Annotated in this window: 52 protein-coding genes and 1 tRNA gene (2 of these 53 running past the window's edge); 34 read left to right on the top strand and 19 right to left on the bottom strand. The window is 45.0% G+C overall.

Annotated features, from left to right (window positions below; all coding sequences use genetic code 11):
* A protein-coding gene (locus P8596_RS19880) for a Na+/H+ antiporter subunit A (RefSeq protein WP_279724800.1) crosses the window boundary here: on the bottom strand, window positions 1-2009 show its 5' portion. 397 nt of this gene lie to the left of the window's left edge; only the first 2009 of its 2406 coding nucleotides appear in the window; its start codon is at window positions 2007-2009; its stop codon lies beyond the left edge, outside the window.
* Window positions 2010-2310: 301 nt separating this feature from the next.
* Between P8596_RS19880 and P8596_RS19875 the strand changes: the two genes are divergently transcribed.
* Together P8596_RS19875 and P8596_RS19870 are read left to right on the top strand one after the other, a co-directional pair.
* Window positions 2311-2568: a hypothetical protein gene (locus tag P8596_RS19875; RefSeq protein ID WP_224522063.1), complete on the top strand. Its 258-nt coding sequence runs from the start codon at window positions 2311-2313 to the stop codon at window positions 2566-2568.
* Window positions 2569-2732: 164 nt separating this feature from the next.
* Window positions 2733-3308 carry a DUF5366 family protein gene (locus P8596_RS19870; protein ID WP_034763820.1) on the top strand — a complete coding sequence of 192 codons (576 nt, stop codon included), beginning with the start codon at window positions 2733-2735 and terminating at the stop codon, window positions 3306-3308.
* Window positions 3309-3357: 49 nt separating this feature from the next.
* On the opposite strand, the gene P8596_RS19865 is transcribed toward P8596_RS19870, so the two are convergent.
* Entirely contained in the window at window positions 3358-5205 is a 1848-nt protein-coding gene (locus tag P8596_RS19865; protein WP_279724798.1) for a transglycosylase domain-containing protein, read from the bottom strand.
* Between the two features lie 16 nt (window positions 5206-5221).
* Complete coding sequence (locus tag P8596_RS19860) at window positions 5222-6433, bottom strand: MFS transporter (RefSeq protein ID WP_224522322.1); 1212 nt, start codon at window positions 6431-6433, stop codon at window positions 5222-5224.
* 282 nt (window positions 6434-6715) lie between these two features.
* Between P8596_RS19860 and kapD the strand changes: the two genes are divergently transcribed.
* Window positions 6716-7336 (top strand): 3'-5' exonuclease KapD, encoded by a 621-nt coding sequence (kapD, locus tag P8596_RS19855; protein WP_034763825.1) that lies wholly within the window; start codon window positions 6716-6718, stop codon window positions 7334-7336.
* Between the two features lie 48 nt (window positions 7337-7384).
* Here the strand turns inward: kapD and kapB are convergent, their stop codons facing one another.
* Window positions 7385-7783, bottom strand: a complete 399-nt coding sequence (kapB, locus tag P8596_RS19850; protein WP_224522065.1) for a kinase-associated lipoprotein KapB — start codon at window positions 7781-7783, stop codon at window positions 7385-7387.
* Window positions 7784-8025: 242 nt separating this feature from the next.
* Here kapB and P8596_RS19845 point away from each other — a divergent pair, with 242 nt between their 5' ends.
* The 3 genes from P8596_RS19845 (at window position 8026) to P8596_RS19835 (ending at window position 9989) form a co-directional block, all read left to right on the top strand.
* Window positions 8026-8616, top strand: coding sequence for a peptidylprolyl isomerase (locus P8596_RS19845; RefSeq protein WP_408005968.1), 591 nt, complete (start codon window positions 8026-8028; stop codon window positions 8614-8616).
* A gap of 498 nt (window positions 8617-9114) precedes the next feature.
* A complete protein-coding gene (locus tag P8596_RS19840; RefSeq protein WP_034763833.1) occupies window positions 9115-9315 on the top strand; it encodes a hypothetical protein in 201 nt (66 codons plus the stop codon).
* 146 nt (window positions 9316-9461) lie between these two features.
* A complete protein-coding gene (locus tag P8596_RS19835) occupies window positions 9462-9989 on the top strand; it encodes a superoxide dismutase family protein (RefSeq protein WP_061810648.1) in 528 nt (175 codons plus the stop codon).
* Between the two features lie 58 nt (window positions 9990-10047).
* On the opposite strand, the gene P8596_RS19830 is transcribed toward P8596_RS19835, so the two are convergent.
* Window positions 10048-11211, bottom strand: a complete 1164-nt coding sequence (locus P8596_RS19830; RefSeq protein ID WP_254652236.1) for a MalY/PatB family protein — start codon at window positions 11209-11211, stop codon at window positions 10048-10050.
* A gap of 152 nt (window positions 11212-11363) precedes the next feature.
* The gene (locus P8596_RS19825; RefSeq protein ID WP_254652235.1) at window positions 11364-12272 is read right to left on the bottom strand and encodes an alpha/beta fold hydrolase; all 909 of its coding nucleotides are present in this window, start codon (window positions 12270-12272) and stop codon (window positions 11364-11366) included.
* Between the two features lie 178 nt (window positions 12273-12450).
* Here P8596_RS19825 and P8596_RS19820 point away from each other — a divergent pair, with 178 nt between their 5' ends.
* The gene (locus P8596_RS19820) at window positions 12451-12951 is read left to right on the top strand and encodes an Lrp/AsnC family transcriptional regulator (RefSeq protein WP_034763838.1); all 501 of its coding nucleotides are present in this window, start codon (window positions 12451-12453) and stop codon (window positions 12949-12951) included.
* Window positions 12948-14117 (top strand): aminotransferase, encoded by a 1170-nt coding sequence (locus tag P8596_RS19815; protein ID WP_254652234.1) that lies wholly within the window; start codon window positions 12948-12950, stop codon window positions 14115-14117. The genes P8596_RS19820 and P8596_RS19815 overlap by 4 nt, the downstream gene beginning before the upstream one ends.
* A 194-nt stretch (window positions 14118-14311) precedes the next feature.
* Here the strand turns inward: P8596_RS19815 and P8596_RS19810 are convergent, their stop codons facing one another.
* Together P8596_RS19810 and P8596_RS19805 are read right to left on the bottom strand one after the other, a co-directional pair.
* The gene (locus tag P8596_RS19810) at window positions 14312-14686 is read right to left on the bottom strand and encodes a helix-turn-helix domain-containing protein (RefSeq protein ID WP_034763841.1); all 375 of its coding nucleotides are present in this window, start codon (window positions 14684-14686) and stop codon (window positions 14312-14314) included.
* 140 nt (window positions 14687-14826) lie between these two features.
* Window positions 14827-16155, bottom strand: coding sequence for a sodium-dependent transporter (locus tag P8596_RS19805; protein ID WP_034763843.1), 1329 nt, complete (start codon window positions 16153-16155; stop codon window positions 14827-14829).
* A 332-nt stretch (window positions 16156-16487) separates the two neighbouring features.
* Between P8596_RS19805 and P8596_RS19800 the strand changes: the two genes are divergently transcribed.
* The 5 genes from P8596_RS19800 (at window position 16488) to P8596_RS19780 (ending at window position 20283) form a co-directional block, all read left to right on the top strand.
* The gene (locus P8596_RS19800) at window positions 16488-16775 is read left to right on the top strand and encodes a spore morphogenesis/germination protein YwcE (RefSeq protein ID WP_034763845.1); all 288 of its coding nucleotides are present in this window, start codon (window positions 16488-16490) and stop codon (window positions 16773-16775) included.
* Window positions 16776-17116: 341 nt separating this feature from the next.
* The gene (yugI, locus tag P8596_RS19795; protein WP_034763847.1) at window positions 17117-17530 is read left to right on the top strand and encodes a S1 domain-containing post-transcriptional regulator GSP13; all 414 of its coding nucleotides are present in this window, start codon (window positions 17117-17119) and stop codon (window positions 17528-17530) included.
* A gap of 146 nt (window positions 17531-17676) precedes the next feature.
* Window positions 17677-18234 carry an MEDS domain-containing protein gene (locus P8596_RS19790; protein ID WP_254652233.1) on the top strand — a complete coding sequence of 186 codons (558 nt, stop codon included), beginning with the start codon at window positions 17677-17679 and terminating at the stop codon, window positions 18232-18234.
* A gap of 194 nt (window positions 18235-18428) precedes the next feature.
* Window positions 18429-19949 (top strand): aldehyde dehydrogenase, encoded by a 1521-nt coding sequence (adh, locus tag P8596_RS19785; protein WP_034763851.1) that lies wholly within the window; start codon window positions 18429-18431, stop codon window positions 19947-19949.
* A gap of 1 nt (window position 19950) precedes the next feature.
* Window positions 19951-20283, top strand: coding sequence for a DUF779 domain-containing protein (locus P8596_RS19780; RefSeq protein ID WP_254652232.1), 333 nt, complete (start codon window positions 19951-19953; stop codon window positions 20281-20283).
* A 172-nt stretch (window positions 20284-20455) separates the two neighbouring features.
* On the opposite strand, the gene P8596_RS19775 is transcribed toward P8596_RS19780, so the two are convergent.
* Window positions 20456-21838 (bottom strand): sigma-54 interaction domain-containing protein, encoded by a 1383-nt coding sequence (locus tag P8596_RS19775; protein WP_254652231.1) that lies wholly within the window; start codon window positions 21836-21838, stop codon window positions 20456-20458.
* Window positions 21839-22226: 388 nt separating this feature from the next.
* On the opposite strand from P8596_RS19775, the gene P8596_RS19770 reads away from it, so the two are divergent.
* From P8596_RS19770 to P8596_RS19760, 3 genes are all read left to right on the top strand, one after another.
* Window positions 22227-23420, top strand: coding sequence for an ornithine--oxo-acid transaminase (locus tag P8596_RS19770; RefSeq protein ID WP_224522076.1), 1194 nt, complete (start codon window positions 22227-22229; stop codon window positions 23418-23420).
* A 153-nt stretch (window positions 23421-23573) separates the two neighbouring features.
* The gene (locus P8596_RS19765; protein ID WP_034763858.1) at window positions 23574-24818 is read left to right on the top strand and encodes a Glu/Leu/Phe/Val family dehydrogenase; all 1245 of its coding nucleotides are present in this window, start codon (window positions 23574-23576) and stop codon (window positions 24816-24818) included.
* An 841-nt stretch (window positions 24819-25659) separates the two neighbouring features.
* The gene (locus tag P8596_RS19760) at window positions 25660-27063 is read left to right on the top strand and encodes an aldehyde dehydrogenase (protein ID WP_254652230.1); all 1404 of its coding nucleotides are present in this window, start codon (window positions 25660-25662) and stop codon (window positions 27061-27063) included.
* Window positions 27064-27110: 47 nt separating this feature from the next.
* On the opposite strand, the gene P8596_RS19755 is transcribed toward P8596_RS19760, so the two are convergent.
* Window positions 27111-27344 carry a DUF378 domain-containing protein gene (locus P8596_RS19755; RefSeq protein ID WP_034763863.1) on the bottom strand — a complete coding sequence of 78 codons (234 nt, stop codon included), beginning with the start codon at window positions 27342-27344 and terminating at the stop codon, window positions 27111-27113.
* A 200-nt stretch (window positions 27345-27544) separates the two neighbouring features.
* Between P8596_RS19755 and P8596_RS19750 the strand changes: the two genes are divergently transcribed.
* The 3 genes from P8596_RS19750 (at window position 27545) to P8596_RS19740 (ending at window position 30794) form a co-directional block, all read left to right on the top strand.
* A complete protein-coding gene (locus tag P8596_RS19750) occupies window positions 27545-28708 on the top strand; it encodes an iron-containing alcohol dehydrogenase (protein ID WP_034763865.1) in 1164 nt (387 codons plus the stop codon).
* A 235-nt stretch (window positions 28709-28943) separates the two neighbouring features.
* Window positions 28944-30293: a glucose-6-phosphate isomerase gene (locus P8596_RS19745; protein ID WP_229597290.1), complete on the top strand. Its 1350-nt coding sequence runs from the start codon at window positions 28944-28946 to the stop codon at window positions 30291-30293.
* A gap of 93 nt (window positions 30294-30386) precedes the next feature.
* The gene (locus P8596_RS19740; RefSeq protein WP_034763870.1) at window positions 30387-30794 is read left to right on the top strand and encodes a YugN-like family protein; all 408 of its coding nucleotides are present in this window, start codon (window positions 30387-30389) and stop codon (window positions 30792-30794) included.
* Here the strand turns inward: P8596_RS19740 and P8596_RS19735 are convergent.
* The 5 genes from P8596_RS19735 to P8596_RS19715 form a co-directional block, all read right to left on the bottom strand.
* Window positions 30787-31779: a potassium channel family protein gene (locus P8596_RS19735; RefSeq protein ID WP_254652229.1), complete on the bottom strand. Its 993-nt coding sequence runs from the start codon at window positions 31777-31779 to the stop codon at window positions 30787-30789. The two genes, P8596_RS19740 and P8596_RS19735, sit on opposite strands and share 8 nt — an antisense overlap.
* Window positions 31780-31839: 60 nt before the next feature.
* Window positions 31840-32385 carry a GNAT family N-acetyltransferase gene (locus tag P8596_RS19730; RefSeq protein WP_254652228.1) on the bottom strand — a complete coding sequence of 182 codons (546 nt, stop codon included), beginning with the start codon at window positions 32383-32385 and terminating at the stop codon, window positions 31840-31842.
* Window positions 32386-32494: 109 nt separating this feature from the next.
* On the bottom strand, window positions 32495-33712 hold the full coding sequence (locus P8596_RS19725; RefSeq protein WP_279724797.1) for a lactate 2-monooxygenase: 1218 nt from the start codon (window positions 33710-33712) through the stop codon (window positions 32495-32497).
* 164 nt (window positions 33713-33876) lie between these two features.
* On the bottom strand, window positions 33877-35280 hold the full coding sequence (locus P8596_RS19720) for a vWA domain-containing protein (protein WP_279724795.1): 1404 nt from the start codon (window positions 35278-35280) through the stop codon (window positions 33877-33879).
* A 163-nt stretch (window positions 35281-35443) separates the two neighbouring features.
* Window positions 35444-35516 (bottom strand) — tRNA-Ala (locus P8596_RS19715).
* Between the two features lie 322 nt (window positions 35517-35838).
* On the opposite strand from P8596_RS19715, the gene P8596_RS19710 reads away from it, so the two are divergent.
* A complete protein-coding gene (locus P8596_RS19710) occupies window positions 35839-37194 on the top strand; it encodes an arsenic transporter (RefSeq protein ID WP_224522084.1) in 1356 nt (451 codons plus the stop codon).
* 69 nt (window positions 37195-37263) lie between these two features.
* On the opposite strand, the gene nagB is transcribed toward P8596_RS19710, so the two are convergent.
* Complete coding sequence (gene nagB, locus P8596_RS19705; RefSeq protein WP_224522085.1) at window positions 37264-38013, bottom strand: glucosamine-6-phosphate deaminase; 750 nt, start codon at window positions 38011-38013, stop codon at window positions 37264-37266.
* The gene (gene nagA, locus P8596_RS19700; protein WP_279724794.1) at window positions 37994-39208 is read right to left on the bottom strand and encodes an N-acetylglucosamine-6-phosphate deacetylase; all 1215 of its coding nucleotides are present in this window, start codon (window positions 39206-39208) and stop codon (window positions 37994-37996) included. The genes nagB and nagA overlap by 20 nt, the downstream gene beginning before the upstream one ends.
* Before the next feature lie 229 nt (window positions 39209-39437).
* On the opposite strand from nagA, the gene nagE reads away from it, so the two are divergent.
* Window positions 39438-40820: an N-acetylglucosamine-specific PTS transporter subunit IIBC gene (gene nagE, locus P8596_RS19695; protein ID WP_254652224.1), complete on the top strand. Its 1383-nt coding sequence runs from the start codon at window positions 39438-39440 to the stop codon at window positions 40818-40820.
* 97 nt (window positions 40821-40917) lie between these two features.
* Complete coding sequence (locus tag P8596_RS19690) at window positions 40918-41643, top strand: GntR family transcriptional regulator (RefSeq protein ID WP_254652223.1); 726 nt, start codon at window positions 40918-40920, stop codon at window positions 41641-41643.
* Window positions 41644-41690: 47 nt separating this feature from the next.
* Here P8596_RS19690 and P8596_RS19685 read toward each other — a convergent pair whose 3' ends face one another.
* On the bottom strand, window positions 41691-42434 hold the full coding sequence (locus P8596_RS19685; protein ID WP_279724793.1) for an SIS domain-containing protein: 744 nt from the start codon (window positions 42432-42434) through the stop codon (window positions 41691-41693).
* Window positions 42435-42563: 129 nt separating this feature from the next.
* On the opposite strand from P8596_RS19685, the gene P8596_RS19680 reads away from it, so the two are divergent.
* From P8596_RS19680 to P8596_RS19630, 11 genes are all read left to right on the top strand, one after another.
* Window positions 42564-43388 carry a PRD domain-containing protein gene (locus tag P8596_RS19680; protein WP_254652221.1) on the top strand — a complete coding sequence of 275 codons (825 nt, stop codon included), beginning with the start codon at window positions 42564-42566 and terminating at the stop codon, window positions 43386-43388.
* A gap of 200 nt (window positions 43389-43588) precedes the next feature.
* Window positions 43589-44962 (top strand): sucrose-specific PTS transporter subunit IIBC, encoded by a 1374-nt coding sequence (locus tag P8596_RS19675; protein ID WP_254652220.1) that lies wholly within the window; start codon window positions 43589-43591, stop codon window positions 44960-44962.
* Window positions 44963-45048: 86 nt separating this feature from the next.
* A complete protein-coding gene (locus P8596_RS19670) occupies window positions 45049-46005 on the top strand; it encodes a carbohydrate kinase family protein (protein WP_254652219.1) in 957 nt (318 codons plus the stop codon).
* Window positions 46005-47462: a glycoside hydrolase family 32 protein gene (locus P8596_RS19665; protein WP_254652218.1), complete on the top strand. Its 1458-nt coding sequence runs from the start codon at window positions 46005-46007 to the stop codon at window positions 47460-47462. The genes P8596_RS19670 and P8596_RS19665 overlap by 1 nt, the downstream gene beginning before the upstream one ends.
* Before the next feature lie 94 nt (window positions 47463-47556).
* Window positions 47557-48378, top strand: coding sequence for a Cof-type HAD-IIB family hydrolase (locus tag P8596_RS19660; RefSeq protein ID WP_279724791.1), 822 nt, complete (start codon window positions 47557-47559; stop codon window positions 48376-48378).
* 160 nt (window positions 48379-48538) lie between these two features.
* Entirely contained in the window at window positions 48539-49390 is an 852-nt protein-coding gene (locus P8596_RS19655) for an ABC transporter permease subunit (protein ID WP_279724789.1), read from the top strand.
* Between the two features lies 1 nt (window position 49391).
* On the top strand, window positions 49392-50402 hold the full coding sequence (locus tag P8596_RS19650; protein ID WP_254652215.1) for an ABC transporter permease: 1011 nt from the start codon (window positions 49392-49394) through the stop codon (window positions 50400-50402).
* Window positions 50403-50818: 416 nt separating this feature from the next.
* On the top strand, window positions 50819-52798 hold the full coding sequence (gene ltaS / locus P8596_RS19645) for a lipoteichoic acid synthase (protein ID WP_279724787.1): 1980 nt from the start codon (window positions 50819-50821) through the stop codon (window positions 52796-52798).
* 357 nt (window positions 52799-53155) lie between these two features.
* Window positions 53156-53908, top strand: a complete 753-nt coding sequence (locus tag P8596_RS19640; protein ID WP_254652214.1) for a DeoR/GlpR family DNA-binding transcription regulator — start codon at window positions 53156-53158, stop codon at window positions 53906-53908.
* On the top strand, window positions 53905-54816 hold the full coding sequence (pfkB, locus tag P8596_RS19635) for a 1-phosphofructokinase (protein ID WP_254652213.1): 912 nt from the start codon (window positions 53905-53907) through the stop codon (window positions 54814-54816). Before P8596_RS19640 ends, pfkB begins: the two co-directional genes overlap by 4 nt.
* A gap of 14 nt (window positions 54817-54830) precedes the next feature.
* Entirely contained in the window at window positions 54831-56699 is a 1869-nt protein-coding gene (locus tag P8596_RS19630; protein ID WP_254652212.1) for a PTS fructose transporter subunit IIABC, read from the top strand.
* 50 nt (window positions 56700-56749) lie between these two features.
* Here P8596_RS19630 and P8596_RS19625 read toward each other — a convergent pair whose 3' ends face one another.
* The gene (locus tag P8596_RS19625; protein WP_254652211.1) at window positions 56750-57442 is read right to left on the bottom strand and encodes an MgtC/SapB family protein; all 693 of its coding nucleotides are present in this window, start codon (window positions 57440-57442) and stop codon (window positions 56750-56752) included.
* A gap of 104 nt (window positions 57443-57546) precedes the next feature.
* Here P8596_RS19625 and P8596_RS19620 point away from each other — a divergent pair, with 104 nt between their 5' ends.
* Window positions 57547-57671, top strand: partial view of a DMT family transporter gene (locus P8596_RS19620; RefSeq protein ID WP_224522095.1) — the 5' portion only. It continues 793 nt past the right edge of the window; only the first 125 of its 918 coding nucleotides appear in the window; it begins with the start codon at window positions 57547-57549; its stop codon lies beyond the right edge, outside the window.

Here is a 57671-nt window from a genome sequence, read left to right as displayed (position 1 = left end):
AAGAATAGTGAAACGGTATATCCTGCAGCTCCAAGCGAAATGATGGACGTCAGTCGTGATTTCGCAAACAGGATCGTGACAGAACTGATGACAAGGAGAAGCGCGATGGCAATCTCATAGACTCCGACTGGAGCAACTTCTTCCAAATTGATGGCGAACGCCCCATTGAACCACATCGCAAACAATGATATGGCAATCAAGAAGGAGAAGATGTACACCAGATACGTACGGATAAACCCTGTCATATAGCCACTTGTAAAGTTTTGTGCGCCACGCTCACTCATGATGAGACCTCCATCATAGAAAGAATTCAGCGTGAAGCGCTCAGGGATCCATTTGTACACCTTTTTCCATGAAGGAAGGAGGAGATACAACAGGATACCGAATAGGATGACCCCGAATGTCATGAATAGCTCAGGTGTAAATCCATGCCAGAACGAAATATGTGTTTCTACCTCATGTCCCTCTTGGATCAGGCTTGGCGTGATGGCCTCCACTGCCGGTGCGATGATCCGCTCTGACAGGATATTCGGGAAGAAACCGAAGATGACCACGAGTGAAGCCAGGATGATCGGTGAGATCAACATTCCAAGTGGGGCTTCATGGGGTTTCTTTTCAAGCTTTTCCGGCTGATGCTTCCCGGTAAAGGTTTTGAAAACCAGGATCATGCTGTAAATGAACGTGAACACACTTCCGACCCACGCAAGGAGCGGGAAGAGCAAGCCGAATGTATCCAGGTTGAAAATATCCATTTCAAGGACCCTGACCATTCCAGTAAAGAACATCTCCTTGGAAAGGAACCCGTTGAACGGAGGGAGCCCTGCCATGGAGAATGCTCCGATGATGGCAATGGTGAACGTGATGGGCATGAAGTTCATCAGCCCGCCAAGTTTTCGGATATCCCGGGTACCCGTTTCATGATCAATGATCCCGACGACCATGAATAAACTTCCTTTGAAGGTCGCGTGGTTGATCAAATGGAATACAGCGGCAAGTGTTGCCACCATATAAATGTTATCATCAAGCTCTGTGTAGTGAAGAGCCGCCGCTCCCACTCCCAACAGGGACATGATGAGACCCAGTTGACTGACGGTGGAAAAGGCGAGGATTCCTTTCAGGTCCGTTTGTTTCACGGCGTTGAAAGAACCCCAGAATAAAGTGAAAATCCCGACGCCGCCGACGAGCCACAGCCATACGCTTGATTCTGCGAATACCGGGCTTAAGCGGGCGACAAGATAAATACCTGCTTTAACCATCGTGGCAGAGTGCAGATAGGCACTGACGGGTGTAGGTGCTTCCATGGCATCGGGCAGCCAGATGTGGAATGGGAACTGAGCTGATTTCGTGAAAGCTCCCAATAGTACCAGAAGCAAGGCAGGAAGGAAAAATGCCTGTGTCATAAGCTGATCAGCTTGTCCGACCAATTCCCTGATGCTGAAAGTCCCGCCCATGAGATATAAGAGCAGGAATCCTCCAAGCATGCTGAGTCCCCCGAATACCGTGATGAGCATGGATTTTTGTGCTCCGTATCTGGAACGTTCCCGGTGATACCAGTACCCGATCAATAAGAATGATGAAATGGAAGTGAATTCCCAGAACATATAAAGGACGATCAGGTTGTCGGAAAGGACAACGCCCAACATCGCTCCCATGAACATCATTAAGTACACATAAAAATTATGTAATTGCTCCTTCTTCTTGTCTAAGTAATAAATGGAGTAAAGGACAACCAGTGAACCGATCCCCGTGATGAGCATGGCGAACAGCAATCCAAGACCATCTACGTAAGCGGTGAAGTTGATCCCGAAGGAAGGCATCCACTCCAAGGTTTCCTTGACGGTATCCCCATTTCTTGTAATGGAGATGAATTGAAAAAAGTACGTGAATAAAGCTGCCGGCAATAATAGTACGAACCAGCCGGTATGTACATTCCGAAATGCTTTATATAGAAATGGAATAAGTATCGCAAATAAAAAAGGCGATACAATTGCCCAATGTAATAAAGTCATTTAAAACCCCCCTCTTATCATAATCGTTTATTCTCAACATGGTCTCATGTCAACCCTATACATCATTCGGCAACATTCTTCCTTACTCGACCGAAGCTGAACCCTAAAAAGCATTATAACGTAAAAAATAAATGCTTGCATTACTCAGCATCCCATACATATCACAACTTTCAAGAAGTATTAAATATGAAGATACGTGGAAATGCACGTGGAAAATTTGTTGGATTTTCTCCTCGAATTCCGACACTTCCAGAATAGTTTCGGTCAAATTGGAGAATCCTATCCATAAGGTGGTGAAGTTATGAAAAAGAAAACAGTAGCGGTTACGACCATATTTTTTGCTTTTTTTGGCTTTGCGTGGATGGTGGAAACCGAGGACCGATTTAATCGGGGGTTCATTGAGACAGAAGACCCGACGAGTATGAATATCAAACCGGTTCAATATGGTGAAACGGAAGAAGTGGAAGAGGAAATAACGAAAGAACCCGCACGCGGGAGACAACCATTTGGATCGAGGGAATATATCAGGGTGGTACCCCATTCTCATTCCCTTCAATGAAACGGCCCTTTCTTCCATAACAGAAGGGGCGTTTTTTTGTTTAATGTCCGACAGGGGTAGATAGGTATATAGTCATTGTCCCTTCTGTTTCTATACCCTTTTCAAGCTATCCATAAACGATTATGATGAGAGTGGATGAAGAATCGTTATGGGAGAGTTTCTAAGTGAAAAATACATACTTAACAAGTTATTTACCCCTTTTTTCGATACTATTGTTTAGTCTCACGTTTTCCGTTTATGGAGTGGGAGTCTTCGTGGACGTATTTAAAAAAATCGGTGTCTACCCGGGCATGAGGGAATTTTTATCCGATATACAGCTTAAGCTTGCCATTTTGATCCTGTTAATGGTCGCCTTCTTCATGGTGTTCGCGGCTTTAAAACTGATTGCGGAAACCATTAACGGGGTCTCCATGCTGTTTTTTGCCACGGATTCGGATGGGCAGTTGTATAATCTTGTCCGTACAGGCTCGATGATTTACTTCATCGGGGGCTTGGTGTCTGTGGTGAGCCTTAAGTCTTTTATAGGGCTTTTCATCATTTTTGCCCTAAGCTCACTCGCTTATTTTATCTACTTTGTGTATAAAATAAGTCCGTCCCTCTCGAAATGGGGGATCTTCGGAGTGGTGAGTTTGCAGGTATTCTCATGGTCTTCGTTATTTTTGACGATCTTCTTTGTTTTTTTGAAGCTCTATAACGGAGTGATGGCAAGCCTCCCGATTATGTCGAAGGTGAAATTATAATAGAAAAAGCGTCTTCAGCACATGCTGCAGACGCTTTTTTACTATAAAGTCATTCCATGATTTCCTGCCAGACTTTATGGCTTGGACGCTGGCGTTCGATTTCACTCATATCACGGGGGATATCATGGCCGACCCAAACGCCTGTCGTAAGGGTGTCGGTCAAACCCATCACCCAGTAATCATGATAGTTATTGGTCGTGCCGGTTTTGATCCCTACATATGGCTTGGATACATACGCGGCTCTTCCGGTTCCTGATGTCGCCCCTTCATTGAGCATTTTTCTTACTTTGGCAGTGGTGTCTGCCGACCAGACTTTCTTCGGGTCCTTTTTCCATTGATAAAGAATCTTTCCGTGACTGTCACTGACGGAAATGATGGCATGACTCTCCTGATAACGGCCGTCAATAAAAGAGGTATAGGCATCCGTCAATTCCAGGGGACTCATTCCATAAGTGAATCCGCCAATGGAAGAGGCGAAGGTTTTATCTTCTTTGATCACCCTTTCAAAGGAAAAAGGGGAGATGGATTGGAAGGCTTTATCTATGCCGACTTTTTCCATGAGACGAAGCGCCGAGCCGTTATAGGATTGTGCCAGGGATTGTTTCAATGTCACCGTACCGGGCTGGATTCCTCCATAGTTGATCGGACAATACTCGCCGACACAGTATTGATTGGCATTGACTTTGTCATTGATCCCGGCCTTGAATGTCTCTATATAGGGACCGTACACGAGCAGCGGTTTGATAACCGAACCGGGCTGCCTGAAGGCTTGAAACGCATGATTGAAATTATATTTCTGGTAGTCCCTGCCCCCGGAGAGGGCGACAATCATCCGGGACTTGTTGTCGATGGTGACGGTGGCACCCTGTAAGTCTTCACTCAGCTGATCATTCAAAGCCCGAACACTTTTTTGTTGAAGAGCTGGCTTCAACGCCGTTTGAATCCTGACACCTGAGGAAATCACGTCTTGAAATCGTTCCTCGAGCTTCCCGGTGATCCGATTCCTTTCCTCTTCAGAAGCCGCGTTCTCCAGTTCCAGCTTATAGCCTTCGTTTAGAGCGATCAGTTCCTTCAGCTCGTTTTCTACATAAAAGGCATAGTCGGGATAGAGGTCAGTCTTCTTGCGGACGTTCAGGGTGATCGGCATTTTCTTTAATGTCTCCGCTTCATCCTTCGATAACTTTGACGTGTTTACAAGAATATCGAGAAGACGCTCCTGACGAACCTTCGTTTGATCGAAGTGGTCAAGGGGATCATATTTACCTGGATTATTCGGGATCGAAGCGATGAACGCCATCTCCGCCTGGTTAAGTTCGGTGACACTTTTTTGAAAATAGTATTGGGAGGCTGTTTCAATCCCATATACTCCATTACTGAAGTAAATGACGTTCATATATAACTCAAGTATTTCATCCTTTGATAAGGATTGTTCAATTTCATGGGCATAAAACAACTCTGTCAGTTTACGATTATAGGTTTTCTCCTGTCCCAGATACAGGTTCCGGGCGAGCTGCTGGGTAATGGTGCTCCCGCCCTGCTGGATATGGGTGAACACCAGATTTTTCACGACGGCCCGGAGGATTGCGCCAGCATCGAAACCGACGTGTTCGTAAAAATGCTGATCTTCAGATGCGACCAGAATATCCTTTAGGAATGGGGGAATCTTCTCGTCCGGCACATATAGACGGTAAGGGCGGTTCACTTCTGAAAAGACCTTACCGTCCCCATCAAGGAGTAAGCTTGTACGATTCAGGTCGATGGAATCGGTACTCACGGCATGCTCCAACTCCTGTTGAAAGCTTTGTACCTTGTTCCATTCACCCGTCGCAAAAAATAACGTGGTGAAGAAGATGAGCATAAAACTAATCACCGTTATATAACCTGCAAAAACTCTCATATTTCACTCTACTTTTCTAGTAATCTTTCACATGACTTGGGGTTTGAGAATGATGTATACTCCACCATAATAATCCAAATGCCCCCAAGAATAAAGCACCTGTTACATAAAAAACGGAAGAAATGCCAATATATCCGGATACGACTCCTCCAAAGGCAGGTCCGATTACATTACCAAGGAACCGGAAGCTTTGATTATATCCAAGGACTTCCCCCTGCATACTCAAAGGCGCTTCCTGACGGATGTATGCTGTGACGCATGGAATCATGCCGCCGATTGCAATTCCGAACAGAAACCGGAAAAGGACAAGCTGCCATAGCTCGACAGCCAGGGCCTGTGGAACGATGAAGATAGATGCGAGAACGAGAAGGATGGATAAAACCTTTTCGTACCCGATATCGTCACCAAGCTTTCCCCACCGTCTGGTTGCAATCAAATTCCCGAATCCTGTAGCGGAAAAGGCGATTCCCGCTAAAAATGCCAGATTACTAGAAGAAGTGAGTTCATCAACATACAAAGCGAGAAGCGGCTGTATGCTGAAGTTCGCCACTTGAATCAGGCAGGATAGGATAAGGACCGTCACGAGTAATTTATGACTGAAGATATGCTGCAGGACTTCTTTACTCGAGTATTTGTTTCGTTGATCCCGTTGTTCCCTGCTTCTTTGTTCATCGATGCCGAAAAGGACGACGGTCGCAGCAGTGGCAATGGCGATGGAAGTGAAGATGAATGTGTAGGAAAAACCCACATTGTCTGCTAACAGTCCTCCAATCACCGGCCCGAATAAACCGCCTGATACGGTTCCCATCTGAAGGGTGCCAAGTGTCCTTCCCGCTTCTTCCTTAGGTGTCTGGGAGGAAATGAGGGCCATCGATGTAGGGATGAACCCTGTCACCGCACCCATGATCCCCCGCAGGATGAACAGTCCCCCGACGGAATGCATGAATCCCATTAAGAAGATGGACGTTGCAATCCCGTATCCTGTGATGAGGAGGATCGGTTTATACCCAAAACGATCCCCGATCCGACCCCATAAGGGAGATATGAAGAACGCCGTTAGAAATGTAACTCCAAAGACAAAACCTGACCAGCGCTGTACATATTCGTGACTGTAAGTGCCAAAGGTTTCAATGTAAAGAGATAAAAAAGGCAGCACCATGGTTGCGCTGGCCGCCACCAGAAAATTGGCCATGAGCATGATGGTTAAATTCTTTCTTTTTTGTGAAATGATTAACACCTTCTATTTGATTTTTTATTTCGTATACCTAAATATTCATTTTATTAAAGATTTGGATCATAGTCCACTGAATAACATTTATTCACATGGAAAACTGGGAATTAGTCATAATTTCCGGGCTTAGCATGATATAATGTAAGAATAAGAAGTATGGAGAAATGAAGAGCTTGTTGTACAGTTCTCCGTTCGGAGCAAAAAAATAGGATTATCCTGAGAACATTCTTTATTATAGATAAATTGGGGTCTTATCTACATTTTGAGGAGGGAGTTTAAGTGGCGAAAGCGGAACAGCTTGTGTTTATAGATTTTGAGTTTTCTATGCCGGAACGACATAGGGTCCCCAAAGGTTTCTTCCCTGAAATCATCGAAGCCGGGGTAGTGGTGGTGGAGTATGGAAAGGTGTCAGGTACGTTTTCCTCTTATGTGAAACCGACTGCATTTCCCAAACTGACCAACCGCTGCAAACGATTTTTATCCATCAGCCAGAGTGAAGTGGATGCAGGGATATCGTTCCAATGTCTGATTGATTATTTCAACGGTTTAAATGATAAGGGAGTCGCGAAAGTAGTGACGTGGGGAAACATGGATATGAAGGTACTGCGCGATAATTGCGCCCAGACAGGCGTTCCATTTCCTTTCCAAGCTCAATTCGTCGATCTGTCCATGGAATATAAACGCTTCTTCGGTGATCAGAACCAGACGGGACTATGGAAGGCCGTCCAGGAATATGGAAGGGAAGGTGTCGGAAAACACCATAAGGCGTTGGATGATGCCCTCACCACCCAGCACATCTATAACCTTGTCGAAAAAGACAAAAAATACCTCGATAAAGCCGAACCCACCACCATCGGAGACCGCATCGACCTCTCCAAATTCTACAACCAGCTTGCATGACAAGACGAGGGACGGACCTTCAAATGAAGGTCCGTCCCTCGTCGTTCATTAAAATGTGAGGTTATACATCAGTTCGTATTCCTTTTGAATCGATTGCAATGTTTCAAGACTCTTTTGTGCGTGGGGGGAAGCGTCTGCTTCAAGCTCCTGCTTTAATGTTAAGTATGAGGAGATAAGTGTTTCGTTGTAATCGGGGATGTCCCCGTCATATGGCTTGACCATTTTCTCCGGCATGTTGGCACGCTCGCCGTGGGCAAGGGCTTTCCGTTCATGAAACAAGGGAACATCCACAGCCTGTGGATTGTGCAGGTCGCCTTGCCTCGGATGCTTTAAGACAGCCTGGATCTTCACGACAAAGGCACCTGGTCGTTCTCCTGTGACCTCCCCTACATATTTTCCCGTTTTATAAAAAGCTGTGACATAATCACCAATTTGTATGTTTTTCATAAAAAACCTCCTCTAATACATCAATCTCTATTATAATGTAAGCAGAATGAAACTGAGAAATAACTACTATAAAGGTAACATGTGGAGGTACATATATGAAGCGTTTAATGATCGTTACCCTCTGTTTACTAGGTTTAGTTCTTGCCTCATGTGGACAAACAGAAAAGGGAGATACCACTGAAGAAAAGCCAAAAGCATCCGAGAAGCAGAAAACAGCAGAAGAAACCAAAGGAGATGAAGATATGACCTATCCTCAGCTGACAACAGAAGTTGCTGAAAACGAAAAATTAGTTGAAATGAAAACATCCATGGGAACCATCAAGATCAAGTTATTCCCGGAACAGGCGCCTAAAACCGTGGAGAACTTTATCAAACACAGTAAAGACGGTTATTACGATGGTTTGAAATTCCACCGGGTCATTAAAGACTTCATGATTCAGGGCGGAGACCCGAATGGAAACGGAACGGGTGGGGAAAGCATTTACGGAGAATCATTCGAAGATGAATTTTCCCCGGAATTATTCAATCTGCGCGGTGCCCTCTCGATGGCGAATAGAGGCCCTGACACGAATGGAAGTCAATTCTTCATAGTTCAGAAAAGTGACTTCGACCCACAAATGGAAGACCAGATGAAATCTGCCGGTTTCCCTGAGCAAATCATCAATGCTTATAAGGAGAATGGCGGAACACCTTGGCTTGACCAAAAGCATACCGTGTTTGGACAAGTAGTCGAAGGGATGGACATCGTGGATAAGATTGCAAACGTAGAAGCGGATGAAAACGGCCTTCCGAAAGAAGATATCATAATTGAAAACATCAAGGTTCTAAAATAAAAGCTTAAAAACGAGGTTGGGACAATAGTGTTTTAGCCAAAGAAAACGCCGAACGATTATTCGAAATTCTGTGAAGGAAAACGAATTCGTTTGGGTTTTTTTGTTTTTTTAAAGCATATTATAGGTATTTCATTGATTCTAGCTGTTGATTGGAGTGCAAGACGAAGACTCCTACGGGAAAAGCGGAGAGATGAGACCCCGCAGGAGCGCCAGCGACGAGGAGGCTCAGCCGAACGCCCGAGGAAAGCGAAGTCTTGCACGGAAATCAACAGCGGTGCTAAAAGTGATTCTTAACAACATTTAGGTATTGTTCGTTTTTAGAGAGAATGTAGATAGTTATGTCCCAGCCCATTTTTTGGAGAGAAAAAAAGAGTATTTCCTCGGAAATTGTCGCGTGGACGTTCAATAAATCGTTAAAAAGGTGACAATTTGAAGTTGGTTTGTCCTTGAGAGAGTTGTTATAATGGACAAAGAGTTTGTTTTCGAAAGGAGCGTACCATGCTTTCTTCATTTATTTTAAATTTATTTCTCTATTTCCCTGAAGATAAGACAGAATATATCCCAGCCGGCATTACGATGGCCATTTTTATGATCGCTGCCCTGCTCACTTTCCGGATCATCCAGAAAGCTTCAAAACGCGAAGAATTGAAAACAAAGAAAATGGAAGAAGAAGCAAGGATTCAGAAGAGAACAGAATAAAGCAACCGGAACACGCCTCCAGAGCGTGTTTTTTTTTCGTTCTGATGGATATCCTTCATACAGCAGCACTTCGAGGAAGTAGGAATAATTTTCACCACGGGAGTCAACAATGGTGAAAGAGTATGCAGAGATGGAGGAAGAGCGATATGAAAAAATTATCCCTATTATATATGGTCATGATCACACTCCTTGTAAGCGGATGTGCCATTGAAAACCCGAAAAAACTGGAAGTGGAAATGAAAAATGAGAACGGTGATTCACTGGGGAATGCCACCCTTCAGGAGCAATCTGACGGAGTGGAAATCGCATTGGATCTTGAAGGACTTCCACCGGGGGAGCACGGAATCCATATACATGAAAAAGGAGTATGCAAGCGGCCGGATTTCGTTTCATCAGGTAATCACTTCAATCCTGACGACACGAAGCACGGACTGCTTCATCCTGAAGGGGCCCACGGCGGAGATCTGCCCAACCTCATCGTGGGGGAAGACGGAACGGTGAAGGTGAAGCTCATGGCTCCGATGGTTACGTTATCTAAGGGGAAGACCTCTCTTTTTACAAAAGAAGGGACCTCGCTCATCATTGATGAAAACAAAGACGACGGAATGACACAACCTTCGGGAGATTCCGGTAAGCGCATTGCCTGTGGCGAGATCAAAAGCGATAAGAAATAGCCGTTTAAAAAATGTACCAGGTAGAATCGGAATGATCCGTACCTGGTACATTTTTAATTCAGCTTAATGCGGTCCTTAGTCTTTCCAGCCCGTCCATCAGCGTCTCCCGTGGACATGCTATGTTCATGCGGACAAAGCCTTCCCCGCCAGGACCATATTTCGTACCCGGTTCCAATGCAAGTTTTCCTCTATCCAATAGTCTGTTCTTCAGTTCGTCATCGGATAGATCCAGCTTCGTGCAATCGATCCAGAGGAGATACGTCCCTTCTGCTTCCACTACTTGCAGTTCGGGCAGATGTTCTTCAATGAATTCCTTCGTAACGTTTACATTTTCCTGCAGGTAATCCAGGATTTCATCTAACCATTGTTCGCCGTGGCGATAGGCAGTTTCCATTCCGACGATACCGAGTGTATTAAGAGTAAAGAAGCCTTGTTTTTTATGAATGCCTGCGATCTTTTCCCTGATGTCAGCATTGGGAGTGATCATGGCTGAAGCCTGTAACCCGGCAAGATTAAAGGTTTTACTCGGTGCAATGCATGTAATCGTCATATCCCGGAATGTCTCATCGAGAGAGGCGAGGGGGATATGCGTATGATGTTTATAAACCAAATCTGAATGGATTTCATCCGACACAATCAAGACGTTGTACTTGTGACATAATTCAGCCATTTTGACTAGCTCTTCTTTCTTCCACACCCGTCCGCTCGGATTATGAGGGTTGCACAGAAGGAATAGCTTCACACCTGTTTTGAGGGATTCTTCAAAAGCTTGAAAATCGATGGAATATCTTCCTTCGTGATATTGCAGTCGGGCATTGACGATTTCCCTGTCATTATCCTCTACCAGGCTGAAAAAAGGAGTATAGACTGGAGATTGGACAAGCACCTTGTCTCCGGGAACAGTGAGTGCCTGGATGATCGTTGATATAGCGGGAACGACTCCGGGGCTGTATTGCAGCCAGGTTGTTTCGATATCCCAGCCGTGACGTTTTTGAACCCATTCTTTAATGCTGGCCGCGGTTTCATCCCCTACAAACGTGTAGCCAAAGATCCCATGCTTCAGTCTGTTCCCGAGGGCTTCCAATACGGCCTCAGGCGGAAGGAAATCCATATCCGCTACCCACATAGGCAGGACATCGTCTCTCCCGAACACGGTTTTTGTGAGATCCCACTTAACGGAGGAGGATCCTTTCCGGTTGATGATTTCTTCAAATCTACTCATTGATTATTCCCCTTTCGACTATGTATTTGTAAGTATTATCATATGATGGAAACGAAAAAGATGAAAATGATATGTTTATCGTTTATCTTTCAGAACAGGAAGAGAAGGGTGATGGAGTCCCTTCTCAAAGGGAAAGAAAAAGGGACTTCTCCCTACGTTTCAGTTAGAAGCGTCTGGGAAAGTCCTTTTTGAAATAGAGGCTCAGTCCTGGCCTCATCCGGTACTTCTTCTGGGGAGGCGGAAACAAATGAATGGATATTCTCCAATACTTCCCTTGGTTTTTCTTCCGGTACAAGATGCCCCGTCTCTTTCAGGACTACGAGTTTGCTGTTCGGGATATCCTGATTCAGCCTCTCTCCCGTTGATAAAGGCACCACCCTGTCATGTTCTCCCCAAACGAGGAGGCAGGGTGTTTGAATCGTTCGCAGGTCATTCACCGATAGATCTCCTTCGCGGTCCCGAATCATCCTTGTCAGCGCTTTGAAAATGTCATCCTCCAGGAAAGGTCTCAAATAGCCAAACATCATTTCATCATCAATCATGGTAGAGTCATGCACGACGTTTTCAAGGTTATTGCGGACCCCTGAGCGAGTAAGCCACAGTTTCACATAAAGATGGAAAAAAGGGATGCGGCTCAGCATCGTGACGGGCCAATTCATCCGCTTAAGATATCCTGAACTGCAGAGCAGGATGCCTCTTTTCACTAAGTCAGGGGCCTTTTTCATGACATTCAAGGCGATCTGCCCACCCATGGAATGACCCGTCAAATGGATGCTGCTTACCCTCAGATGGTCCAACAAAGCGATGACCGTATTGGCAAGATTGTCGTATGAATAGATGAAGCTGTTGTGCTTCCCACTGTTTCCAAAGGGAGGGAGGTCGATGGAAATGACATTATAATGTTCCTTTAAAAGAGGTGTAAGCCGTCTGAAGCTGAAGGTGGATGACAGGAATCCGTGAAGAAGGACGAAGGTCTCTCTGGCAGTGGGATGTTCATGATATTCAAAGTAAACATTGGTACCGTTCACCTCCACCACTCTGGAGAAATCGTTTTCCTGCATTTTCCTCACTCCTTTCTGGTTTGATTATAGTTATTTTACCCCCGATTCCGCATTTCACACCTTGATTCGAACCTTCTGACATATCCCATCCCTTTAAGGGAGAAAATAGGTTGACGTTTTTCATATTCGAGACTTCTGATATAATGAAACCATTTAGTGGCGATGAGGAGGAAGCGGAATGCAACTGAGAGAAATGGAGCTTGATTTAGTAAGGATTTTACAGAAGGATGCAAGGATTTCCACAGAAGATTTAGGAAAGATGCTTCAAGTGCCGGCAAAGGAAATTGAGGAAGCGGTTGAAAAGCTTGAAAAAGCGAATATTCTTGTCAGATACAGCTCGATTGTGGACTGGTCGAAAGTGGAGGGTCATGAAGGGGTGACGGCCATGATTGATGTGAAAGTCGCTCCGAAAAGAGGAGTGGGCTTTGATGAAGTGGCTCACCGGATTTACCGATATAAAGAAGTGAAAAGTGTTTATCTGATGTCAGGGGCGTATGATTTGTCCGTGACGGTGGAAGGTCGGTCCATGCATGAAGTGGCGACATTCGTGTCTGAAAAGCTCTCCACCCTGGATTCTGTCTTATCAACGACCACACATTTTCAATTGAAGAAATATAAGCATGATGGAACGATCTTCGGTGATCATGGAGAAGATAGAAGAATCGTGGTGTCCCCATGACAACCAAGACATCGTACATAGCTCAATCCGTTAAGAATTTAAAGCCTTCGGGAATCAGGAAATTCTTCGATCTGGCTGCCAATATGGAAGGGGTCATTTCCTTAGGCGTTGGGGAACCGGATTTCATCACCTCCTGGACGGTGAGGGAAGCGGCGATTCTATCCTTGGAACAGGGATATACCTCTTATACTGCAAATGCAGGACTTCTCGAGTTGAGGGAAAAGATTGCCCGGTATATGAAAGAGGGATACTCGGTTGACTATGATCCGAAAACGGAAATCATCGTGACGGTCGGGGCCTCACAGGCACTTGATATCAGCATGAGGGCCATCATCGATCAGGGGGATGAAGTGATCATCGTGGAACCGGGCTTCGTGTCGTACGTTCCCCTCGTTCAGTTGGCTGGCGGAGTGCCGGTTACCGTCGAAACCAAACCGGAAAATGGCTTCAAGATCACAGCTGAAGAACTCGAAGCAGCCATCACGCCAAAGACCAAAGCTGTGTTGCTTTGTTCCCCGAACAATCCGACAGGGACGGTCCTTGAACGAGGGAATTTAGAGAGTCTCGCTAAAGTGATCCGGAAACATGATCTCGTCGTCTTCTCAGATGAAATTTATGCGGAGCTTGCCTATGACCATCACCATGTATCAATTGCTTCGCTGGAAGACATGAGAAAAAGGACCATCGTCATCAACGGGTTCTCGAAAGGGTTCGCCATGACGGGCTGGAGGCTCGGCTATATATGCGCCCCTGAAGAGATTGCGTCATCTTTATTGAAGATCCATCAGTACGCCATGATGTGTGCGTCGACGCCTGCACAATATGCAGCAGTCGAGGCACTGGATAAGGGGATGGACGATGTGATGGAAATGAAGAGAAGCTACCGTCACCGCCGTCACTATTTCGTCGACTCCCTGAACGAATTGGGATTAACATGCCATACCCCGGGAGGAGCGTTCTATGCCTTTCCTTCCATTCAAAAGACGGGAATGTCTTCCGGGGAATTTGCAGAAAAACTCCTGATGGAAGAAAAAGTGGCGGTTGTGCCCGGTGATGTATTCGGTAAAGGTGGAGAAGGGTTTATCCGTTGTTCTTATGCATCCAGTATGGAGCAGCTGCAGGAGGCTGTGAAACGGATGAAGCGATTTGTGGAGAATCACAGTTAATGAGTTAGGGTTTACATGAAAGGATGCCTGGCACCGGATTACCGGTCGACGCCAGGCATCCTTAAAAATGAGCAAAAAAATAGGACGATACCATGATCGTCCAACAAATGAAAACAAAAGGGGGAATACTTAGAAAGCTTATTTTCAGTATGACCCCTTTTTTGTTCCTCTATACATCTTTATTAAAAAAGTTTTTACGAATCTTGTGTTTCATACTTTAATTCATATAGCATTTGCATCACCCTCAGAAAATCCTCTTCTGAGAATTCCTTGGCCTTGCGAAGGATGAGCTTCGTCCGCTTGGGGCCAAGTTCTTTGATCAGCTGCTCCATCTCAGCGTCGACCCCTGCAGGAGTATGATGACCTTTCACTTCCCGTTCCATGAGTTCGGAAGCAGGAATATCAAGAACAGTAGAAAGTTTAAGGATGGTTTGGGTGTCGGGAATCTGCAAATCAGATTCATATTTCTCAATCGTTTTCGTTCCCAATCGGGCCCGTAAAGCCAATTCCTGTTGAGACAACTTACGCTCTTCCCTTATTCGTTTCAGATTTTCACCAAAATGAGACATAGCAAAATCCCTCCTCATAAATGCCTTCCGTATATCTTTAGTTTATCACCAATTGGAAAAGATTAGCCCGGTAACCCGTGAACAAAATGTTACATAAATAAGAGGTCCGTGCCTCAAGGTGAGGGACGGACCTCTTAGATTTACGATATGAAAACGAGTATGATCGCTACTGGTACGATGTAGCGCAGGAGGAAGATCCAGCTGTTGAATAACCCCCTGGATATGGATGAACCGGATTGAAGTTCAGTCCAGACGTCCTCACGTTTCATTCGATAGGACACGAAGATGGAAATGAGTAAAGCACCTACAGGCAGTCCGAAGTTACTCGTTATATAATCGGCAAAGTCGAAAAAGTTCTTTCCTCCGATAAGAAATTCATCGAATACACCAAATGATAGGGCACTTGGAATTCCCGCAATGAATACGAGGATCCCGATCAGCCAGGTGAACGGCATTCGTTTCTTCTGATTCCCCTTGGACAAGGCAGCGACCCCGATTTCCAAGATGGAGAAAGCCGATGTCAGGGTGGCAAACAGTAACAGGATAAGGAACACGGTCAAGAATATCCCACCGAATGCAATCTCATTGAACACGGCAGGAAGGACCACAAAGGCAATCCCGGGTCCTTCATCAGGTTTGAAGCCCAGTGCATACACAGCCGGGAAAATCACCAGACCTGCAAGCAGGGAAATAAAGATATTCAGACTTGAAACGCTGATGGCGGACCTTGGCATGCTGTCTTCTTTAGATAGATACGATGCATACGTCACCATGACGGATAGACCGACCGTTAAAGCGAAGAATGCCTGTCCCAGTGCGAGGAGGACCGTCTCTCCATTCAAATAGCTCCAATCAGGTAGTAACAGGAAGCGGACACCTTCCATCGCGCCTTCCAGTGTCAGGGATCTGATCACCAGAATGATGAATAAAATGAATAGCGCAGGCATCATATAGCGACTGGCACGTTCGATCCCTTTTTGAATCCCGCCCTGTACGACAAGGATCGTGATGACGATGAAGGCGAACTGAGCGATCAGCACTTCTTTTGGATTCGCTATGATGCTTTCAAACAAAGCCCCATATTGTTCCTGCGATTTTCCTGTCAAAGAGCCTGTCACACTTCTTGCCAAATAAGAAAGAATCCATCCCCCCACCACACTGTAAAAGGATAAGATGATGAACGACACCACCGTTCCTAAATAACCGATCCAGTGCCAACGGGAATGAGGGGCCAATATTTTATAAGAAGTAACAGCATCCGCCCCTGCACGCCTGCCGATGACAAATTCAGCGAGAAGAATGGGGGTCCCAATTAAAACGGTAAAAAGGATAAAGAGCAAGAAGAAAACACCCCCGCCATTCGCACCGGCCATATAAGGGAATTTCCAAATTGCGCCTAAGCCGATGGCGGACCCTGCCGCTGCCAGGATAAAGCCTATTTTAGAAGTCCATTGATCTTTCTTGGCCATATGTAAGATCCTCCTTTCAAAAAATAAGATTTTTCAATCGTACTATGTTTTAGTACCTCTGTACACCGGATTTTTAAATTTTCAATAAATGGGGTAAAGGACAGGTAATGGTATTCAATGAAGAAAGGATGGCACCATATTTCCATTTATTATGGATGAAAACGCTTAAAAACATTACTTTTCAACTAATTTTTAGAAAAGAAGTCAAAAACAAGGCAAACAGACTGGAAATTTTCTGAATATGTAGTATACTAATTGTAACAAAACGTTCACAAATTATTCTTTTTTTCGCCACAATTGAAAGCGTTTACTACAGAAATGGAGGAATTGAAATGGATGTCTTTCTAGTATACCTATTCGTCGCAACGGCAACTCCACTTTTTCTTTGGGTCGAACATCGTAAATGGGCGGTTCTTCACATCCCATTTGTTATAGCTCTATGGTCAGTGTTTATCTATTATGTAGCGGTACCCGAACTCGGAGGCTGGGGACATGTGACCCTATGGAGTCTGTTCGTAGCAAATCTTGCATTCGCACATATCGCAGCCTTCATGTTATATGCCGTTCCATTTATCCAAAAACAAAGAAAGAAAAAATCTTCAGCTATTAAGAACTTTTAGTCTGACCCATATTTGATTGGGTCGGGCTTTTTTTTTGCTAGGGCGGATGATTTCTTTGAAGGAGGAGAGAGGCGGCATACTATAGAGGAAAGGGGTGGATACGTGAAATGTCCATCAATCAGTCTTCGGAACGGATTGAGTCCCGGTGAAGCCCTGTTTCATTCTGTTTTAATAACATGAATAATTGGGAAGCATAACTAGTGAGAATGCAATTCTAGACGGATGGTAGGATGTAAAGGAAGGAGCGCAGAGAAAATCCCTTTGCCGAATTCCCGATTCTATGATATAATCTACAATTGCGTGTAAAGACGAAAAATAATATATATACTAGGAGTGTTACCATGACTACAAAATTCGAAACAGGAACTGTTGTAACAGGTAAAGTTACAGGCATTCAACCATACGGTGCGTTCGTTGCACTTGACGAAGAAACTCAAGGATTAGTCCATATCTCTGAAATCACTCACGGATTTGTTAAAGACGTTAGTGAGCACCTTTCAGTAGGCGACGAAGTAAAGGTGAAAGTATTATCAGTGGACGAAGCAGCTGGTAAAATCAGCCTTTCTATCCGTGCTACAGAAGAAGCTCCTGCTCAACAAGCAAAGCCGGCAGCAGCGAAAAAACCTCGCCGTCAAGGTCAAGGAAGTGTGAAGCAAGCAAACGAAGAAACAACACCAGCTGGCTTTAACACTCTTAAAGACAAGCTTGAAGAGTGGATCGAGCAATCAGAACGTGAAGATCTAATCAAGAAATAATAACCTATTCAAAACTGTCCATCCAATGGGCAGTTTTTTTATTACAAACTATATACAGTTTAATGAATTCCTTTTATAATAGAGGATTTTACCAATATACTATTGAATAAGTTCTAAGAGAAAGAAAAATGGGGAGGTGGCACGAATTGAGAGAGAAGATAAGTGAACTATTAGAGGCGAATGAATGTTCTCATGTGCTTTATGCCTATCAGGATAGGGAGAAGTATCTGAAAAATACGTTTACCTACATTCTGGAAGGAATTGAATCGGGAGAACACGTCTTATTAATCGAGAACGAGAGAAACATGAACGTATTTAGTAAAGAGCTAAAAAATCGATTAACGAGTGATCAATTGAAAAAGGTCCACGCTGTCAGTAACTTTGACTTTTATCAATCCAGTGGAAGTTATCATCCCCCAGCTATATATGAGCAACTGATGAAGACAATCACACCCTTTATTGAAAAAGGGATTAACGTTAGATCATGGACAAATGTGGAATGGGGGGCATTGGAAGACCCATGCTCTATCGTTGATTGGTTCGAGAACGAAACTGACCGTGTGGTCCATGAGCTCAAACTGACTGTTGTCTGTGCTTACGACTCGGAGAAAATGCCAGAGCAACTGGCAGAATCATTAAAGAAAAATCACGGTCATCTGATGACCGACCATGATATTTTATCCTCGGTAGTCTACAGTAATTGAAAGAAAGATGATCCTTCTATAGGGTCATCTTTTTTTATGAAAAGGTTTTGTCCATTCATGGAGCATTTTGTCATTAATTAACTAAAAATAAAGAATATTTATACAATATACTTGTCCGTACCTCCTAAATGGCATATAATGAAAAATGAAAGCGCTTAACTAAATAAAAATACATAAAATCAGGAGGAACTTAGATGCTTTATAATAATCCGAATACAGAGGGTTCGTTGGTCCAATTTAAAGACAAGTATGAGAACTTTATCGGTGGTGAATATGTTCCGCCTGCAAGCGGGGAGTATTTTGAAAATGTATCTCCTGTAACGGGCCAAGTATTCACCAAAATCGCCCGTTCAAACAAAGAAGATGTAGAAAAGGCATTGGACGCGGCACATGCAGCGAAAGACGCATGGGGTAAAACGTCTGTAGCAGAAAGAGCCAATATCCTGAACAAAATCGCCGATCGCATGGAAGAGAATCTCGAAATGCTTGCGGTAGCCGAAACGTGGGATAACGGGAAGCCGGTCCGTGAAACGATGGCTGCGGACTTACCCCTCGCAGTCGATCATTTCCGCTACTTTGCCGGATGCATCCGTGGTCAGGAAGGTTCACTTGGGGAAATTGATAACGATACGGTTTCTTATCACTTCCATGAGCCGATCGGGGTTGTGGCCCAGATCATCCCTTGGAATTTCCCGATCCTCATGGCCGTATGGAAGATCGCACCTGCCCTTGCTGCAGGAAACTGTGTTGTATTGAAGCCGGCAGAACAAACACCTGCATCCATCATGGTACTGGTTGAACTGATTGAAGACCTGCTGCCAAAAGGTGTACTGAATGTGGTACAAGGGTTTGGAGTGGAAGCCGGGAAGCCCCTCGCACAGAGCAAGCGCGTAGGGAAAGTAGCCTTCACGGGTGAAACGACAACGGGCCGCCTGATCATGCAATATGCGTCACAGAATATTATTCCTGTCACATTGGAGCTTGGTGGGAAATCACCTAATATCTTCTTTGAAGATGTCATGGATCAGGATGATGACTTCCTTGATAAAGCAGTCGAAGGATTCGTCATGTTTGCCCTAAACCAAGGGGAAGTGTGCACCTGTCCTTCAAGAGCCCTGATCCAGGAATCCATCTACGATAAGTTCATGGAGCGCGCGATCGAGCGTGTGAAACAAATCAAGCAGGGGAATCCGCTGGATACGGACACGATGCTTGGTGCCCAGGCTTCTCAGGAGCAATTGGATAAAATCCTTTCTTATATTGAAATTGGTAAAGAAGAAGGGGCAGAAGTATTGATCGGTGGAGAGCAGAATAAACTCGAAGGCGATCATGAAGCAGGATTCTACGTGAAGCCGACCGTATTCAAAGGCGATAATAAAATGCGTATTTTCCAGGAAGAAATCTTTGGACCGGTTGTTTCCGTCACGACGTTCAAGACGAAAGAAGAAGCCCTTGAAATCGCCAATGACACTCTTTATGGACTTGGTGCGGGTGTATGGACGCGTGACATGAACACGGCTTACCGTTTCGGCAGAGAGGTTCAGGCAGGACGAGTATGGACCAACTGCTACCATCAATATCCGGCACATGCAGCATTCGGAGGCTACAAAATGTCCGGTATTGGTCGTGAAAACCATAAAATGATGCTGTCACACTATCAACAAACCAAGAATTTACTAGTCAGCTATAGTCCCAAAGCGTTAGGATTCTTCTAAAATGGAGCAGCGACTAGAGGCGACAGAACAAGCACTCCAGCTGATTGAAACGTTAAAGGCAAAGCACGGAGCCCTCTTGTTTCATCAGTCCGGTGGATGTTGTGATGGCAGTTCCCCTATGTGTTTGAGTCAAGATGATCTGATCATCGGTGACAGTGATGTATTGGTAGGTACTGTAGCCGACTGTCCTTTTTATATGAACGAACAGCAATATGAATATTGGAAGCATTTCCGGATCATATTGGATGTGAAAGAAGGCAGAGGGGGAGTATTCTCCCTGGAATCTACGGAAGGTGTACGATTCATTACGGATTCTAAATTGATAAAAGTATGAGATGGACACTTTAAGAGGCAGCCTGTTTTAAAGGTTGTCTCTTTTTTTATGAAAATATATCAATCCTTCTAAAAATAAACGATAACCTTCGCCGCCGTCGAACAACGCCAACCGCCACCTCTCACCCAACAAAAAAACCACTGCCCCAAAAGAGAAAGTGGTCTCCAACCAATTAAAATGAATTCCGCTCGATCCCGTATTTCCGTATACGGTACTGTAGATTCTGTCTGCTCATCCCCAATGATTTCGCAGTCTTGGTGATATTGAAGTCGTGGTATTTCAATGCCTTCTGAATATAATAGGTTTCGGCTTCTTCTATGAAAAGTTCCAACGGCTTGATTTCCGTGCCTGATTGATAGAGGAATTCCGCTCCATCCTGGCTTTCATCATCTGTCACACTATGTTGGATCCTCTGCCTGAATCCGAAGGGAAGATGCTTGTAGCCGATTTCTTCCTCAAACCCTACAAGGTTGAATGCCCCTTCCATGACATGCTCCAGTTCCCGTACGTTCCCCGGCCAGTCATAATGTTGGAAAATCTCCCGCACTTCGTCGGATATCCCCTTGATATTCATGGCGAAGTGGTGGTTGAACTGGTTGATGAAATAACCCACAAGCTCAGTCAGATCTTCTTTTCTCGAACGGAGAGAAGGGATGAAGATAGACACGATGCTCAGCCGATAATACAGCTCCTTCAATAACCGCCCTTCTGCAATGGCGTCGATGGGATCCTCGTTCACCGTTGCCATCACCCTGACGTCAAATGGAAGCTCCGTCCCTCTGGAGAGGAAGTTTAACAGTTTCTCCTGAAGGGAAGGGGATAATGAGTTGATTTCGTCAAGGAGGAGAGTTCCTCCCTGTGCCTGTCGGAAGAGAGAGGGACGGTGATGTTCAGGGTCTTTCCCCTCACTCTTGTCATGAAAAAGAATTTCTTCAAGCATGTCATCGCGTAAAGAAGAGCAGTTCTGGGTGATGAAGGGACGGTTGGCACGGGCGCTGTCGTTGTGAACGCTTTGGGCGAAAAGCTCCTTCCCGGTCCCGATTTCGCCGCAGATCAAGACAGGGGAAGAGGTCCGAGTCGCCCGTTTCCCTGTTTCGACAGCGTCACAGAGCCGGGGGTGATGCCCTATGATGCTATCAAAGGTGAAGAAACTGCTGGGCTTTTTATGTATCTGATCCCTCATCACCTTCTCGAGTTTGGTGATGTCCCTGGCAATTTCGATGGCTCCGATCAGCATTTCATCGAGAAAAATCGGGAAGGTATCATTCATCGTCGTGATTTCGATTCCGTTCATATTAAAGTAGGTCTGCTTGACATTGAGGGTAGGTTTATTGGTTTTCAAAACCTTTAAAAGGGTGCTTTCTTCCTCGGAGTGAAATTGAAAAACATCCAGCAGATTTTTATCCAGGACGTCTTCAATGTCCATTCCTTCAATTTCACGCATCTTGCGATTGTAGATGATGGTCCTTCCGGTAGAATCGATGACATGGACACCTGATTCGAGATGTTCAGCGACTTTTTCATACATATACAATCGTTTTTCAGATTCCAGCATGCTGTTTCTCTCCCCTTGTTAATCTATGGTTCTTTCTTGTACGGATTTCCCATACTGACATGGATGGAAGCGAGCCCCATCTCATCGGGATCCGCAAAAAGAGTGGAATGATAAAAAATTTTTAAAAAACTCTTGAAAAACGCAACTATCTTTTGCATTATTATAAATGTAAGGGTTTTCTAAATGCAAATATTTTTTGCACACTTAAAGATGAGGATGAATAAAATCTTTCTTTAAGGGAGCAGGACAGTTGAGACTCTGCTTCACCTTGGTGTAAAAACAACATCAGTACCACGTTAAGAGTGAAAACGGGAGGGGCCTTTGAAAACAGAGGCTTCATCCTTTTATAAAAAAGAGAAAGATCTAAAATATCGAAGGAGGAATCAGTATGACAGTAAGTACGCATTCGATCATCGAACAAACAGAAAAGTATGGTGCCAAAAATTATCTTCCACTTCCGATCGTTATTTCAGAAGCGGAAGGTGTATGGGTAAAGGATCCTGAAGGCAATAAGTATATGGATATGCTCAGCGCCTATTCAGCGGTCAACCAGGGACATCGTCATCCAAAGATCATCCAGGCGCTGAAAGATCAGGCAGACCGTGTGACACTGACGTCACGAGCGTTCCATAATGATCAATTGGCACCGTGGTATGAGAAGATCTGTAAGCTGACGGGTAAAGACATGGCTCTTCCGATGAATACAGGTGCTGAAGCTGTGGAAACGGCGATCAAGACGGCTCGACGCTGGGCATACGATGTAAAGGGCGTTGCCGAAAACAGCGCTGAAATCATCGCCTGTAACGGAAACTTCCACGGCAGGACGATGACAGCTGTATCCCTTTCTTCAGAAGAGGAATACAAACGGGGCTTCGGTCCGATGCTTCCGGGAATCAACCTGATTCCTTACGGGGACCTTGATGCGTTGAAAGAAGCAATCACACCAAACACAGCGGCGTTCCTCATCGAACCGATCCAAGGGGAAGCAGGAATCGTGTTCCCTCCAAAGGGGTTCCTGAAAGCGGCGTATGAATTATGTAAGGAGAATAATGTCCTTTTCATTGCTGATGAAATCCAGGCAGGGCTGGCCCGTTCCGGAAAAATGTTTGCATGTGAATGGGAAGATGTCAATCCTGATATGTACATCCTTGGAAAAGCACTCGGAGGCGGAGTATTCCCGATTTCATGTGTGGTTGCTGATGAAGAAGTGCTGGGCGTATTCAATCCAGGGTCACATGGCTCGACGTTCGGAGGGAATCCGATGGCATGTGCGGTGTCTGTTGCGTCCCTTGATGTATTGATCGATGAAGATCTTGCAGGCCGTTCCCTTCAAATGGGAGAATACTTTATGAGTAAACTTCGTGAGATAGATAATCCTATGATTAAGGAAGTTCGTGGAAGCGGATTATTTATCGGGGTGGAACTGACAGAACCGGCCCGCAAATACTGTGAACAACTGAAAGAAGAAGGACTGCTTTGTAAAGAAACACATGATACAGTCATCCGTTTTGCCCCGCCGCTGGTCATCTCACAAGAAGACCTCGATTGGGCCATCGAAAGAATCAAAAAAGTACTGTCTTGATAGCGCAGGCGGACTGAGAAGTTTTTTTCTTTAATAGACTTGAAAACGCTTGAAAATAAAAATTATTTCTTTCCCAAGTCAATGGTTTAAGATACGGTAATATGTTACAATAACAACGTTTCAGATCACATAATAAAGAGGCGAATGTTTACAATGGGAGAAAACCTTAATCTGTTTACTTCTACACAGCATGTCATCAATGATGCTTTATCGAAGCTTGGATATACGGAAGAAATGTATGAACTTCTGAAAGAGCCGATTCGTATGTTGACCGTCCGGATCCCTGTCCGAATGGACGATGGCAGTATCAAAGTATTTACAGGCTACCGTGCACAACATAACGATGCAGTAGGTCCGACAAAGGGTGGAGTACGATTTCATCCTGAAGTGGATGAAGAGGAAGTCAAGGCTTTATCCATGTGGATGAGCTTGAAATGCGGGATTGTGGATCTGCCATATGGTGGAGGGAAAGGCGGGATCATCTGTGATCCGCGCACGATGTCCTTCACTGAGCTTGAGAAGCTAAGCCGCGGCTACGTACGTGCCATCAGTCAGATCGTTGGGCCGACCAAGGATATCCCGGCACCTGATGTGTACACAAATTCTCAGATCATGGCTTGGATGATGGATGAATACAGCCGTCTCCGTGAAAATGACTCACCGGGATTCATTACAGGAAAACCGATCGTCCTTGGTGGTTCCCAAGGCCGTGAAAAAGCAACGGCTCAAGGTGTGACCATCTGTATCGAACAAGCAGCGAAGAAGCGCGGCATCGATATTAAAGGTGCACGCGTCGTCATCCAGGGATTTGGTAATGCCGGAAGCTTCCTTGCAAAATTCATGAATGATGCCGGTGCAAAAGTCATCGCGATTTCCGATGCCCATGGAGCTCTCCATGATCCGGCTGGTTTGGATATTGATTATCTGTTGGATCGCAGGGACAGCTTCGGTACTGTAACGACTTTATTTGAAAACACGATTTCAAATAAGGAACTGCTGGAACTCGAGTGTGACATCCTTGTACCTGCAGCGATTTCAAATCAGATCACGGAAGACAATGTCTATGATATTAAAGCATCCATTGTGGTAGAAGCTGCAAACGGTCCTACTACCTTCGAAGCAACACGAATTCTGTCAGAAAGAGGAATCCTCCTGGTGCCGGACGTACTGGCAAGTGCCGGAGGGGTAACGGTTTCTTATTTCGAATGGGTTCAGAACAATCAAGGGTACTACTGGACAGAAGAAGAAGTAAACGAGAAGCTTTATGCTAAACTTGTCGAAGCTTTCAACAATGTATACGAAACATCTCAGAATCGTCGAGTGAATATGCGACTAGCCGCATACATGGTCGGCGCACGCAAAATGGCTGAAGCCTCAAGATTTAGAGGTTGGGTGTAACGATCGCATGAATAAGAAGAACGTATTCTCATTTTTTATGGGGTACGTTCTTTTTTTATTAGTGCTTTTCGTAAAGCTTGTTGTTTTCTAACATAAGAACTCTGAGTCTCTGTCTATGTGTGTATGGATAGATGGTGAGGGGAACGGCTTCGCTTTCCGGCGGACGAACGGCCAAGCCTCCTCGCATTCGCTGCGGGGTCTTGTCTCGTCCGTTTTTCCGCAGGAGTCTACGCCGTTCCCCTCCCCATCTAAATGAGATAGCGTGACAGAGCTTACCAGTGAAAAAACGAATGAAACAGCATTTTACTATTCAAGCTGAAATCGACCACTCTACAAATAGAAAATGATGATTTCTAGAGGTGTACAGAAGTAGGTAAACCCTCCAATTACAATAAAGTTGATTGTAGCGGAAGGTGCTCGACTCCTGCGGGAAACAACGAAAAGCGGAGGCGGCTTGCTCAGTCCCGACAAGCATAAGCTGAATGGGCCGGGAAGGCGTTTTTTGCCTTCTTGGATCATTTAGCTTATGACCTCGAGGGGCTAGCCGCCGGAGCTGGACAAGGAGAGGACACCACTTGCAGCCGAGGAGGCTCACCGCCAGCCCCGCGGAAAGCGAGCACCTGCAGCGGAAATCAACCACTACTCGCTACCTTACATAGCAATAAAGTTTACGAATAGAGCCTTGTATTTAAAGGAGTTCCCGAAAGGAATGTAGAAATGATTAGGAAGCCGTGGTTTAGGGTAAAATCACTGAAAATGCCTATATGTATATGCACAATGCTTGCGGAATTTTAGTTCTTATGTTTAAACTTATAAACATTAAAGATTCGGAGGGAAACAAATGTCTACTGAATTGTTTATAGAGGAAGCTTCTCTCGAGGCGATAGAAGCGAGTCTTCAACAGCACAAGCAATTTTTTAAGTCCGGGGTGACCCGTCCCCTTCAATACAGAAAAGATTTGTTAGAAAAATTCTACACCGTCATAAAAAATCATGAAACAGAAATCATCAGTGCCCTGAAGAAAGACTTGAATAAATCCGACATGGAAGCGTATACGACGGAAATCGGCATCCTTCTGGAGGAGATTCGATTCGTCCTTAAGAATATCGATGAATGGGCAGAACCGAAAAAAATGAAAACGGCGAAAACCCATATTGGATCGAAGGCCTATACTGTGCCAGAGCCATACGGAGTCACCTTGATCATCGCACCGTGGAATTATCCGATCCAGCTCGCCCTGGCACCGGTCATCGGAGCGGTTGCAGCGGGGAATACAGCAATCATCAAACCTTCGGAGCTCACCCCGACTACTTCTGCATTACTCGCTCAAATGATCAACACGCATTTTGATCCAAGGCAGTTGTTTGTCATAGAGGGCGGAGTGGAGACGACCCAGAATCTTCTCAAACAAGGTTTTGATTATATTTTTTTCACCGGAAGTGTGCCTGTCGGGAAAGTGGTCATGGAAGCCGCGGCCAAGCAGTTGATCCCGGTAACCCTTGAACTCGGCGGGAAAAGCCCGTGTATTGTCGATGAAACGGCGGATATCCCTCTAGCCGCCAAGCGTATCGCTTTCGGGAAAGTGACAAATGCTGGACAAACTTGCATCGCACCGGATTATTTATTTATCCATAAAAGCAAGAAAGATGAATTCATCACTGAATTTAAGAAAACCGTCATTGAGTTTTATGGGACTGAACCTTTGAAAAGCGATAAATTCGGACGGATTGTCAACGAACGCCATTTCAATCGTCTGACAAGCTATCTGGAAGACGGGGAAATCCTATTAGGTGGAAATGTTGATCCCGCTAGCTTGAAAATCGAACCGACCTTAATGGAGCCAAGGGATTTTTCTGTACCGGTGATGCAGGATGAGATTTTCGGCCCTGTTTTTCCTGTCATCGAGTATGAGGATCTGGATGAAGTCATCGAGTTCGTGACCGGGCGTCCGAAACCTTTGGCACTTTACCTGTTTACGGAAAACCCCATCACAGAAGAGAAAATCAATGGATCGATTTCCTATGGGGGTGGATGCGTAAATGATACCCTCATGCACATCGTTACGCCTTATCTTCCTTTCGGCGGGGTAGGGGAGAGCGGAATCGGAAATTATCACGGAGAATCGAGCTTTTCGACCTTCTCCCATTATAAGAGCATCTTGAAACAGACGACAAAGTTCGATATGAGCTTCCGTTATCCAAGTGGGCGATTCGGCTTGCAGATTATCAAGAAGTTATTGAAATGAGAAAAGGTGACCCGGGGTGGGTCACCTTTTTAGTTAAGGTTCTTATTTTATCTTGTCGGCTCTGTATGCGGTTCTCTTTCAAGCTCTTCCGTTGGTTTGAATAACAGACCAAGGTTGATAAGGCCGGCAATTCCGACTAAACCGTAAACGATACGGGATAGAGCTGCATCTTGTCCGCCAAAGATGGCTGCAACAAGATCGAATTGAAAGAAACCGATAAGTCCCCAGTTGATAGCACCAATGATCGTAAGAACCAAAGCAATACGCTGAATACCACTCATGTTGTTTTCCTCCTTCTATTCAATGGCTCATTCATAAGTTTCCCCCTGAGTCCATTCCTATTCATATTGCCCATAGTAAAATTTCCTTGTGCAAGTTCTTTGCAATTTGGGGATGATATATTCGATAATAGAAAATGTGCTAAGAACATTTTGGGTAACGAAATAAATCGGCCCTTATAGAATACAAGGAGGTAACAAAAATGAATGACTTTACATTTTACAATCCGACTAAATTAATTTTTGGTAAAGGACAAGTAGAACAATTGAAAGAATTGGTGCCTCAATATGGTAAAAAGGTGCTTGTCGTGTACGGCGGAGGAAGCATCAAGCGTAACGGACTATACGATCAAGTCATGTCAGTTCTGAAAGGGATTGATAGTGAAGTATTTGAATTATCCGGAGTTGAGCCAAATCCACGTCTGTCTACAGTAAGACGAGGAGTGGAAATCGCTAAGGAGAAGAACATCGACTTTATCCTGGCCGTCGGCGGCGGAAGCGTCATCGATTGTACGAAAGCCATCGCTGCAGGTGCTAAATATGATGGAGATGCATGGGACCTGGTCACGAAGAAAGCATTTGCAAAAGAAGCCCTTCCATTTGGAACAGTGCTTACTCTAGCTGCAACTGGTTCTGAAATGAATGCCGGATCGGTTATCACGAATTGGGAAACAAACGAGAAATATGGGTGGGGAAGCCCGGTGACGTTCCCTCAATTCTCCATCCTGGATCCTGAAAATACGTTTACCGTACCAAAGGATCACACCATCTATGGCATGGTGGACATGATGAGTCACGTGTTTGAACAGTATTTCAATAATGCTACAAACACACCGCTTCAAGACCGCATGTGTGAATCTGTTCTGAAAACAGTGATCGAAACAGCTCCGAAGCTGATTGATGATCTTGAAAACTATGAGCTTCGTGAGACGATTCTGTACTCCGGTACGATTGCCCTTAACGGAATGCTGCAAATGGGTTATAACGGTGACTGGGCAAGCCATAACATCGAACATGCCGTGTCAGCAGTATATGACATTCCTCATGCCGGTGGACTGGCAATCCTGTTCCCGAACTGGATGAAGCATAACCTGAAAGTGAATCCATCACGATTCGCCCAAATGGCTGAACGTGTATTCAACGTCGACCCAGCCGGCAAATCGGAAGAGGAAGTGGCGCTTGAAGGGATCGAAAAGCTTCGCGAATTCTGGTCAAGCCTGGGTGCACCTACACGCCTGGCGGACTATGACATCGACGACAGCCAATTAGACCTTATGGCAGACAAAGCCATGGTCAACGGCGAATTCGGTAACTTCAATAAACTAAACAAAGACGACGTCCTTGCGATTTTAAGAGCATCTCTATAATGTAGTGGGGAGGGACGGACCTTGGGTAAAGGTCCGTCCCTCTTTTTTGTTTTACTCGGCAGATTCCAAAAATATCGGGTTTTCTTCCCAGGAATTAGGGGAATATAAGCGGGTGAGAGTTATGGTGGATAAAAAGTTTTTCGTGCACACGCTTACATAGAGGGGGCTTTCTTGATTCTCGGGTCAGCTTTCGATAAAGTGAGATAGAAGAAAATATTTTAATCGGAGGATGGTTATGACACACATTCGTTTTGATTATTCAAAAGCGTTATCGTTTTTTGGAGAACACGAACTTACATACTTAAGTGATGCGGTTAAGGTTGCCCATCATTCACTACATGAACAAACAGGTGCAGGGAGCGACTTCCTTGGTTGGATCGATCTTCCTGTAGATTACGACAAAGAAGAATTTTCACGCATTCAGAAATCAGCGGAGAAAATCAAGAATGATTCCGATATCCTTCTTGTGATCGGTATCGGTGGATCGTACCTAGGGGCGCGTGCGGCGATTGAGATGCTGAACCACAGCTTCTATAACGCTCTTCCGAAAGATAAGCGTTCCACTCCACAAGTGTTATTCGTTGGACAAAACATCAGTTCCACATACATGAGAGACTTAATGGATCTTCTTGATGGAAAAGACTTCTCCATCAATGTGATCTCAAAGTCCGGTACGACGACTGAACCTGCCCTTGCCTTCCGTATCTTCCGCAATATGTTGGAAGAAAAGTACGGGGTGGAAGAAGCACGTAAACGTATTTATGCCACTACGGATAAATCGAAGGGTGCACTGAAGACACTGGCGACAGACGAAGGCTATGAAACATTCGTCGTTCCAGATGATATTGGAGGACGCTATTCTGTCCTGACAGCAGTAGGATTGCTTCCAATCGCCGTCAGCGGAGTGGAAATCGAGACGATGATGAACGGTGCTGCGCAGGCCCGTGAAGATTTCAGCAATTCCGAGCTGACGGAAAACGCTGCTTATCAATATGCTGCTGTTCGTAATGCACTATACAACAAAGGCAAGACAATCGAAATGCTCATCAACTATGAGCCGGGATTACAGTACTTTGCTGAATGGTGGAAGCAGCTGTTCGGTGAAAGTGAAGGAAAAGACCAAAAAGGGATTTATCCTTCTTCTGCAAACTTCTCGACAGATCTTCATTCTCTTGGACAATACGTTCAGGAAGGACGCCGTGACATTTTCGAAACAGTCATCAAGGTTTCAGAGCCCCGTCATGAGCTGAAAATCGAGAAAGCGGAAAGTGACCTGGATGGATTGAACTATCTTGCAGGTGAAACTGTGGACTTCGTGAATAATAAAGCATTTGAAGGAACACTGCTTGCCCATACAGATGGAGGGGTACCTAACCTGATCGTGGAAATTCCTGCAATGGATGCCTACACATTCGGTTACCTGGTGTACTTCTTCGAGAAAGCATGTGCCATGAGTGGATACCTTCTTGGTGTGAATCCATTCGATCAGCCCGGAGTGGAAGCATATAAAGTGAATATGTTCGCCCTTCTTGGTAAACCAGGCTTTGAAGAGAAGAAAGCCGAGCTTGAAAAACGCCTGAAATAATGAACAAGAGCACTGAGTAAATCTCAGTGCTCTTTTTACATTTTTCTTTTCTTTTAGGAGAAACTATCCCTAAAAGAAAGGGGATGCATCCACGTGATTGAGCTTTCATCAAGCATTGAAGGACAGCATTATCAACTGTATAAACTGGAACAGCTACTAAAGCCGCTTGGATATTCGATCGGCGGTAACTGGGATTACGATCACGGCTACTTCGATTATAAAATTGATGACGAGGTCGGGTATCAATTTCTAAGAGTGCCTTTTACCTCAGTAGACGGGCAACTGGACTCAAGGGGAGCTACCGTTGAATTCGGTAAACCGTTCCTTCTTTCTCATAAATACCAGATTGGCCTGGACGACTTTGCGTCGACAGGGAACTTTTCCGGTTCTGTCAATCAATTTTCAGAGCCACAGGATCCCGATGCAAGTTTTCCTGAAAAGTACATTGCCGTTGGGAAGGAACTTGTGAAGGAACTTGAGACCACTCTGTTTTCTAGTTAGAAATCACAAGAAGTTCGTCTGATTCTTCAACAATCGTCGTTAAAGGAGGATTCACGGATGTGTTTTCTCCTTTTTTAATGCCGAGAAGGATGATGTTGTGCTTGAGTAGGTGTCCACTAAGGGAATGGAAGTTTTCATTGATGTACTCTTTTGCAACAGGGATCAGCTTCAGATTATTTCCTTTAAGGTGATTCAACAGCTTTAAGATCGTTTTGGACATCCCCTGGGATATGATGCTATTCATCATTACGTAGCTTGTCTGCATATTGGTCTGGATGACTTCATCGGCACCGGCCCGTTTCGCATTAGCGACTTGATCCTTCTGGAGAATTTCGACCACGGTATATAGTCCGGGATGATTTCCTTTAATGGCAAGGAGGGTCAGGACCGAATTCATATCAGAAGTCATTTCGTCTTTATTTTGATCGGCTGTGATGATGGCAATCGATGCTTCATTCAAATTGGCTTTCTTCAGGATGGAATCCTTGAAAGGAGTCCCCTTTACAAAATGGATATGATGATTGTTATAGGGGTTCTTTTGGAGGGTTTCATCGACCAGGATAATATCACAGGTTGACTGAAGGGAGGTCAGCTGATTGATCACTTCCCGTGCACGCTCATTCCAGCCTACGATGATGACATGTTCTTTTCCTTTATATGTTGCCTTTCCTTCCAGATAGGCATTCTGGGTCATGACGGTTTCGGCTGCCAGTGTGACGAAATAGGTTGAAAGGAAACCTGCACCAACCAGGATGAGTACAATCCCAAGCAATCGTCCTTCCCATGTTAATGGGACGAAATCTCCATAACCCACGGTTGACGTTGTAATGATGGCCCACCAGATCCCGTCAAATAGCGAAGGGAAAGTATCAGGTTCTATAAAATGAATGACTGTGCCGAAAGATAGCATCAGCGTGATGGCAATCATGAAGATCCGAATAACTAAGGGCCAGCGCAAGAACCCATGAAACAATTGCTGTACCATTCTACCAGCTCCTTTTTCATATGCACTGACCATTATTTCCTATTCAGGTTCGTCTCATAACTAATCCAGCCATTCTTTCTTCAATAAACTGTACATATATGCGTCAAATGCCTGGTCATCCTGTAGGATATATTCCCTCAGCAAACCTTCCTGCTTGAATCCAAGCTTCTCCACTACCCGGGCCGATGCCTTATTATAAGGAACGATCACTGCTCCTATACGAATCATTCCTTTTTCTGAAAAAAGGTAATGGAGTAGTGGGGCCAGGGCTTCACCCATGATTCCCTTACCCCAATGGCTGGGATGAAGGTCATATCCGATTTCGCAGCGTTTATAAGCCTTCGAAATGCCATGGAAACCGCATGTCCCGATCATCTTGTTGGAATCTTTCTCCACGATGGCCCAACGCATGGGACCGCCTGATTCCAGGTGCTTTTCATAGTTTTCAACCATGCTGACCGCCACGTCTTTTGATTCTATCGGACTCATGCCGAAATAGCGGAGAACGTCCACGGACGTATAAAGTTCATAAAGAAAATCGACATCTTCCATTGCAATCTGTCTTAGAACCAATCTCTCTGTTTTAAATTCTGGATATTTTTCCATATTTATCAACCCCTTTATAGAAGAAAGTATACCATGGAAAAACCCTTGGCAGGGGGCTAATATCATCTGCGCGAAAAAGCCTCTGCCGAATTGGACAGAGGCTCCTTCACTATGACTTGAATCCTGCAGTTGGCTGTGCGTTCCACCCTTTCTTTGAATGAAATGAACCGTCCTTCACGTCTTTCAAAAGGGAGGCATCACATTCGGAAACAGATGATTGACCTGAAAGGGCCAATGTTAAATCGAGATCGGCCAATATATTCCGGATCACTTCTTTCACCCCTTGTTCACCTGCCAGGGTCAGACCGTACATATAGGGCCTGCCTATGAGAACGGAATCTGCTCCGAGGGCAAGGGCTTTTACGACATCGGCTCCACGCCGGATCCCGCTGTCAAAGAGCACAGGGATACGCCCGTTCACGACGTCGCATATGACGGGCAGAGAGTCTAAGGCTCCGATGGCCCCGTCAACCTGTCTTCCACCATGATTGGATACGATAATTCCATCCATTCCCCGGTCGATGGCAAGCTTGGCGTCGTCGGGATGGAGAATGCCTTTCAGCAGGATCGGCAGACTCGTATGTACACGCAGAAAGTCCAGGTCATCCCATGTCAGTCTTGCATTGCCAAACACTTGGGACCAGAGGATGGCAGCTGCATTCCGGTCGACTTCAGGGGGTTCTTTCAATTTTGAACGAAAGACAGGATCGCTCACGTAATTACCGACTCCTTCTCCCGACAAAAAGGGAAGATAGGCGTTTTCAAGGTCGTATTCACGCCACGCCATCATCGGGGCATCAAGGGTCACGACGATAGCGGAGTATCCTGACGCTTCAGCCCTCTGAAGCATACTTGCTGCAATCTCAAGGTCATTACTCCAATACAGCTGGAACCATCTTGGGGACTCCCCCATGACGGAAGCGATTTCTTCCATGGAGTAAGTAGACGCTGAACTTGCAATGAACGGGACATTCATGGATGCCGCCGCGCGGGCTGACGCCAGCTCCCCATCAGGGTGAACGATGGATTGTACTCCGATCGGTGCAAGGAGGAGGGGGGAGGAGTAGGTTTCCCCGAATAAAGTCACGTTCAGGTCGCGGTTCTCGACATTATTCAGCATACGGGGGACGATCTGCCAGCGGTCGAGGGCACTCCTGTTCGCGTGCATCGTCCCCTCACCGCCTGCACCTCCCGCCACATAATAAAACGGGCCGTCCTCAAGCTTTTCCCGTGCCATTTGTTCCAGCTCTTCAAACCGGAAAGGGATGGAGGGACGGACCTTCCTTTGATAAATTTCATTTTGGACTTGGTTTCCATACTGATTCATGATCTTTGTTCTCCTTTCATCTCTGCCGGAAGAAATGCAATCGTCAAAAGGAAGCGTATGTAATCGGCGTGCTTTTCCTTATAAAGAAAATGGTACTTACAGTATTCAGAAAAGTCAATCAAATCACACGAAAAAAGAGACCGGTCATATGACCGGCTCCCAGTTTATATCCCAACCTGCTTTTTGATCGCATCCAATCGTTTATCCAGCTCATCAGAAACGGTTTTCACTTCTTCGTGCTTATTGGACTCCAGGTCATTCAGGTAGTTCCTGATTTTCTCTTGACGGTCATCCAGGAGAGAAGAGATGGCAGAGCGTTTCTCTGAATCAATGAGCTCCTCTTTTTCCAGGCGATTGAGAATCTGGATCATCCTGTTTTCTTCATTCCGAATCATCGTTTGATAGGTAGAGACGATATCCCTCAAGGCATTATAATGATCGACTGTCGTCCAAACATTATCACTGAACCGATTGACAGCCCACCATCTCCACGTATTTTTATTGATGACTTCTTTCCACACGTTCTCAATTTCAGACAATTCTTGTTTCGATTTCACAGAGGAGTACTCTCCGCCACCGGCCTCTGCCACCTTCTTCAATTGCCCGTCGGCTTCTGAGTCCACATCGAATCCGATAATATTGATTTTGACATTGGTATTGTCCGCCTTCACCTTTTTGGCAGCAGCCACGGGATCCCCATCGCAGGTTTCGATTCCATCGCTCACGACATAGATGAAGTTCTCCGTCTTTTCGTCACTATGGGAAGTAAGTTGTTCGTTGGCCAATTCGATGCTTGATGCCAGTGGGGTCCAGCCCTTCGGATCGAATTTCTTCAGTGATTCCGAGAAGGCGCCCTCCTCATACGGTTGAAGGGGATAGATAGACGCGACTGCCTTACATGACATGTCTTTATCGGCATCACTGCCTGTTCCCTTATGTCCGAACGCGATCAGGGAAACATTCACGGATTCGGGTAACTCCTTTGCGAGGCTTTTCAGGCTATCCTTGGCAAGGGACATCTTGCTTTCACCATCCACGTCGGCTTTCATACTTCCGCTTGAATCGATCAACAAGGCGACATTCACCTTTTTGTCTTCTTTTTCGGTGCTTTCATCCATCGGGACATCCTGCAGAAGTCTACCATCGGGAAGCTTCATTTCCTCATATACGACCTCATAGTTTTCAAGCTCAGAGGCAATATCACCGTACCCCGTCTGGAGGCTTGAGAGGATGGACTGTGTCCAATTTTGTTCGGTCCATTTCTCCGTTTCTTTCGTAACGATGTTCTTCATATATTCATCGATGGCCTTCCCTGTAGCTTTTTTATAGGCTTCGGGTTCTTTGGACCAGCTTTTCTTTTCTATGTATTTTTGATAGAGTTCGCCCTCATCCTCATTGATCCATTCTTCCGGGGTATTTGATAAGTCCACATCCTTGGAAGCCTGGGCAGGTTGACCGGGATTCTGTCCGCCTTTTTCCTTAGTAGCGGCATTTTCTGCATCTCCCTGACATCCTGTTAGAAGGAGGAGTAACAAGGCTAAACGAAATAGAGGCTTTATGGGTTTCATATCATTCTCCTTTTGCGGATAGAGTCATACAACGTCATATTTTATCCATAAATTTACTTTTTATCTACTACCCTTAGAACCAGGACAATAAACCCATTTTCAACACAATAAAAAAGGCGTCCTTATTGTATAAATAAGGACGCCTTTTTATGTCATTTCGGTATGGAGCATAGCGGGATCGAACCGCTGACCTTTTGGCTGCCAGCCAAACGCTCTCCCAGCTGAGCTAATGCCCCGTGATTCGGTCAAGATTTATTATATGAAATGTTCATGCCTTCCGTCAATGCTTTTTTGAAATATTCTTTGCTTTGCTTAAAAAAATTCATTATACAGGGCTTGGTCCCTCCTGAAACTATATAAGGGCGTTTGTTTAATAATTGTACCGCCATGCTTCCTCCGCACCTGTCACGGACCGGCAAATATACTAGAGTGACAAACATACATTTTGCTAGATTTAGGTGAAAAACCAGTCCACTTCTATAGGGGTGAATATACATATAGGGAATGGGACATGCAGATCAAACTGTGCATGCCGATCATTTAGAAAGGAGAATAAATATGTCTTTCACGATAGGAATGACGATATTTGTATTCGTGATGACGATGGTAGTGATTTTTTTGAGGCCCGGTGGGATGAATGAGGCATGGCCTGCATCAGTAGGGGCGTTGATCATCTTTATGATGGGGACTGTATCCTTCTCTGACGTTGCAGATATCATCGATAAAATAGGGGGGGCGTCTATTACGATCATGGCAACCATTGTCATGGCAGTCATTTTAGAAAGCTTCGGTTTTTTTCACTGGGTGGCTGCCCGTATGGTGAAATGGTCTAAATACTCAGGATATCGCTTATATTGGTACATTCAATTGCTTTGTTTCACCATGACCCTGTTATTCAATAACGATGGAAGTATTCTCATTACAACCCCCATCCTGATTCTGCTTCTTAAAAATCTTCGACTAAAACCCCATGAAATGATTCCGTATCTATTGAGTGGTGCTCTGATTGCCACCGCTTCTAGTGCCCCGATTGGAGTAAGTAATATTGTGAACTTGATTGCACTGGAGATTGTTCATATGACCCTCTACATGCATACGGCCATGATGTTTGTACCTGCGACATTAGGATTGGTGTTCATGTCAGTGCTGATGTTCATCGTATTAAAGAATAAATTACCGAAGACATTACCAAGGTCCACACATGATGTGGAAGAGAGATTTTTCACGAAGAATTTCCATCCACTGAAAGGGACGATTTCAGTGGAAACCAAGAAAAAGCGAACAGCCTTCATGTTGAAAGTGCTACTGTTTGTCTTCGTCATGCGCTGTCTCCTTTTCGTCGCTTCCTTCTTTGCGATCCCGATTGAATTGGTTGCGGTACTTGGATCAACCGTACTCCTGTTATGGAGATGGTACCATTTGGGTACTAACCCATTGGATATATTGAAAAAAACACCTTGGCATATTCTGATCTTTGCGTTTTCCATGTATGTCATCATTTATGGATTGCATAATGCAGGGTTGACGGATATGCTGGTTGCGCTTTGTGAACCGATCGTCAACCAGGGACTCCTGCAGGCGAGCTTCACCATGGGGGGATTGGTTTCGATTCTTTCAAATATCTTTAATAATCACCCTGCACTCATGGTCGGGACGATAACATTGACGGAAATGGGACTGGACCCCATAACGCTTAAAACCATTTATCTTGCCAATGTCATCGGCAGTGATATCGGTTCCCTGCTTTTACCAATAGGCACCCTGGCATCACTTATCTGGATGCATATCCTGAGACAAAATCATATTAAAGTCAACTGGAAGGATTACTTGAGTGTCTCCTTGATCGTCATCCCCGCTGCAACGGTATTTACTTTATTCCTGTTATACTATTGGGTACAAATGGTGTTTGCATGATAAAAAAAGCGGAGAACATTGGATTGTTCACCGCTTTTTTTCATGCTTTATTTTTACATCCTTACCCTTTCATCTAGTCATCAATTTATGATCTTTCACCAGAGCCAGTGCTTCCTTATCGGCGATCACCGTCACATTCAAATGGCGATTCAAGACAGACGCAGGAAAGTCCTCTGATATTTCACCTTCCACTAACTTTTTTAATGCCTTCTGTTTAGAGTGGCCAGAGGCGAGAAGAAGGATTTCTTTGCTTTTTAAAATGGAGGCGATACCCATTGTAATCGCATGCGTCGGCACGTCATTGATGGAATCGAAGTAGCGGGCATTGGCCTCACGGGTGGATTGTGTAAGCTCGACAATATGGGTGGGAGAGTCAAAAGAAGTGCCCGGCTCATTGAATCCGATATGTCCATTGCTTCCGATTCCCAGTACCTGAAGGTCGATTCCTCCCTCGGAATGGATCTTTTCATCATACGCTTCACATTCCCCGTCAAGATCGGCGGCTTTCCCTGAAGGAATATGTGTGTTTTCTAACGGGATATCAATATGATTGAATAGGTTCTCATTCATATAGTGACAGTAGCTGTTGGGATGATCGCCGGACAGTCCGATGTATTCATCCAGATTGAAAGAAGACACCTGCTGATAGGAGGTGTTATTTTCCTGATGGTCAGCGATCAATGCTTTATAAAGACCTTGGGGTGTGCCTCCTGTGGCTAGTCCCAGGGTAATTTTTTTGTTTTTGTTCACCTTGGATAACAGATAGTCCGCAGCGACATGACTCATTTCCTGGTAGTCTTTAACTTCTATTAGTTTCATGAGTTTCATCCTCTCGAAGATAGGCTGTTTTCCCTTTGCATATTGTGGCATATACATCTTTGTTTTCGTCCAGTATGACGATGTCTGCATCTTTAAGGGGGGAAAGGCTTCCTTTCCGGTTAAACACATTCAATTGCCTTGCCGGATTTTCTGAGGTCATTTTAATGGCACTCCTCATATCGCCCGTTGTGAATGTTTGAATGTTTGTGAAAGCATCTTTCATTTTCAGGACGCTTCCTGCCAATGTGTCCTCATCCAATAAAGCCTTCCCATCCTTGACCGTCACCATCTGGCCGCCGAGCTCATACTGACCATTCTTCAGACATTTCGCCCTCATGGAATCGGTGATAAGGATCAAGCGTTCATCTGTGATCTGATTAAAAGCGAGTTGAATCACTTCAGGGCGGACGTGGATGCCGTCTGTAATCAATTCCACCATCAGTTCCTGTCGAAGGAAGGATGCCCCGACAATACCGGGCTCACGATGATGCAGGCCTGACATTTGATTAAACAAATGGGTCACATGGGACAAGCCGGCGTCGATGGCTTCCCCGACTTCATCGAAGGTTGCACTGGAGTGGCCCACTGAAGAGATGATCCCGTTTTCTTTTAAGTAAGAGATCAGTTCATGATCCTCATCAAGCTCGGGGGCGAGGGTGACTAATTTTATTTGGTTCTGAGAGAGTGTCTGCCAGCGTTTAAATATGTCGACACTCGGCTTTTGAATTCGATCGAGAGGCTGCGCGCCTGCCCGGTCAGGGTTGATGAACGGTCCTTCCAGGTGAAGTCCCAGAATTTCCGCCTGACCGCCTTTTTGATGATTGGCCATATAATCTGCAGTATTCTTCAATGTTTTTTCGATTGACTCGGACTCTTCTGTCATGGTTGTGGCGAGGAAGCTCGTGGTCCCTTCTTTCGGAAGAGTCCCGGTCATCGTATCAAGGGCTTCCCTGGTCGCATCCATGGTATCGGCTCCATTTACGCCATGGATATGAATATCTATCATTCCCGGGACCACACTATACCCATGGGGAAGGGAAATCACTTTAAACTCTTCTATACCGGTCAAACGGGAGCGTTCACCCAATTCGGTGATCATGCCATTTTCTATTTTGATATAGCCTTTTTCATACACTTTATCTTCTGCATAGATCGTTCCATTCAGTATCAGCAGTTTTTCTATATTTGAGGTCATTGAAATCACTCCTTGTGTACTTTACCATTCTACAATACCACCAGTAAGTATAGATGTCTATACCAGTTAGAGGATTGAATGAATATTTTACATGTAAAATTAGTTTGGGAACCTATACAAACCTATAAAGCAATAAGTCCCAATGAATAAATTGGTATAGACATCTATTCCTTTTTAATGATATGATTCTGTCTAAGCGCTTTCAATTGAAACTAAAGGAGAGAATAGTATGTTAGGTTTTTTACAACGAATCGGTAAATCACTCATGCTTCCCATCGCGGTTCTTCCGGCAGCAGCCTTATTGCTGCGCCTGGGTCAGGATGATCTATTAGGAATCGCGTTCATGTCTGAAGCAGGAGATGCCATATTTAAGAATTTAGCTTTAATCTTTGCGATCGGTGTGGCGATCGGATTTTCGAAAGATGGAAATGGTACAGCCGGATTGGCCGGTGCCATTGGTTATTTGGTACTGACGGGCGGTTTAAAAGCCCTGGATCCCGATTCCAATATGGCGATTTTCGGAGGGATTATATCCGGAGTCGTGGCAGGCTTATTATATAACCGTTTTAATGATATTAAACTTCCGGCATGGCTCGGATTTTTTGGAGGCAGACGTTTCGTTCCGATTGTGACGGCAGCATCCATGGTTGTACTCGCAGGGATCTTCGGTATCATCTGGCCACCGATCCAAAGCGGGATCAATTCCATCGGTGAATGGATCATCGGTGCAGGTGCGGCGGGAGTCGGTGTGTTCGGCCTGCTGAATCGTCTCCTGATTCCGGTTGGACTGCATCATGTATTGAATACCCTCGTCTGGTTTGAATTCGGTACATTCAAAGATGCAGCGGGTGAAGTCGTGAAAGGGGATATTCCACGCTTCTTTGCAGGGGATCCTACCGCCGGAACGTTCCAGACCGGCTTCTTCCCGATCATGATGTTCGGTCTTCCGGCAGCGTGTCTCGCCATGATCGTGACGGCCAAAAAACATCTGCGTGCCAATGTAGCAGGGATGTTAATCGGACTCGCCGTCACTTCTTTTTTAACAGGGATCACTGAGCCGATAGAATTCAGCTTCATGTTCCTATCTCCTGTCCTTTACGGGATTCACGCTGTCCTGACGGCGAGCTCTATGGTCGTTACCTATGTACTTGGCATTCATCATGGATTCGGTTTCTCGGCGGGTGCCTTTGACTACATCCTTAATTTCAAAATTGGTCAAAAACCTTGGCTGCTACTTGGAGTCGGAATTCTTTACGGGATCATCTACTTCCTGCTCTTCACTTTCTTGATCAAGACGTTTAATTTGAAGACTCCGGGTCGTGAAGATGATGAAGATGTGGTGGCACCGGATAAAGGTTCAGTCGGGAATAGTAAGTACGAAATCATGGCTTCTCACTTCCTTCAAGATCTGGGTGGTAAAGAAAATCTGGTCGTCATTGATAACTGTGCCACACGATTACGTCTCGAAATCAATGATGTCACACTGGTAGACGAAAAAGCGTTAAAAGCTCACGGGGCGAAAGGTGTGATGAAGGTGAATAATCGGAACCTTCAAGTCATTGTGGGAACGGATGTGGAATTTGTCGCAGACGAGCTGAGAAAGCTGAAATAAAGGAGAGGACAGGGATTGTCCTCATCGCATTGTTGTCTGTTATATACATGCCAGATATAATGAAATAAAACCCGTTAGATCGAAAGGAGAACCGTTCGTGGTTAATAAAAATTCTCCTCTTCCTTTGTATTATCAGTTAGAAGAACACCTTAACCATTTAATACAGTCTGAAGAGCTAAAACCGGGGGACGCCCTGCCATCGGAACGGGAGCTTGCTGAGTCATTTAAAATCAGCAGGATGACCGTGAGACAGGCGATTACCAATCTGGTGAATAAGAATGTCTTATATAGGGAGAAAGGGCGGGGCACATTCGTCTCCCACCGGAAAATCGAACAAAGCCTCCAAGGACTGACAAGCTTTAGCGAAGATATGAAAAGCAGGGGACTCGAGCCTGGCAATAAATTATTGCATTTCGAAATTTCCCCGGCATCGGAGGATATCCGGGAGCTTCTTTCTCTGGAGGAAGAAGAACTAGTTTATACGATGAAGCGGATCCGCCTTGCAAACGGCGAACCGATGGCCTTGGAGACGAGTTATATACCCGTCAGGCTGCTTCCTGGATTGAATCAGGAAATATTGGAGAAATCCCTGTACCATTATATCGAAAGAGAGTTAAACCTTCACATCAGTCATGCCACTCAATCAGTGGAAGCGACACTTGTGACAGAAGCGGATACAAAGCATCTGAAGGTGAAAAGCGGGGAGCCGGTGCTCTTCATCCAACGGGATTCTTTCCTGGAAGATGGAACCCCTTTTGAATTGGTACGATCCGTTTATCGGGCGGATAAATATAAGTTTAAGATCAACCTGGACAGAATGTGAAAAAAGAGCAGGAACCCATGATGATAGGGTTCCTGCTCCTTTTTTGATTACAGTCCTTTTGTTAAAAGGGGGATCCGCATTCGGTACTTCTCGATCAGCTTTTCGTTATGATCACCCGCACCGTCCACGTTACCACTTATGAAGATAGGCGGCTCATATCCTTCATCTGCCATATGTTCGATGGCCCCGGCCATGATGCTATTCAAAATCGCAGCGCCGATGACGGTTGATGAAGGTGAAAATGGAACAGCCACCCGTTCGTGGGTCAAAACAGCGTCCCCTACGACGGAGTGGTTGTTAATGGCAAGATCCACCACTTCACTAAGGAATTTCCCGCTCGGGTGCCTGGATGTTTCTTGTTCTACATAGTCAAAGGAACTGATGGAAGCGACATAGGTACTGTTTTCCTTTGCATGAAGCGCCACGTCGATAGGGACGGGGTTCTTTCCTGAGGTGGAAAGGACGATCATCACGTCTTGAGGCTGAATATCCTGCCCACTCATGAACTCAGACGCATATCCTTCTGCCCTTTCTAATTGAGAAGAACGTACGGCGCCTTCGTGGAGCATGAGGGGCTCGATCAAGATCGGGTTGATCGGAACCAGTCCACCTGCCCTGTAGAACACCTCTTCAGAGAGGATGTGAGAGTGGCCGCACCCGAAAAGGTGGATGATGCCGTCCTGTTGGATGCAGGAAGAAATGCGTTGGGCAAGACTGGCCATTCTGTCGGCTTCTTTCGTTTGCACCTCGTGAAGTTTTTCCTGGATTTTCTCAAAATATGTAGGTATCATTCTGTTCCCGCTTTCCGTTTTTCTTTCAGCATACCATGTATCAAGAAAATGTTGTATCGCCACACTTATCTTGTTATCTATCCTTCAACTCGTGTAACATAAGGTTAATGAACCGTACGGAGGATATGTATGCGCATTTTTAAAATACTTAACAACAATGCTGTCGTAGTGGTGGATGGACCCCAGGAGAAGATTGTGATGGGAAGTGGGATTGCCTTTCAGAAAAAGAGGAATGATATCATCCCAAAGAATAAAATTGAGAAGATATTTGTCCTTCATGAGCAATCATCCGAGAAATTCCAGCAACTCCTGGCTACCTTGCCGGAGGAGCATATTGAAATCGCTGAAAACATCATTAGCTATGCAGAAGGTCATCTGAATGCACCTTTAAGCGATCATATCCATATCGCTTTGACGGATCACCTTTCATTTGCATTGGAAAGACTTCAGCAGGGGATCCCCATTCAAAATAAATTGTTAAACGAAATCAAGCTGCTCTATAAAAAAGAGTATGAAGTGGGTTCATGGGCAAAGGCGGAAATCAAAGAGAAACTGGGCATTGAAATTCCCGATGATGAGGCAGCTCATATCGCCCTGCATGTCCATACGGCGAAGATGGATGCACCGTCTATGAGTGAATCGTTGAAGCAGGCAACGATCCTGAGAGATTTTGTGGAACAGGTGGAATCCATCTTGTCCATAGAGGTGGAGGAGTCGAGCATCAACTATCAACGGTTGATTACCCACCTCCGTTTTGCTTTGAACAGGATCGAACAGGGGGATCAGTTTGACCCCATTGATGAGGATATGCTTGACCTCATTCAAGTGAAGTATGTGCTGGCGTATGAATGTTCTGAACAAATTGCCGGGTATCTGGAGGAAGAATATGGCATTCAATTTCCCCTATCAGAGGTAGCGTACATAGCTCTTCATATTCAGCGTTTGTTAAAGTGAATGGGTTGACGGTATCGCTTACATCTTGTAAAATGAACTCAAATCAATTTCATACAGTAGGATTGTTACTGATCATGCAGGCAAGACCTAGAATCTTTAAGACGATAATGGTAAGCGTCTCTCTTTGACCTACCTCTATCCTCTTAAGGGTACTGGGTCTTTTTTTATTGATTTTCTTTAATAAACAGGAGGGATTCTTAATGAATTATCGTGAAGTGGCTGAAAAGCTTGTCCCTTTATTGGGCGGTAAAAATAATGTAGTGAGTGCTACACATTGTGCGACGAGGCTGCGTCTCGTCATTGATGACGAAACTCAGATAGACAAGAGTGCCATCGAAGAATTGGATGGAGTGAAAGGGGCATTTTCAAGCTCCGGACAGTTCCAAATCATCTTCGGGACTGGGAATGTAAACAAAGTATTTGAACATTTTGCACCGCTTGTCGGGGCAACAATGGATGATAAGTCACCAACGGGTGAGACACACAGTGATGCAGCGAAACGGAAGATGAACCCGTTTGCCCGCTTTGCCCGTACACTTTCCAATATATTTGTTCCAATCATCCCGGCCATCGTAGCGGCTGGTATGTTGATGGGGTTACTTGGATTGATGAAAACGTATGAATGGGTCGATCCTGAAAGCGGTCTATTCGTCATGCTCGATATGTTTTCTTCTGCAGCGTTTATTATTCTACCGATCCTGATCGGGATGAGTGCTGCGAAGGAATTTGGCGCAAATGGTTATTTAGGTGCGGTCATCGGGGGAATTATGACCCACCCGGCATTATTGAATCCTTGGGGTCTTGCTGACGCACAGCCCTCCACACTTGATTTCTTCGGATTCGGGGTTGAAATGCTCGGCTATCAGGGAACAGTCATTCCAGTATTATTGACGGTTTACGTCATGGCAAAGGTAGAAAAGGGATTACGCAAAGTGGTGCCAAATACGATAGATTTGTTGGTGACACCATTCTTAACGGTCATCTTTACAGGATTCACCGCCCTGCTTGTCGTGGGTCCGCTAGGCAGAATCCTTGGTAATGGTATTACGACGGTTCTGGATGTTGTTTATAATACAGCCGGACCAATCGCGGGACTTATCTTCGGAGGACTGTATTCAACCATTGTATTGACAGGTGTTCATCACAGCTTCCATGCCATCGAGGCTGAGCTGTTATCGAACATCGGAGGGAACTATTTGCTTCCGATATGGGCCATGGCCAACGTTGCACAGGGTGGGGCGACACTTGCTGTTTTCTTCAGGACGAAAAACAAGAAAACGAAGGAAATCGCTGTACCTGCAGCGGTATCTGCTTTTCTTGGAATTACAGAACCGGCTATCTTCGGAGTGAATTTAAAGCATCGTCGACCCTTTATCGGTGCGGCAATAGGTGGTGCGCTTGGTGGCGCGTACGTCGTATTCACCCATGTGATGGCGAATGGAATCGGCCTCACCGGTATTCCGATGTTTGCGATTGCCCAGGATCCTCTAAATTATGGAATTGGCTTTGTCATCGCTGTAGCAGGCGCCTTCATTGCAACCTTATTGCTTGGTTGGAAGGAAGAAACAAAATAAAAAAATCATTTTCCTTATCAGTCACGTGACTGATAAGGATTTGCTATATTTAAAGAAAACCTATATGAAACAAGGAGGAATCCCCTATGAAACAGGGAATTATTTCACTGGGAGAAGCATTGATAGACTTCATCCCGTTAGACAAAAACAATAGTACCTATCAAAAAAGTCCCGGAGGAGCTCCCGCAAATGTGTCGGTAGGACTCGCAAGATTGGGTGCAAGGTCTACTTTCCTGGGGAAAGTGGGAGACGATGTATTAGGGAGGTTCCTTCATGAAACCCTCCGGGAATATGGAGTGAGTACCAATCAAATGCTGCTGACTTCTGACGTTCGTACGGGTGTCGTGTTTGTAACGAATGGAGAAGGCGGGGAGCGCAGCTTCGACTTTTATATCGACCCGAGTGCTGACCGGTTCCTCCAAGTGAGTGATATAGATGAAGAAGATTTCATTTCCCATAAGATCCTTCACTTCGGTTCCATCTCCATGATCAGCTCGCCGGCGAAGGAAGCAACGCATCATGCGGTGAAGGTAGCGAAAGAGAATGGTTTATTGGTGTCGTATGATCCGAATTTACGATTGGGTTTATGGGATTCTGAAGAAAACGCCAGGGCAATGATCAAGAGCATGCTTTCTGAAGCGGACGTCGTGAAAATCTCTGAGGAAGAACTCGAATTCATTACAGGAGAAAAAGAGATCGAAGCCGGGATCAGGAAGCTGACATCCTACCATATCCCATTTTTAATCATTACGATGGGAGCAGAAGGAAGTTATGTGTGCATTGGTGATGATCGACAATATGTTCCGGCCATGAAGGTGAAAGCGGTGGACACCACAGGAGCCGGTGATGCGTTCGTATCAGGGATTCTATACTCACTACATGAATATCAGGGAAGGATAGAGTCACTCTCTATCGAAGAAGCAGCGGAGATGGCCAGGTTTGCTGCCGTGTCAGGGGCACTTACCGCCTCCACCAAAGGAGCGATGACGGCCCTTCCCTCCCTGGAGGAAGTCAGCCTTCATCTGAAAAAGGGGGAAGTGTGATGCCGAGGGATGAACAGCTGCGAAAAGCAGCCTATGAAGAAATGGAAAAGCATAAGGATGTGGTAAAGAAAGATCCATACCGCCTCCATTATCACCTTATGCCTCCAGTTGGCTTATTAAATGATCCAAACGGGTTCATCCAATTCAAAGGCACCTATCATGTGTACTATCAATGGATGCCCTTCAAGACAGGACACGGGGCAAAGTTCTGGGGTCATTACTCTTCCAGCGATTTAATCAATTGGACCCATGAAGAAATCGCCCTCACCCCATCAGAATGGTATGAAAAAAACGGCTGTTACTCAGGCAGCGCCATCGAACACGACGGTAAAATCTATGCCTACTATACAGGGAATGTAAAGGACGAAAGAGGGAACCGCGAATCTTATCAGTGCCTGGCGATTTCAGAAGACAGCCTTCATTTTGACAAACAGGGACCTGTCGTTCATCTGCCCGATGGATTTACTGCCCATTTCCGCGATCCGAAAGTGTGGGAACAGGATGGATCCTTTTTTATGGTGGTCGGTGCCCAGACACGGGAATTAAAAGGTGCTGTCGCATTGTTCCAATCAGAGGACCTGGTGAAGTGGGACTATCAAGGTGTCCTCACAGGTGGAGGGGAAGGCAGGCTTGCTGACTTCGGTTATATGTATGAATGTCCAGATCTGTTTCCGCTGGGAGACCAAGACATCCTTATTTTTTCTCCTCAAGGAGTAAATGCATCAGGGATGAAGTATCAGAATGTTTATCAGGCAGGATATGTGGCCGGACAATTCGATTCAGCAACAGGTACATTTGAACATGGGGAGTTTGAAGAGTTGGACAGGGGGTTCGACTTCTATGCACCGCAAACGACATTGGACGACAAAGGCAGACGTATCCTGTTTGCATGGATGAGCGTACCGGATCAGAACGAACAGGAGCATCCCACCATTGAACATAAATGGCTTCATACCATGACGATCCCTCGTGAGCTGAAATGTGTGGACGGAAAGGTAAGGCAGATGCCTCTTGAAGAAATGCAGGATTTAAGAGTCGGAACAGGGATCGGGCAGAGGGTGGAATTAAATAAAGAAACCCGCGAACTCGATGGGGTGAAGGGAAAAGCCTTTGAGTTGGAAGTGAGTGATCTTTCTATTATTGAAGGCTGGTTTGATTTTACGGTCGGAGATGGAATCAGATTTGTTTATTCTTCAGGGGAACAGACCGTGACTCTTGAGCGTAAAAGCTTTGTGAATGGAGTGGTAGAGAAGCGTCAATGCTCAGTGAAGACGTTACATTCACTAAGGCTATTTGTGGATACGTCTTCCATTGAAGTATTCGTCAATGAAGGAGAGGAAACATTTACAGCCCGATTCTACCCATCACCAAGCAATGATACGGTCCGATTTGAAACGTCACATCAGGCTGTTTTTACCATTAGAAAATGGGATCTGAAACATGTAAACTTGAAATAGACGGCCAATCTGGCGGTCTATTTTCTTTTTCAATATGTAGGTAAATGTTATAGTAAGATAATATAAAAATGGATTTCCTGAAAGGATGTTCTTTATGAGCTATAAAATGATTGTACTTGATTTAGATGATACATTATTACGGAATGACCAAACGATTTCAAAACGTACGAAAGACGCTCTCATACAGGCACAGGAAGCCGGAGTGAAAGTCGTCCTTGCATCTGGGCGTCCAACCCAGGGAATGCGATGGGTAGCGGAAGAATTGAAACTTGATCATTACGGAAGCTACAACCTACCTTTCAATGGATCGAAAATCATTGATTGCAAGACAAATGAAGAGAAATACAGCCGAACTCTTACAGCTGAAACGGCTCATTCCTTATATGATATAAGTAAGCGTGAAGATGTAGGTATTCTGACTTATGCAGAAGATGCCATTATAGTAGAAGAAACGAATCCATTCGCTTCCATAGAAAGTGACCTGACTGGCCTGCCGGTGAAGGTCGTTCCGGATTTTAAGGAAGCGATCACGGGCCCGGTCGTGAAAGCTCTTATGTTGAAAGAAGCCGATCATTTGGCGGAAGTGGAGAAAAAGCTCCAAGCCGAGCTTGATGGTGAACTAAGCGTGATGCGATCGAAGCCATTCTTCCTGGAATTCACCCAGCTGGGTGTCACAAAGGGAGCCAGCCTCGACTATCTGATCAAACCAATGGGAATCAAGCCCGAGGAAGTCATTGCCATCGGGGACAGCTACAATGATCTGACCATGATTGAATTTGCCGGCCTCGGAGTCGCCATGGGTAACGCCCCGGATGACATTAAGGAGAAGGCGGATTACGTTGCAGCTTCCAATATGGAGGACGGAGTAGCAGAAGTGGTCGAAACATTTGTGTTGAATGAACTGTCCAAAATCTGATTGTGAAAGGACCGGAGTCCATTTAGTGGACTCCGGTCTTTATTTTTGCCTGCTTGAAAATAAAAGGGAAAAAATGTATAAAACCTTCCGATCTATGATACTATTAAAAGTAACATCGAAAACGGGGGACAGAGAGTTGAAATTTATAGGTGGTATTGTAGTGAAATTCCTATTATCGATCATAGGAATCGTTTTTATAGGCGGCCTGCCCGTACTGCTTTCGGGTATTGGCGAGCGGGAATTGAGATTGCAGGCGTATTGGCAATCGGTAAAAGAAATCGTATATGCCCTGTTTCATGCCGGGGATTTAACATATAAGGTCATCGGTTTAGAGCAGGAACGCAGCCTGTTTCCTTATTTATGGGAGCCGATCATCTATTCACTCATCATTTTATTTTCCGCATTTCTTCTCGCAAGTTTCTTAAGCATTCTCCTCACGATCTTCACCATGCTGTTTTCACAGAAAAAACGAAATCGAATCAAATTCTTCCTATATTTATTCGAATCAATACCGGATGTGCTGGTCATCTTGCTTTCTCAGCTTCTTGTCCTCTTTCTTTATAAGCAGACGGGCATTTTATTTTTTGAAATTGCTTCCGTGGCGACAGAAAAGGCATATCTTCTTCCCATCCTTGTGTTGGCGATATTGCCTACGGTCCAGCTGTTTCGGATTTCAATCCTTTCATTTGAAAGGGAAGAAGGAAAAGACTATGTGACACTTGCTCAATCAATCGGTTTGGGGAAACTGGTGATCTTAACCTTCCATATATTAAGGAATGCCATCATCTCCGTTTTTTTTCAATCGAAGAAAACGGTGTGGTTCATGCTTTCCAATTTGTTCGTCCTGGAGCTTTTGTTCAATATCGCCGGGATTACCCGTTTCCTGAAGTCGACGTTACAGCCGAAGATGTTTACGATCGCCATTCTTTCGATTTTCATTCCTCTGTTTGTTTTTTATACGGTGGGAGAAATGATTCTCTCTAAAAAAGCCAACAAGGGGGAGGAAATTTAATATGAAAAAAAGCGTATGGAAAAATCCGTTCTTTCTTATTGGATTAACCTTTATTTTTGTGATGATTGCTTCAAGCTTCTTGTATTCGTTTATATGGGGGAACGAAGTCAGAAGGCTGTATTTTATCTCTGTAGAAGGAGTCGTCGTGGAATCTTCGCCTATTTCACCGAAGTGGTTATTTCCATTCGGGACCGATGCCCAGGGCCTTGACATGCTCGGTAAAATCATCATCGGGGCAAAATATACCATCTTAACGGCCTTTGTGATTGCTTTCTTACGGGTATTTTTATCGGTTCCCCTCGGTTTGATACTGGGAACCTTCCTGATGAAGTACAAGAAGTACATCAATGGCTGGGTCGATTCCTTCCACTACATCCCTTTGACGATTCTTGCGTATTTTTTGCTGGAGCCGGTCCTTTGGGAACCGTTCGAAGGATTTTCCACTTCCATCGTGGAGCGGTTCGTCATCGAAATTCTCATATTAACCTTCCTTATCGTCCCGATCCTGTCTGCGCTTCTTGGAAATGAAGTGTCTTTAGTGTACAAGCAGGAATTCATTTTGAGTGCGAAAACACTGGGGGCAGGGAAGTGGAGGATCATCTTTAAGCATATCTTACCTTCCATGAAAGAAAAGCTCGTGATTTTACTGGGGCAGCAATTCATGCAAACGCTCGTCATTTTCATACATCTTGGGCTGCTCACCTTATTCCTGGGTGGGACGGACGTGGACTATCAGATGGTACATGACCCTCCAAGATCGATTACGTATGAATGGTCCGGTCTGATAGGCGATTCCTTCCGCTATCTACAAGGGTCACCGTGGATCCCGTTGACGCCGATCCTATTTTTTTCCGCGACGATGCTATCGGTTTCGTTCATGATAGAAGGATATGTCCAGGCAACGAGCGGACAATCCTACTATAAAAAGAAATTCAAAGCGGCCTACCGCCAGGTGAAGGAAAACAAAGTGAAAGGGCTCGATAAGTCCGATTTTCAAAAGGTAAATATGTAAGGGTGGAGCATAATAAAGGAGAAGACACCTGACTTACTGGGAATAATTTCATTAGATATTGATGTTTTACGTAAAGATATATGGGGAATTAGTTTACACTGAGTAAACAAAACGCGGATAATTTTAACAATGGTAGTATATTCAACCACAAGAGTGGGAATATATGGGCCGTTCACTTCTTGTTCAAAATTCCTCAACCCTTGTCTGATATGGATTCCACACCGCAATCAGCGGTGATTGTCGAATCCCCATGAAATATTTTTGATACAATTACCGCAAATTGTTATACACATGAAATCAATTTTTGTTATAATACTCGTTGTTGATTCGAATGGATTTACATTCGCTTAACAATTCCTTAATCAAATGATGCTCATAAGTGCTACAAATTAAATACAATAAAAAGGTGATGAAGTATGAACTTCTTTAAAAGACAGTTTGAAGATATGCGCACTGGGAAGTTATCGTTCTTCTTTACAGTCGTCGTATTATTTTGGATCAAGACCTACGCGGTATATTTAGCTGAATTTAATCTCGGAATACAAAATGCGCTTCAGCATTTTCTTTTATTTCTTAACCCATTAAGTTCAGCGCTCCTATTCTTTGCTCTCGCATTATTCTGGAAAGGCAAGGGACGGTATATTGCATTCATCGTCATCAACTTCCTGATGTCCTTTGTCCTGTATGCGAACGTCGTGTACTATCGTTTCTTTAATGACTTCATTACAGTCCCGGTATTATTTCAGGCGAAGACGAATAACGGACTTGGCGGAAGTGCACTGGAACTATTGAGTCCTATCGATATCCTGTACTTCTCTGACCTGTTCATTATCATCGGACTGATGATCATGAAGAAAGTGAAGCCACAGGAAAAATTACGCTTCCGTTCAGTATTCGCGGTCATGACATCGGCAGTCCTTGTATTCTTACTGAACCTTGGTCTTGCAGAGATCGACCGTCCGGAACTATTGACACGAAGCTTTGACCGTAACTATCTTGTGAAGTATCTTGGTACTCACAACTTCACGATTTATGATGTGATCCAGAACTCTAAGACATCTGCCAAGCGTGCCCTGGCAGACAGCAATGAAGTATCAGAAGTAGAGAACTATGTAAAAGCAAATAAAGTGGATCCGAACCCTGAGTATTTCGGTAAAGCAAAAGGGAAAAACGTCATTTATGTATCGATGGAATCCCTGCAAAACTTTGTAATAGGGAAAGAAATCGATGGTCAAGAGGTAACACCATTCCTTAACTCCCTAGTGGAAAAAGAAGATGCGATCTATTTCGATAACTTCTTCCACCAGACGGGTCAAGGGAAGACATCCGATGCCGAGTTCATCATGGAAAATGGATTATTCGGTTTACCTCAGGGTGCCGTCTACATGACGAACGCCAATAACACGTTACAATCAGCACCTGGAATCTTAAAAGGTGAAGGATATACTTCAGCTGCGTTCCACGGAAACTATAAAACGTTCTGGAACCGTTCTGAAATGTATCGTACGATGGGTTATGATGAGTTCTACGATGCAACGTATTATGATATGAGTAAACCTGAAGAGCAGCTTCCTTACGGATTAAAGGATAAGCCGTTCTTCAAAGAGTCCATGCCGATGCTTAAAGAATTACCACAGCCGTTCTATACGAAATTCATTTCACTATCGAACCACTTCCCGTTCGATCGTCATGAAAATGATACAGACTTCGAACCGGGCCAATTTGGCGATGGTGTAGTGAACCGTTATTTCCAAACGGCCAACTATATGGATTCTGCATTGGAACAATTCTTTAATGATCTGAAAGAAAGTGGACTATATGATGATACCGTCATCGTCCTTTACGGTGATCACTATGGTATCTCAGAAAACCACAATAGAGCCATGGAACAAGTCACAGGCGAAGAAATCACAGATTTCAAAAATGCACAGCTTCAACGCGTTCCTTTATTCATCATTGCTCCAGGAGTAAAAGGTGAAGTCAACCACACATACGGTGGTCAAGTGGATGTACGTGAAACACTATTCAACCTTCTTGGTGTGGATAACAAGGACTACATCAGTTTCGGTCAGGACTTATTGTCCAAAGATCGTAAACAGATCGTTCCTTTCCGTAATGGAGACGTCATCACACCTGAATACTCTGATATCAAAGGAGTATGTTATAATAACGAAACGGGTCAACCTGTAGAAGAAGGAAGCAACGCATGTGAAGAAGCTTCTAAAGAAGCTACGAAACGTCTTGAGCTTTCAGATAAAGTAGTCTATGAAGACTTACTTCGTTTCTACAAGCCAGAAGGCTATAAGCAAATCGATCGTTCAGATTATCAATATATAAACCCGAATCCGAAAAGTGCAGAAAATCCTGAAACTTCTCAGGAAGAGTCTCACGAGTAATTCGGGAATAGTAAGCCAGTCCTTTCACCATGATGGTGAGGGGGCTGGCTTTTTTTGTTGTGGGTAGGGGTTGTAAGTTCAGCTGCTGATTATGTCGGGGAAATCAGCAGCTGAAAAGAGGAAGGGTTTCAACAGGAGAAAATACCGATGATTTTGCCTGTCAAATATATAACCGATTTTGACAGGTAAATATAAAAGCTGATTCAACAGGCAAACCCACCCTGGGCTAGCCAACTGATGCTCATTTATGAATGAAATATGATTGATTGTGATTGTTTTTGATTAAAAATGATTGATTTTTGTAACCGTTCTCATTATAATAAAGGTAACAAACGATCGGAGAAAGTAGGAGAGACCATGTTAACCGAGGAACGTCATCGAGTTATATTAAACTTATTGAAGGAGAAGGGTGCGATTAAGATCCAGGATATCGTGGATGCAACGAATGCCTCAGAGTCAACGATTCGCAGGGACTTAACACAGCTTGAACAGGAAAAATTCCTGAAACGGGTCCATGGCGGAGCATCGAAGCTGCAAGGGAAATTGAAGGAATTGAGCGTTTCTGAAAAATCATCCAAAAGCCTTCATGAAAAACAAATAATCGGCCAATACGCAGCCTCTCTTGTGGAAGATGGGGATTGCATCTATCTGGATGCCGGTACGACGACCTTGAGTCTGATCGATCATCTTCCTGAAAAAGACATTGTCGTCGTCACGAATGGATTGACCCATGTGGAAGCCCTGCTTCAGAAAGGGATTAAGACGTATATGATCGGTGGGTACGTCAAGCCCGTTACGAGAGCGATGGTCGGCAGTGGGGCACTGGATGCCATTCGTCAATACCGGTTTGATAAAGCGTTTATGGGAGCAAACGGCGTTCATGCACAATATGGTTTCACGACGCCTGATCCGGAAGAGGCCCAGGTGAAGCGCATGGCCATAGAGTTATCAAGAGAAGCGATGTTTCTTGCCGACGATTCGAAATTTGGAGAGATTGCTTTCAGTAAAATAGTCGATCTCGACAAGGCGATGATCATAACGAACAATTTGGATGAAGAACATGATACGGCGATGAAGAATCAAACTACGATAAAGGTTGTGACAGCATGATTTATACATTAACACTGAACCCCTCTGTGGATTACATTATGGAACTGGACTCATTCCATAAAGGCGGTCTTAACCGGAGCAGTGCAGAAAGTGCCTTTCCAGGGGGAAAGGGGATCAATGTCTCCCGCGTTTTACACCTATTGAATGTGGATAGTGTGGCTCTCGGATTTGCAGGGGGATATACGGGAGAGTACATTAAACAATTTTTGAATCAAGAGGATATCAGGACAGAGTTTGTCGAGGTAGAGGAAGCCTCTCGCATAAACGTCAAGGTGAAGGCGGATGATGAGACCGAAATAAACGGGAGCGGGCCATCCATCAATGAAGAGCATACACGGGAGCTGCTCGATCAAATATCTTCCTTGTCGGCAGATGACATGATTGTTCTTGCAGGAAGCATACCTGGTTCGGTTCCGAAAACATTTTATCAGGAGATTGCCGTACGATGTCAAAAACAAGGGACGAAAGTGATCATCGATGCTGAGAAAAAATTGATCGAACCGGTCCTGCCCTTAGAGCCTTTCCTCATCAAGCCGAATCATCATGAGCTCGGGGAAATGTTTGATGTAGAGATCGACTCTATCGAAAAAGCAGTCCATTACGGAAAGAAACTCAAGGATACCGGAGTTGAAAACGTCATGGTGTCCATGGCTGAAAAAGGTGCACTTCTCCTGACTGAAGATGAAGTGTTTTATTCCTCTGTACCTAAGGGGGAATTGAAAAGCTCGGTCGGTGCAGGGGATTCAACGGTCGCAGGATTCCTTGCCGGCCTGTCGAGGGGATGGAGCGTGAAGGATTCGTTCCGCTTGGGTACCTCAGCCGGATCGGCGACAGCCTATTCCATTGGTCTCTGTTCTTCTGAACACGTGGAAAGATTATTCGAAGACATTCAGATTACAAACATATAGAGGGGGAATTCAAAATGAGAATAACGGAATTACTGACAAAGAATACGATTCAGCTCCATGTGTCTTCTCATTCGAAAAACGGAGTCATAGACGAGTTGGTATCCGTTTTGGATCAAAGTGGTAAATTGCAGGACCGTGATGAATTCAAGAAAGCAATCCTTAATCGGGAAGCACAGAGTACAACGGGGATCGGGGAAGGGATTGCGATTCCCCATGCGAAAACATCCGCTGTGAAATCACCTGCAATTGCGTTCGGAAAATCAGAAGCGGGTGTTGACTATGAATCTCTTGATGGCGAACCAGCTCATTTGTTCTTCATGATTGCCGCGACTGAAGGGGCGAATCAAACCCATTTAGAAGCACTCAGTCGCCTGTCGTCCATGCTGATGGATGTGGACGTCCGGAAAGCACTGTTGAACGCAGGTACGGAAGAAGAGGTTTTGGAAATCATTAATGCCCATGATGGTGAGGAAGAAGAGACAACGGTTGAAACGTCTGCTCCGGGTGGGAAAATCCTTGCTGTAACGGCATGTCCCACAGGGATCGCTCATACGTATATGGCAGCCGACGCTTTAAAGGCTAAGGCGAAAACGATGGATGTGAACCTGAAGGTAGAGACGAATGGTTCAGGAGGGGCGAAGAACGTCCTGACACAAGAGGACATTGAAAGTGCCATAGCCATCATTGTCGCAGCTGACACAAAAGTGGAAATGAACCGGTTCGAAGGAAAACACGTCATCGAAGTCCCAGTGGCCGAAGCGATCAGGCGTCCTGAAGAACTATTGAATCAAGCTATGACACAGGATGCCCCGGTATATAAAGGGGGAGAGCAGGAGAAAGATTCCGACAAGGGCTCTGAGAAAAAGCAAAAATCAGGGTTCTATAAGCATCTCATGAATGGTGTATCCAACATGCTTCCATTCGTGGTAGGGGGAGGGATCCTGATTGCCATCTCATTCTTATTCGGCATCCAGTCAGCGAACCCTGATTCTCCCGAGTATAATGAGTTTGCAGCGATCTTGAATACGATCGGTGGAGGCAATGCCTTTTACCTGATGGTTCCAGTCCTTGCAGGATTCATTGCCATGAGTATTGCCGACAGACCGGGATTTGCCCCTGGTATGGTGGGCGGATTGATTGCGGCAACGGGTCAAAGTGGATTCTTAGGCGGAATCATTGCCGGTTTCTTAGCCGGTTATGTCGTACTTGGAATCAAACGTTTAACGAAGAATTTCCCTTCCGCACTGGAAGGAATCAAGCCGGTACTCATTTATCCGTTGCTTGGTATTTTTATCACAGGTGTGATCATGCTTCAATTCCTGGTTGAACCTCTGAGTGCAGTCAATACAGGCATACAGAACTGGCTTGACGGGCTGGGAACAGGGAACTTGATATTGCTCGGGTTGATCCTGGGTGGAATGATGGCTGTCGACATGGGAGGTCCCATCAATAAAGCTGCCTTCACATTCGGTATCGCCATGATAGAAGGCGGTAACCTGGCTCCCCATGCGGCCATCATGGCAGGAGGGATGGTTCCTCCATTAGGACTCGCCATGGCTACAACCTTATTTAAGAAGAAGTTCAATGACAATGAGCGAAAAGCAGGTATAGCAGCTTACTTTATGGGCGCTTCCTTTATCACAGAAGGTGCGATTCCATTTGCAGCAGCGGATCCATTCCGTGTGATTCCTTCGATTGTGACAGGATCGGCGATCGCAGGGGCGCTGACCATGTTCTTCGGGATCGGTTTACCAGCACCTCATGGAGGATTATTCGTCTTCCCTGTAGTGGAAGGAAATCCGTTCTTATATCTACTGGCGGTTCTGATCGGCTCCGTCATCACAGCGCTGATGGTAGGCTTCTTGAAGAAACCAGTAAAATAGAGAAGGACAAATAAAAGAACGAGGGGATTTTCCCTCGTTCTTTCTTGCGTTTATAAGCTCTCAATCTCTACATCCTTGATTCCTTCTATCTCTGAAATGGTGTAGTAAATGTCTACCGTCTTTTTCCTGAAATCGACAATGATCTTTAATTCTAATAGATGGTGCTGATTCTTTAAGTCTTTGATCCGGATATTTTCAATAGTGATTTCTTCGGCTTTGATTTTCTCAATGATCGTCTTGATCTCCTTCTTCTCGGCTATCGTGGCGCGAAGGGACAATTCTTTTTCCCTCAAACGTTTTGGGCCTAAGTAAGTAATGATGACCGGGACCACTTCAACGGATACGATCAAAAGGATGACCACTGCAGTTGCTTCGAAATAAAAGCCTGCACCGACGGCTATCCCTATTCCTGCCGCCCCCCAAATCATCGCGGCAGTGGTCAAACCTGAAATACTATCGTTTCCTTTGCGAAGGATGACACCTGCTCCGAGGAAGCCGATACCTGAAACAATCTGAGCAGCTAAACGAAGCGGGTCCATGGTGATATTCACTTTGTCCGATCCTTCAGAAAGATAGGCGGATTCCATGGACACAATCGTCAATAAACAACTCACAATGCAAATGACAAGGGACGTCTTCAGTCCAACAGGCTTTCTCTTTAATTCCCTCTCGAGACCTATGATCAATCCCAATACGGCTGAAACACCGAGTTTTATCAAGAATGTCGTATCTAGTAGCTCCATCCATCCCCCTCCAATCCTTCCAGACTGCAAAAAAATTCATGTAGTAATTCGATTCGTCTGATTATAAAATAGAGCAATGAACAACATATATCAGGAGGTCTGTCATGTCGGATGCGAAAGTAAATCCATACCTTATCCTTGCTATCGGAGTCATCTCCGTTTCTACCTCCGCCATCTTAGTGAAGGTATCGAGTGCGCCGTCAGGCATTTTGGCATTTTACCGGTTGTT

The organism is Rossellomorea sp. DA94 (assembly GCF_029834455.1).
In the GTDB taxonomy this organism is placed as follows: domain Bacteria; phylum Bacillota; class Bacilli; order Bacillales; family Bacillaceae_B; genus Rossellomorea; species Rossellomorea vietnamensis.
The sequence above is the reverse complement of the archived record's forward strand: the minus strand, read 5'-3'. Positions and strand labels throughout refer to the sequence as shown.

Excerpts from the sequence above, each read along its gene's own strand:
- P8596_RS19630 (WP_254652212.1), top strand. The coding sequence starts at position 54,831 with ATGAGAATAACGGAATTACTGACAAAGAATACGATTCAGCTCCATGTG.
- ltaS (WP_279724787.1), top strand. The coding sequence starts at position 50,819 with ATGAACTTCTTTAAAAGACAGTTTGAAGATATGCGCACTGGGAAGTTA.
- P8596_RS19755 (WP_034763863.1), bottom strand. The coding sequence starts at position 27,344 with ATGAGTGGTATTCAGCGTATTGCTTTGGTTCTTACGATCATTGGTGCT.
- P8596_RS19660 (WP_279724791.1), top strand. The coding sequence starts at position 47,557 with ATGAGCTATAAAATGATTGTACTTGATTTAGATGATACATTATTACGG.
- P8596_RS19865 (WP_279724798.1), bottom strand. The coding sequence starts at position 5,205 with ATGAGAGTTTTTGCAGGTTATATAACGGTGATTAGTTTTATGCTCATC.
- P8596_RS19875 (WP_224522063.1), top strand. The coding sequence starts at position 2,311 with ATGAAAAAGAAAACAGTAGCGGTTACGACCATATTTTTTGCTTTTTTT.
- adh (WP_034763851.1), top strand. The coding sequence starts at position 18,429 with ATGCTTTATAATAATCCGAATACAGAGGGTTCGTTGGTCCAATTTAAA.
- P8596_RS19820 (WP_034763838.1), top strand. The coding sequence starts at position 12,451 with ATGCAACTGAGAGAAATGGAGCTTGATTTAGTAAGGATTTTACAGAAG.
- P8596_RS19835 (WP_061810648.1), top strand. The coding sequence starts at position 9,462 with ATGAAAAAATTATCCCTATTATATATGGTCATGATCACACTCCTTGTA.
- P8596_RS19840 (WP_034763833.1), top strand. The coding sequence starts at position 9,115 with ATGCTTTCTTCATTTATTTTAAATTTATTTCTCTATTTCCCTGAAGAT.
- P8596_RS19675 (WP_254652220.1), top strand. The coding sequence starts at position 43,589 with ATGAATTATCGTGAAGTGGCTGAAAAGCTTGTCCCTTTATTGGGCGGT.
- P8596_RS19815 (WP_254652234.1), top strand. The coding sequence starts at position 12,948 with ATGACAACCAAGACATCGTACATAGCTCAATCCGTTAAGAATTTAAAG.
- P8596_RS19720 (WP_279724795.1), bottom strand. The coding sequence starts at position 35,280 with ATGAAACCCATAAAGCCTCTATTTCGTTTAGCCTTGTTACTCCTCCTT.
- nagA (WP_279724794.1), bottom strand. The coding sequence starts at position 39,208 with ATGACCTCAAATATAGAAAAACTGCTGATACTGAATGGAACGATCTAT.
- P8596_RS19830 (WP_254652236.1), bottom strand. The coding sequence starts at position 11,211 with ATGAGTAGATTTGAAGAAATCATCAACCGGAAAGGATCCTCCTCCGTT.
- P8596_RS19735 (WP_254652229.1), bottom strand. The coding sequence starts at position 31,779 with ATGGTACAGCAATTGTTTCATGGGTTCTTGCGCTGGCCCTTAGTTATT.
- P8596_RS19680 (WP_254652221.1), top strand. The coding sequence starts at position 42,564 with ATGCGCATTTTTAAAATACTTAACAACAATGCTGTCGTAGTGGTGGAT.
- P8596_RS19725 (WP_279724797.1), bottom strand. The coding sequence starts at position 33,712 with ATGAATCAGTATGGAAACCAAGTCCAAAATGAAATTTATCAAAGGAAG.
- P8596_RS19640 (WP_254652214.1), top strand. The coding sequence starts at position 53,156 with ATGTTAACCGAGGAACGTCATCGAGTTATATTAAACTTATTGAAGGAG.
- P8596_RS19665 (WP_254652218.1), top strand. The coding sequence starts at position 46,005 with ATGCCGAGGGATGAACAGCTGCGAAAAGCAGCCTATGAAGAAATGGAA.
- pfkB (WP_254652213.1), top strand. The coding sequence starts at position 53,905 with ATGATTTATACATTAACACTGAACCCCTCTGTGGATTACATTATGGAA.
- nagB (WP_224522085.1), bottom strand. The coding sequence starts at position 38,013 with ATGAAACTAATAGAAGTTAAAGACTACCAGGAAATGAGTCATGTCGCT.
- P8596_RS19805 (WP_034763843.1), bottom strand. The coding sequence starts at position 16,155 with ATGGCCAAGAAAGATCAATGGACTTCTAAAATAGGCTTTATCCTGGCA.
- P8596_RS19745 (WP_229597290.1), top strand. The coding sequence starts at position 28,944 with ATGACACACATTCGTTTTGATTATTCAAAAGCGTTATCGTTTTTTGGA.
- P8596_RS19765 (WP_034763858.1), top strand. The coding sequence starts at position 23,574 with ATGGGAGAAAACCTTAATCTGTTTACTTCTACACAGCATGTCATCAAT.
- P8596_RS19625 (WP_254652211.1), bottom strand. The coding sequence starts at position 57,442 with ATGGAGCTACTAGATACGACATTCTTGATAAAACTCGGTGTTTCAGCC.
- P8596_RS19750 (WP_034763865.1), top strand. The coding sequence starts at position 27,545 with ATGAATGACTTTACATTTTACAATCCGACTAAATTAATTTTTGGTAAA.
- P8596_RS19730 (WP_254652228.1), bottom strand. The coding sequence starts at position 32,385 with ATGGAAAAATATCCAGAATTTAAAACAGAGAGATTGGTTCTAAGACAG.
- P8596_RS19810 (WP_034763841.1), bottom strand. The coding sequence starts at position 14,686 with ATGTCTCATTTTGGTGAAAATCTGAAACGAATAAGGGAAGAGCGTAAG.
- P8596_RS19760 (WP_254652230.1), top strand. The coding sequence starts at position 25,660 with ATGTCTACTGAATTGTTTATAGAGGAAGCTTCTCTCGAGGCGATAGAA.
- nagE (WP_254652224.1), top strand. The coding sequence starts at position 39,438 with ATGTTAGGTTTTTTACAACGAATCGGTAAATCACTCATGCTTCCCATC.
- P8596_RS19780 (WP_254652232.1), top strand. The coding sequence starts at position 19,951 with ATGGAGCAGCGACTAGAGGCGACAGAACAAGCACTCCAGCTGATTGAA.
- P8596_RS19710 (WP_224522084.1), top strand. The coding sequence starts at position 35,839 with ATGTCTTTCACGATAGGAATGACGATATTTGTATTCGTGATGACGATG.
- kapB (WP_224522065.1), bottom strand. The coding sequence starts at position 7,783 with ATGAAAAACATACAAATTGGTGATTATGTCACAGCTTTTTATAAAACG.
- P8596_RS19770 (WP_224522076.1), top strand. The coding sequence starts at position 22,227 with ATGACAGTAAGTACGCATTCGATCATCGAACAAACAGAAAAGTATGGT.
- P8596_RS19650 (WP_254652215.1), top strand. The coding sequence starts at position 49,392 with ATGAAAAAAAGCGTATGGAAAAATCCGTTCTTTCTTATTGGATTAACC.
- P8596_RS19775 (WP_254652231.1), bottom strand. The coding sequence starts at position 21,838 with ATGCTGGAATCTGAAAAACGATTGTATATGTATGAAAAAGTCGCTGAA.
- P8596_RS19845 (WP_408005968.1), top strand. The coding sequence starts at position 8,026 with ATGACCTATCCTCAGCTGACAACAGAAGTTGCTGAAAACGAAAAATTA.
- P8596_RS19670 (WP_254652219.1), top strand. The coding sequence starts at position 45,049 with ATGAAACAGGGAATTATTTCACTGGGAGAAGCATTGATAGACTTCATC.
- P8596_RS19685 (WP_279724793.1), bottom strand. The coding sequence starts at position 42,434 with ATGATACCTACATATTTTGAGAAAATCCAGGAAAAACTTCACGAGGTG.
- P8596_RS19800 (WP_034763845.1), top strand. The coding sequence starts at position 16,488 with ATGGATGTCTTTCTAGTATACCTATTCGTCGCAACGGCAACTCCACTT.
- P8596_RS19825 (WP_254652235.1), bottom strand. The coding sequence starts at position 12,272 with ATGCAGGAAAACGATTTCTCCAGAGTGGTGGAGGTGAACGGTACCAAT.
- yugI (WP_034763847.1), top strand. The coding sequence starts at position 17,117 with ATGACTACAAAATTCGAAACAGGAACTGTTGTAACAGGTAAAGTTACA.